The sequence below is a fragment of the Mesorhizobium sp. M8A.F.Ca.ET.218.01.1.1 genome (genome assembly GCF_004791165.1).
In the GTDB taxonomy this organism is placed as follows: Bacteria; Pseudomonadota; Alphaproteobacteria; order Rhizobiales; family Rhizobiaceae; genus Mesorhizobium.
Genome location: NZ_SRUZ01000005.1, coordinates 283,701 through 341,371 on the forward strand (window position 1 = coordinate 283,701; position 57,671 = coordinate 341,371).

46 protein-coding genes and 1 riboswitch (2 of these 47 cut by a window edge) are annotated in these 57,671 nt (G+C 64.3%); of the genes, 24 read left to right on the forward strand and 22 right to left on the reverse strand.

From position 1 onward, the window contains the following. The 12 genes from EN861_RS20065 to EN861_RS20120 form a co-directional block, all read left to right on the forward strand. Nucleotides 1-1,174, forward strand: the 3' portion of a protein-coding gene (locus EN861_RS20065; RefSeq protein WP_135865191.1) for a DUF5682 family protein. 1,076 nt of this gene lie to the left of the window's left edge; the window shows 1,174 of its 2,250 coding nt (coding positions 1,077-2,250); the start codon falls outside the window, past its left edge; its stop codon occupies nucleotides 1,172-1,174. After that, nucleotides 1,167-2,402: a VWA domain-containing protein gene (locus EN861_RS20070; protein ID WP_135865193.1), complete on the forward strand. Its 1,236-nt coding sequence runs from the start codon at nucleotides 1,167-1,169 to the stop codon at nucleotides 2,400-2,402. Before EN861_RS20065 ends, EN861_RS20070 begins: the two co-directional genes overlap by 8 nt. Nucleotides 2,403-2,659: 257 nt before the next feature. Beyond that, nucleotides 2,660-3,634, forward strand: a complete 975-nt coding sequence (locus EN861_RS20075; RefSeq protein ID WP_189343682.1) for a sugar-binding transcriptional regulator — start codon at nucleotides 2,660-2,662, stop codon at nucleotides 3,632-3,634. A 45-nt stretch (nucleotides 3,635-3,679) separates the two neighbouring features. Continuing rightward, nucleotides 3,680-5,125 (forward strand): extracellular solute-binding protein, encoded by a 1,446-nt coding sequence (locus EN861_RS20080; RefSeq protein ID WP_127276374.1) that lies wholly within the window; start codon nucleotides 3,680-3,682, stop codon nucleotides 5,123-5,125. A gap of 159 nt (nucleotides 5,126-5,284) precedes the next feature. Beyond that, nucleotides 5,285-6,208 carry a sugar ABC transporter permease gene (locus EN861_RS20085; protein WP_127870623.1) on the forward strand — a complete coding sequence of 308 codons (924 nt, stop codon included), beginning with the start codon at nucleotides 5,285-5,287 and terminating at the stop codon, nucleotides 6,206-6,208. 9 nt (nucleotides 6,209-6,217) lie between these two features. After that, complete coding sequence (locus EN861_RS20090; RefSeq protein ID WP_127276378.1) at nucleotides 6,218-7,075, forward strand: carbohydrate ABC transporter permease; 858 nt, start codon at nucleotides 6,218-6,220, stop codon at nucleotides 7,073-7,075. A 2-nt stretch (nucleotides 7,076-7,077) separates the two neighbouring features. After that, the gene (locus tag EN861_RS20095; protein ID WP_127276379.1) at nucleotides 7,078-8,196 is read left to right on the forward strand and encodes an ABC transporter ATP-binding protein; all 1,119 of its coding nucleotides are present in this window, start codon (nucleotides 7,078-7,080) and stop codon (nucleotides 8,194-8,196) included. Further along, a complete protein-coding gene (locus tag EN861_RS20100) occupies nucleotides 8,193-9,317 on the forward strand; it encodes an ABC transporter ATP-binding protein (RefSeq protein WP_135865196.1) in 1,125 nt (374 codons plus the stop codon). The genes EN861_RS20095 and EN861_RS20100 overlap by 4 nt, the downstream gene beginning before the upstream one ends. Beyond that, nucleotides 9,317-10,870 (forward strand): FGGY-family carbohydrate kinase, encoded by a 1,554-nt coding sequence (locus EN861_RS20105; RefSeq protein ID WP_135865198.1) that lies wholly within the window; start codon nucleotides 9,317-9,319, stop codon nucleotides 10,868-10,870. The genes EN861_RS20100 and EN861_RS20105 overlap by 1 nt, the downstream gene beginning before the upstream one ends. Nucleotides 10,871-10,880: 10 nt before the next feature. Next, on the forward strand, nucleotides 10,881-11,921 hold the full coding sequence (locus EN861_RS20110) for a 2-hydroxyacid dehydrogenase (RefSeq protein WP_127276385.1): 1,041 nt from the start codon (nucleotides 10,881-10,883) through the stop codon (nucleotides 11,919-11,921). Between the two features lie 40 nt (nucleotides 11,922-11,961). Then, nucleotides 11,962-13,479: a glycerol-3-phosphate dehydrogenase gene (locus tag EN861_RS20115; RefSeq protein WP_127276387.1), complete on the forward strand. Its 1,518-nt coding sequence runs from the start codon at nucleotides 11,962-11,964 to the stop codon at nucleotides 13,477-13,479. Nucleotides 13,480-13,527: 48 nt separating this feature from the next. Next, nucleotides 13,528-14,469, forward strand: coding sequence for a TIM barrel protein (locus tag EN861_RS20120; protein WP_135865200.1), 942 nt, complete (start codon nucleotides 13,528-13,530; stop codon nucleotides 14,467-14,469). Between the two features lie 53 nt (nucleotides 14,470-14,522). Here the strand turns inward: EN861_RS20120 and fba are convergent, their stop codons facing one another. Beyond that, nucleotides 14,523-15,587 carry a class II fructose-bisphosphate aldolase gene (gene fba / locus EN861_RS20125; RefSeq protein WP_095771163.1) on the reverse strand — a complete coding sequence of 355 codons (1,065 nt, stop codon included), beginning with the start codon at nucleotides 15,585-15,587 and terminating at the stop codon, nucleotides 14,523-14,525. A gap of 272 nt (nucleotides 15,588-15,859) precedes the next feature. Between fba and EN861_RS20130 the strand changes: the two genes are divergently transcribed. The 3 genes from EN861_RS20130 to EN861_RS20140 are packed head-to-tail and all read left to right on the forward strand — an operon-like array spanning nucleotide 15,860 to nucleotide 17,886. Further along, nucleotides 15,860-16,630 (forward strand): DeoR/GlpR family DNA-binding transcription regulator, encoded by a 771-nt coding sequence (locus tag EN861_RS20130; RefSeq protein WP_127870625.1) that lies wholly within the window; start codon nucleotides 15,860-15,862, stop codon nucleotides 16,628-16,630. 18 nt (nucleotides 16,631-16,648) lie between these two features. After that, nucleotides 16,649-17,407: a triose-phosphate isomerase gene (locus tag EN861_RS20135; RefSeq protein ID WP_135865203.1), complete on the forward strand. Its 759-nt coding sequence runs from the start codon at nucleotides 16,649-16,651 to the stop codon at nucleotides 17,405-17,407. Nucleotides 17,408-17,445: 38 nt separating this feature from the next. Then, nucleotides 17,446-17,886 carry an RpiB/LacA/LacB family sugar-phosphate isomerase gene (locus EN861_RS20140; protein ID WP_127276395.1) on the forward strand — a complete coding sequence of 147 codons (441 nt, stop codon included), beginning with the start codon at nucleotides 17,446-17,448 and terminating at the stop codon, nucleotides 17,884-17,886. Here the strand turns inward: EN861_RS20140 and dhaL are convergent. The 4 genes from dhaL to EN861_RS20160 all read right to left on the reverse strand — a co-directional run bounded on the left by dhaL (nucleotide 17,883) and on the right by EN861_RS20160 (nucleotide 21,637). Further along, a complete protein-coding gene (gene dhaL / locus EN861_RS20145; protein WP_127276397.1) occupies nucleotides 17,883-18,518 on the reverse strand; it encodes a dihydroxyacetone kinase subunit DhaL in 636 nt (211 codons plus the stop codon). The two genes, EN861_RS20140 and dhaL, sit on opposite strands and share 4 nt — an antisense overlap. Nucleotides 18,519-18,527: 9 nt before the next feature. Further along, on the reverse strand, nucleotides 18,528-19,535 hold the full coding sequence (locus EN861_RS20150; RefSeq protein WP_135865205.1) for a dihydroxyacetone kinase subunit DhaK: 1,008 nt from the start codon (nucleotides 19,533-19,535) through the stop codon (nucleotides 18,528-18,530). A gap of 75 nt (nucleotides 19,536-19,610) precedes the next feature. Further along, nucleotides 19,611-20,084, reverse strand: coding sequence for a 6,7-dimethyl-8-ribityllumazine synthase (locus EN861_RS20155; protein WP_135865208.1), 474 nt, complete (start codon nucleotides 20,082-20,084; stop codon nucleotides 19,611-19,613). A 77-nt stretch (nucleotides 20,085-20,161) separates the two neighbouring features. Further along, nucleotides 20,162-20,363, reverse strand: a riboswitch (FMN riboswitch). A 59-nt stretch (nucleotides 20,364-20,422) separates the two neighbouring features. Next, on the reverse strand, nucleotides 20,423-21,637 hold the full coding sequence (locus EN861_RS20160) for an MFS transporter (RefSeq protein WP_135865210.1): 1,215 nt from the start codon (nucleotides 21,635-21,637) through the stop codon (nucleotides 20,423-20,425). A 48-nt stretch (nucleotides 21,638-21,685) separates the two neighbouring features. On the opposite strand from EN861_RS20160, the gene EN861_RS20165 reads away from it, so the two are divergent. Then, nucleotides 21,686-22,225 carry an Lrp/AsnC family transcriptional regulator gene (locus tag EN861_RS20165; RefSeq protein WP_135865212.1) on the forward strand — a complete coding sequence of 180 codons (540 nt, stop codon included), beginning with the start codon at nucleotides 21,686-21,688 and terminating at the stop codon, nucleotides 22,223-22,225. Here EN861_RS20165 and EN861_RS20170 read toward each other — a convergent pair. Both EN861_RS20170 and oiaX read right to left on the reverse strand, forming a co-directional pair. Continuing rightward, complete coding sequence (locus EN861_RS20170; RefSeq protein WP_135865413.1) at nucleotides 22,222-23,544, reverse strand: four-carbon acid sugar kinase family protein; 1,323 nt, start codon at nucleotides 23,542-23,544, stop codon at nucleotides 22,222-22,224. The two genes, EN861_RS20165 and EN861_RS20170, sit on opposite strands and share 4 nt — an antisense overlap. Before the next feature lie 8 nt (nucleotides 23,545-23,552). Further along, a complete protein-coding gene (oiaX, locus tag EN861_RS20175) occupies nucleotides 23,553-24,803 on the reverse strand; it encodes a 3-oxo-isoapionate-4-phosphate decarboxylase OiaX (protein WP_135865214.1) in 1,251 nt (416 codons plus the stop codon). A gap of 258 nt (nucleotides 24,804-25,061) precedes the next feature. Here oiaX and EN861_RS20180 point away from each other — a divergent pair, with 258 nt between their 5' ends. Then, nucleotides 25,062-25,775: a transcriptional regulator NanR gene (locus tag EN861_RS20180; RefSeq protein WP_127277231.1), complete on the forward strand. Its 714-nt coding sequence runs from the start codon at nucleotides 25,062-25,064 to the stop codon at nucleotides 25,773-25,775. Nucleotides 25,776-25,779: 4 nt separating this feature from the next. Here EN861_RS20180 and EN861_RS20185 read toward each other — a convergent pair whose 3' ends face one another. The 9 genes from EN861_RS20185 to mtnK all read right to left on the reverse strand — a co-directional run bounded on the left by EN861_RS20185 (nucleotide 25,780) and on the right by mtnK (nucleotide 36,939). Continuing rightward, nucleotides 25,780-27,618, reverse strand: coding sequence for a hypothetical protein (locus EN861_RS20185; RefSeq protein WP_135865216.1), 1,839 nt, complete (start codon nucleotides 27,616-27,618; stop codon nucleotides 25,780-25,782). After that, nucleotides 27,615-28,649: a Gfo/Idh/MocA family oxidoreductase gene (locus EN861_RS20190; RefSeq protein ID WP_127870633.1), complete on the reverse strand. Its 1,035-nt coding sequence runs from the start codon at nucleotides 28,647-28,649 to the stop codon at nucleotides 27,615-27,617. The genes EN861_RS20185 and EN861_RS20190 overlap by 4 nt, the downstream gene beginning before the upstream one ends. 2 nt (nucleotides 28,650-28,651) lie before the next feature. Next, nucleotides 28,652-29,716, reverse strand: a complete 1,065-nt coding sequence (locus tag EN861_RS20195; protein WP_127277225.1) for an ABC transporter permease — start codon at nucleotides 29,714-29,716, stop codon at nucleotides 28,652-28,654. Next, nucleotides 29,716-31,272: a sugar ABC transporter ATP-binding protein gene (locus tag EN861_RS20200; protein WP_135865218.1), complete on the reverse strand. Its 1,557-nt coding sequence runs from the start codon at nucleotides 31,270-31,272 to the stop codon at nucleotides 29,716-29,718. Before EN861_RS20200 ends, EN861_RS20195 begins: the two co-directional genes overlap by 1 nt. After that, nucleotides 31,269-31,913, reverse strand: a complete 645-nt coding sequence (locus EN861_RS20205) for a DUF2291 family protein (RefSeq protein WP_127277220.1) — start codon at nucleotides 31,911-31,913, stop codon at nucleotides 31,269-31,271. The genes EN861_RS20200 and EN861_RS20205 overlap by 4 nt, the downstream gene beginning before the upstream one ends. A gap of 79 nt (nucleotides 31,914-31,992) precedes the next feature. After that, nucleotides 31,993-32,934, reverse strand: coding sequence for a D-ribose ABC transporter substrate-binding protein (locus tag EN861_RS20210; RefSeq protein ID WP_127277218.1), 942 nt, complete (start codon nucleotides 32,932-32,934; stop codon nucleotides 31,993-31,995). A gap of 264 nt (nucleotides 32,935-33,198) precedes the next feature. Beyond that, a complete protein-coding gene (locus EN861_RS20215; RefSeq protein ID WP_127277215.1) occupies nucleotides 33,199-34,026 on the reverse strand; it encodes a phosphogluconate dehydrogenase C-terminal domain-containing protein in 828 nt (275 codons plus the stop codon). A 550-nt stretch (nucleotides 34,027-34,576) separates the two neighbouring features. Continuing rightward, nucleotides 34,577-35,671: an S-methyl-5-thioribose-1-phosphate isomerase gene (gene mtnA, locus EN861_RS20220; RefSeq protein WP_127277213.1), complete on the reverse strand. Its 1,095-nt coding sequence runs from the start codon at nucleotides 35,669-35,671 to the stop codon at nucleotides 34,577-34,579. After that, nucleotides 35,668-36,939: an S-methyl-5-thioribose kinase gene (mtnK, locus tag EN861_RS20225; protein ID WP_127870636.1), complete on the reverse strand. Its 1,272-nt coding sequence runs from the start codon at nucleotides 36,937-36,939 to the stop codon at nucleotides 35,668-35,670. Before mtnK ends, mtnA begins: the two co-directional genes overlap by 4 nt. A gap of 137 nt (nucleotides 36,940-37,076) precedes the next feature. On the opposite strand from mtnK, the gene EN861_RS20230 reads away from it, so the two are divergent. The 3 genes from EN861_RS20230 to EN861_RS20240 all read left to right on the forward strand — a co-directional run bounded on the left by EN861_RS20230 (nucleotide 37,077) and on the right by EN861_RS20240 (nucleotide 40,764). After that, on the forward strand, nucleotides 37,077-38,588 hold the full coding sequence (locus EN861_RS20230) for a sugar ABC transporter ATP-binding protein (RefSeq protein ID WP_127277591.1): 1,512 nt from the start codon (nucleotides 37,077-37,079) through the stop codon (nucleotides 38,586-38,588). Between the two features lie 81 nt (nucleotides 38,589-38,669). Next, entirely contained in the window at nucleotides 38,670-39,665 is a 996-nt protein-coding gene (locus EN861_RS20235; RefSeq protein WP_127277593.1) for an ABC transporter permease, read from the forward strand. A gap of 49 nt (nucleotides 39,666-39,714) precedes the next feature. Continuing rightward, complete coding sequence (locus EN861_RS20240; RefSeq protein WP_127277596.1) at nucleotides 39,715-40,764, forward strand: substrate-binding domain-containing protein; 1,050 nt, start codon at nucleotides 39,715-39,717, stop codon at nucleotides 40,762-40,764. 68 nt (nucleotides 40,765-40,832) lie between these two features. Here EN861_RS20240 and EN861_RS20245 read toward each other — a convergent pair whose 3' ends face one another. Next, nucleotides 40,833-42,887, reverse strand: coding sequence for a bifunctional aldolase/short-chain dehydrogenase (locus EN861_RS20245; RefSeq protein ID WP_135865220.1), 2,055 nt, complete (start codon nucleotides 42,885-42,887; stop codon nucleotides 40,833-40,835). A gap of 87 nt (nucleotides 42,888-42,974) precedes the next feature. After that, nucleotides 42,975-43,940, reverse strand: a complete 966-nt coding sequence (locus EN861_RS20250; protein ID WP_127277600.1) for a sugar-binding transcriptional regulator — start codon at nucleotides 43,938-43,940, stop codon at nucleotides 42,975-42,977. A gap of 202 nt (nucleotides 43,941-44,142) precedes the next feature. Between EN861_RS20250 and EN861_RS20255 the strand changes: the two genes are divergently transcribed. From EN861_RS20255 to EN861_RS20270, 4 genes are all read left to right on the forward strand, one after another. Next, on the forward strand, nucleotides 44,143-45,783 hold the full coding sequence (locus EN861_RS20255; RefSeq protein ID WP_135865222.1) for an acyl-CoA synthetase: 1,641 nt from the start codon (nucleotides 44,143-44,145) through the stop codon (nucleotides 45,781-45,783). Between the two features lie 190 nt (nucleotides 45,784-45,973). After that, nucleotides 45,974-46,579 (forward strand): TetR family transcriptional regulator, encoded by a 606-nt coding sequence (locus EN861_RS20260; protein WP_127277604.1) that lies wholly within the window; start codon nucleotides 45,974-45,976, stop codon nucleotides 46,577-46,579. Between the two features lie 54 nt (nucleotides 46,580-46,633). Further along, entirely contained in the window at nucleotides 46,634-47,776 is a 1,143-nt protein-coding gene (locus tag EN861_RS20265; RefSeq protein ID WP_127870640.1) for an efflux RND transporter periplasmic adaptor subunit, read from the forward strand. Nucleotides 47,777-48,033: 257 nt separating this feature from the next. Then, nucleotides 48,034-51,180: an efflux RND transporter permease subunit gene (locus EN861_RS20270; RefSeq protein ID WP_127870641.1), complete on the forward strand. Its 3,147-nt coding sequence runs from the start codon at nucleotides 48,034-48,036 to the stop codon at nucleotides 51,178-51,180. 79 nt (nucleotides 51,181-51,259) lie between these two features. Here EN861_RS20270 and EN861_RS20275 read toward each other — a convergent pair whose 3' ends face one another. The 4 genes from EN861_RS20275 to EN861_RS20290 form a co-directional block, all read right to left on the reverse strand. Beyond that, entirely contained in the window at nucleotides 51,260-52,969 is a 1,710-nt protein-coding gene (locus tag EN861_RS20275; protein WP_127277896.1) for an APC family permease, read from the reverse strand. A gap of 252 nt (nucleotides 52,970-53,221) precedes the next feature. Further along, nucleotides 53,222-55,591 carry an aminomethyltransferase family protein gene (locus EN861_RS20280; protein WP_135865224.1) on the reverse strand — a complete coding sequence of 790 codons (2,370 nt, stop codon included), beginning with the start codon at nucleotides 55,589-55,591 and terminating at the stop codon, nucleotides 53,222-53,224. A 265-nt stretch (nucleotides 55,592-55,856) separates the two neighbouring features. Beyond that, on the reverse strand, nucleotides 55,857-56,480 hold the full coding sequence (locus EN861_RS20285) for a sarcosine oxidase subunit gamma family protein (RefSeq protein ID WP_135865226.1): 624 nt from the start codon (nucleotides 56,478-56,480) through the stop codon (nucleotides 55,857-55,859). After that, nucleotides 56,473-57,671: the end of a sarcosine oxidase subunit alpha gene (locus tag EN861_RS20290; RefSeq protein ID WP_135865228.1), read on the reverse strand. It continues 1,774 nt past the right edge of the window; only the last 1,199 of its 2,973 coding nucleotides appear in the window; its start codon lies off the right edge, out of view; its stop codon occupies nucleotides 56,473-56,475. Before EN861_RS20290 ends, EN861_RS20285 begins: the two co-directional genes overlap by 8 nt.

Sequence of the window (57,671 nt, forward strand, 5' to 3'; positions counted from 1 at the left end):
TGTCGGCGAAATTCCGCCCGATACCCCGTTGGCGCCGCTGATCGAGGATCTGCAGCGCAACCAGAAGGCGGCGCGGCTGAAGCCCGAGGCGCTGGAGCGCGAATTGTCGGTCGACCTGCGCAGTGAAAGCGGGCTGTTTCGGTCGACCTTGCTGCACCGGCTGAATGTGCTTGGCGTGCATTGGGGCAAGCTGACCGACGCAGGCCGCAGCCGCGGCACCTTCCGCGAGCGCTGGACCCTGTCATGGGAGCCGGAATATGCCGTTCGCCTGGTCGAGAACCTGGTCCATGGCCCGACCATCGAAAAAGCTGCCAACGGCCGGCTGATCCAGATGATTTCCGCGGCGTCATCCCTCGACGCCTTGGCGGCACTCGTTCAAGGCGCCATCACGGCGAACCTGTCGGAAGCCTCGACCGTCGGTCTCGCGACGCTGGAGGAACGCGCGGCGCACAGCAGCGAATGCCTCGAAATCCTGGCATCGGTTCCGCCGCTCGCTGACATCATCCGCTATGGCGAAGCCCGCAAGACCGAAACCGCCCGCCTGTCCGGTCTCCTGGCGCGACTGATTGTCGAAGGCGGGATCGCACTCCCTTATGCCGCCCGTGATCTCGATGCGCAGGCTTCCTCCGCATTGGTCGGCGTCATGCGCAAGGCCGACGAGGCAATCAAGCTGGTCGAACCGGAACAGGACGTTCTGGATGCCTGGCGCAATGGGCTGGCGGCCGTGCTCGATGGATCGCGCTCGACGGCGCTGGTGGCGGGATGTGCCGCGCATCTGCTCTACGAGGCCGGCCATCTATCGGCTGAAGCAGCGGCGGGCCTGATCGCGCGGCGCCTGTCGCCGGGCACGGCGGTCACCGAGGCCGCGGGGTTCTTCGAGGGCTTCTTCAGCACTGCCGGCCAGCGGCTCATTTACGACGAAGGTTTGCGCGGTGCGGTGGACGCCTGGCTCAAATCGCTCGACGAGGAGGCATTCGTCGCGCATTTGCCGCTGTTGCGCCGGGTCTTTTCGCACCTCGACTCGATGGAGCGGCGGCGGCTGATCGAAGCGGTGCTCGGCCGCGCCAGACGCCTGCCGGCCGGGCTGACACCAACACCTGATGGCGGCGAGGCGTGGCGCCGGCATCTCGATCGGCTCGCGCCGTTGCTCAGGGGCGAGAATGACCATGGATGACGGGATCGACATGAGCGAATCCGGCCAGGCGGGCGACGAGCGCGAGCGCCGCTGGCGCCTGGCGATCGGCGCCGATGATCCGTCATCGGCAGCGCTTTCCGAGACCGACAAGCGGCTTTCGGCTGCACTCGATGCGCTCTATGGCGACGGCGCCGGCGATGCTGGTGCCGATCCGCGCAAGCGGCGCGGCGGGCTGGGGCGATCGGCGCCGAAAGTCGCGCAATGGATGGGCGATATCAGGTCGTTCTTTCCGGCGCAGGTGGTGCAGATCGTCCAGAAGGATGCCTTCGAACGGCTCAATTTGAAGCAGATGCTGATGGAGCCGGAATTCCTCAAGGCGATCGAGGCGGATGTCAATCTGGTCGCCGATCTGATCTCGCTGCGTTCGGTCATGCCGGCCAAGACCAAGGACGTCGCCCGCACGATCATCGCCGACATCGTCGCCAAGCTGATGCAACGGCTGGAGCAGAAGACCGCCGAGGCGATACGGGGTGCGCTCGACCGCTCGCGCCGCACCAACCGCCCGCGCCAGCGCGACATAGATTGGCCGCGCACCATTTCGGCCAACCTTCGCCACTATCAGCCCGAGCACAAGACCATCGTGCCGGAAAGATTGATCGGCTTCATGCGCCAGCAGCGTCGGCTGGTCGATCTGGACGAGGTCGTGCTGTGCGTCGACCAGTCCGGGTCGATGGCCAGTTCGGTGATCTATGCCTCGATATTCGCCGCCGTGATGGCCTCCTTGCCGGTGGTGCGGACCAAGCTGGTCTGCTTCGACACGGCGATCGTCGACCTGACCGAGGAACTCAGCGACCCTGTCGAGGTGCTGTTCGGCGTGCAGCTTGGTGGCGGCACCGACATCAACCAGGCGGTCGCCTATTGCGCCGACCGCATCGAACGGCCGACCAAGTCGCATATGGTGCTGATCACCGACCTCTATGAAGGCGGCAATGGCCAGGAATTGCTGCAGCGGCTGGCGGCACTCGTTCGCTCGGGCGTCAATGTGGTCGTGCTTCTGGCGCTGACCGATCAGGGCAGGCCGGGTTATGACCCCAAAATGGCCGGGTCGGTTGCGGCACTCGGCATTCCCGTCTTTGCCTGCACGCCGGATCTGTTTCCCGACATGATGGCCGCGGCACTGCGTCGCGAGGATATCGGCGCCTGGGCTGCCGGGGCCGATATTAAGCTGGTCCGCGCCGAGGCCGATGATACCATGGCTGACGCCTGAGGCGCGACTATCTTCGCCGCCGGAAGCCCGCTTGGCATCGCCAGAGCGGCAACCAAAAGCAGCGTTGAAACGCCCGCAGTGCTGACAGGCACGGCGCAAGGGCCGCTTCGCATCACCACGCGCTGACATCGCCAAAGGGCCGGCCGACGCCCGCCCTGGCCATCATGTCGTGAATTGCGCGCAGCGGTCGCTTGACTCTGATCGAGCCATGTGAAAAATTTTGCAGCAACTGATAAAAATATCACCGGGACGGAAACGTGGTTGGTTTTGGAAATGGCCTCTTGCGCGACGATGACGCCAGCATGGCGGCGCGCGCCGCATGGCTTCACTACGCCGGCGGCCTGACCCAGTCAGAGGTTGCCAAGCGGCTGGGGCTGACCAGCCTCAAAGCCCACCGCCTCATCACCAAGGCCAACCAGGAAGGGCTGGTGAAGGTCTATATCGACGGTGAAGTGTCGGAATGCGTCGAGCTCGAGGACGATTTGTCCCGCCGCTACGGCCTCGATTATTGCGAGGTGGTTCCGGATTTTGATTCCGAGGACCTGCCGCTCAAGGCGCTCGGCATTGCCGGCGCGCAGTTCCTCAAGCGCGAGATCGAGCGCGGCGAGCAGGCGCTGATCGGCGTCGGCCACGGCCGCACGCTCGCGGCCTGCGTCGAATATCTGCCGCGCACCACCACCGACCGGATCCGTTTCGTTTCGCTGCTCGGCGGCCTGACGCGGAAATTCTCGGCCAATCCGCATGACGTCATCCATCGTCTCGCCGAACGCACCGGCGCCGAAGCCTATGTGATGCCGGTGCCGATGTTCGCCAACACGGCGGAGGACCGCATCGTGTTGCTTGGCCAGAAGGGCATCAGCGAGGTCTTCGATCTCGCGCGGTCCGCCGACCTGTTGTTCGCCGGCATCGGGACCGCCGAACGCGAGGCGTCGCTGGTCGCCACCGGCATGATCGAGAAGGGCGAGATGGAGGAGATCCGCCGCAATGGCGGTGTCGGCGAATTGCTTGGCCATTTCTTCGACGAAGCCGGCAAGGCAGTGGCGACGACCGTTTCCAACCGGGCACTGGCGCTGGCGCGCGAGGATATCGCCAGCCGCCGGATCGTCGCCGTCGCCGGCGGCAGGATCAAGGTTCGTGCCATCAAGTCGGTGCTGGAGGGGCGCTATCTCAAGGGCCTGATAACGGACGAGCGGACGGCGCGATCGCTCGTGGAAGAGACGCCGGTCGGGTAGCCGGCAACAGTTCAGTTGAAACTACCCTGTGGAGGAGAAGACGAAATGCATGAGAAAGAGAAAGACCTCATAGACGCCTTCCTGCGCGGACAAGTCGACCGTCGCGGACTGATCAAGGGCCTGGGTGCGATGGGCCTCGCCGCCGGCACCGCCGGCACGCTGCTCAATCTGGGCCAGACCCGCGCGCTTGCCGCGGACTTTGACTGGCAGGCGCACAAGGGCAAGACCATCAAGCTCCTGCTCAACAAGCATCCCTATGCCGACGCCATGATCGCAGACCTCGAGAACTTCAAGAAGCTGACCGGCATGAACGTCGTCTATGACGTCTTCCCCGAAGACGTCTATTTCGACAAGGTGACGGCGGCACTGTCGGCGAGCTCGCCCGAATACGACGCCTTCATGACCGGCGCCTACATGACCTGGACCTACGGCCCAGCCGGCTGGATCACCGACCTCAACGAATGGATCAAGGATCCGGCCAAGACCAACCCGAACTATGCCTGGGACGACTTCCTGCCCGGCGTCAAGAATTCCTGCGCCTGGAATGGCAAGCCGGGCGGCGCGTTGGGTTCGGATGATGCCAAGCAGTGGTGCATTCCGTGGGGGTTCGAGCAGAACAACATCACCTACAACAAGGCCATGTTCGACAAGGCGGGCGTCAAGATCCCCGGCAACATGGACGAGATGGTGGCCGCGGCCGCCAAGCTCACCAAGGATGTCGGTGGTGGCGTCTATGGTATCGGCGTGCGCGGTTCGCGCTCCTGGGCGACCATCCATCCCGGCTTCCTGTCGGCCTACGCCAATTTCGATCAGAAGGACCTGAACGTCTCGGCCGATGGCAAATTGTCGGCCGCGATGAACACCGCCCAGTCCAAGGCTTTCCACAAGCAATGGGTTCAGATGATCCAGGAGAGCGGCCCCAAGGACTGGTCGACCTATACCTGGTATCAGGTCGGCACCGATCTCGGCGCCGGCGCCTCGGCCATGATCTTCGACGCCGACATCCTCGGTTACTTCATGAATGGCGGCGACAACAAGATGGCCGGCAAGCTCGCTTTTGCTAGCTTCAAGGCCAACCCGGCAGCCAAGGCGGCGACACCGAACATCTGGATCTGGTCGCTGGCGATGTCCAACTTCTCGAAGGACAAGGACGCCACCTGGTACTTCATGCAATGGGCCTCCGGGCCGGAGCATGGGCTGTTCGGCGCTACCAAGATGGACTTCGTCAATCCGGTCCGCCAATCGGTGTGGAAGGACGAGATGTTCCGTGAGAAGCTGAACAAGAGCTATCCCGGCTATGTCGAGATGTTCGACGCCTCGGCGCCGGGCGCCTCGATCAAGTTCACCGCGCAGCCGCTGTTCTTCGACCTCACCACCGAATGGGCGGCGACGCTGCAGAAGATGGTGGCCAAGGAAGTGCCGGTCGACGAGGGCCTCGACAAGCTCGCCGAAAGCATCAACGGCCAGCTCAAGGAAGCCGGTCTCGGTTAAGTCGCAATGAGGGCCGGCCTGCTTGACGGGTCGGCCCTCGTCAAACCTTTTCATGTTTGCGATGCGGTGCCGAAAGGTGACCGCCATTTCGCCCGACCGGCCGCCTTGCTCCCTTGGGCGGCCGGCAGGGCGAAGCGACAGCAACAACGGAGCAGCTCGATGACCGCGGTGGTATCGCAAAGGCTCAAGCCATCCGGCTTCAGGATCAGCAAGCGGGTGCTGCCCTATGTGCTCAGCCTGCCGGCTCTGCTGGTCTGCATCGGCATCCTCATCCCGTTCCTGACCTCGGTGGTCTATTCGTTCCAACGCTACCGGCTGAGCCAGCCCTGGGCGCGGCAGTTCAACTGGGGCGACAACTACATCTCCTTCTTCACCGATCCGAAGTTCTGGAACACGTTGAAGATCTCGCTGCTCTATGCCGGCACCACGGTCGTGCTGGAACTGCTTTTGGGCCTCGCCATCGCGCTGCTGCTGCAGAAGCGCTCGACGCTTAACAACTTCATCTCGATCATGCTGTTGATGCCGCTGATGACGGCGCCCGCACTGGCGGCGCTGATGTGGAAGCTGATGACCAATCCCGGCTTCGGCGTGCTGAGCTATCTCGCCAGCCTCATCGGGCTGCAGGACTTCCGCTGGGCCTCGTCGCCGTCGACGGCGCTGTTCACCGTGGTGCTGGTCGACATCTGGGTCTACACGCCCTTCATCATGATCCTGCTGCTTGCCGGCCTGCGCAGCCTGCCGACCCAGCCTTTCGAGGCGGCGGCCCTCGACGGCGTGCCGAGGAGCTTCGTCTTCTTCCGCATCACGCTGCCGATGCTGACGCCTTACATCCTGACGGCGACTTTGTTCCGCCTGCTCGATTCCATCCAGCAGTTCGACATCATCTACGCGATGACCCAGGGCGGGCCGGGCGACACGCTGACCGTCTTCCAGGTCGAGGCCTATCTCAACTTCTTCCAGTCGACCAATGTCGGCCGCTCGGCGGCGCTGATGATCATCCTGTGGGCGATCACCTATTTCCTCTCCAACATCTTCATCAAGAACTGGCTCCGGCTGCGCGAACGCGCCCGTGGCCAGGCATAGGAGGCGGCCATGGAACACACCTCCTTGCTCGAACGCATCCTGCGCGGCGCGGCGCTGACGCTGGTCGTGATTTTCTTCATGTTCCCGATCGTCTGGATCTTCATGATGTCGTTCCAGACCAACGAGACCATCCTGCGCATCCCGCCGCAGCTCATCTTCGAACCGACGCTCGCCAATTACACGGCGCTGATCACCGGCAAGCTGATGACCGCAGCGGGCACGCTCGACATCGCCTTCATGCGCAACCTTTGGAATTCGGTGTTCCTGTCGGTGACCTCGGTTGCGGTGTCGCTGCTGCTCGGCGTGCCGGCCGCCTACGCCTTCGCGCGCCACAAGTTCCGTGGCTCGGAGGACATCGCCTTCACGTTGCTGTCGTTCAAGTTCGCGCCGGCGCTGCTGGTGCTGTTGCCGCTGACGCTCTATTTCCAGAAACTCGGCCTCGCCAACACCTATATCGGGCTGATCTGGGTCTACCAGCTGATCTGCCTGCCGCTGATCCTGTGGATCGTGCGCGGCTATTTCGAGGACATTCCGGCCGACATCGAATACGCCTATCGCATCGGCGGCCATTCCTGGTTCGCCACCTTCCGCAAGATCGCGCTGCCGCTCGCCGGTCCGGGCATCGCGGCGGCCGGCCTGCTCGCCTTCATTTTCGCCTGGAACAATTTCGTCTTCGCGCTGGTGCTGGCTTCGGCCGACAAGCAGCCGGTGACTGTCGGTGCGCTCGCCTTCATCACCTCGTCAGGCATCCAGTACGGCCAGATCTCGGCGGCCATCGTGCTCTCGATCACGCCGACGCTGGCGCTCGCCCTCTACGCACAGCGCTATCTGGTCGAAGGCCTGTCGCTCGGCGCGGTGAAAGGATAGACATGGCCAGCCTCGAACTCAGAAATATCGTCAAGCGCTACAAGAGTCAGACCGTCCTCGACAATCTGTCGCTGACCGTCGCCGACGGCGAGACGCTGGTGCTGTTCGGGCCTTCCGGCGCCGGCAAGACGGTGCTGCTGCGCCTCGTCGCCGGCGTCATCGACCCCGAGGAAGGCAAAATATTCATCGGCGGCGAGGACATGACCGATGTCGACGCGGAATTCCGTGGCGTCGGCATGGCGTTCCAGAATTTCGCGCTGTTTCCGCATATGAGCGCGTTCGACAACATCGCCACGCCGCTGGAGGCCAAGCGTTCCTCGCAAGGCGCGATCAAGGCCGGCGTCGAGAGCGTCGCCAAGCTGTTGAAAATCGGCCATGTGCTCTCCCACAAGCCGCGCGCGCTCTCCAACGGCCAGAAGCAACGCACGGCCCTTGCCCGTGCCCTTGTCGGTTCGCCGCCGCTTTTGCTGCTCGATGATCCCTTGCGCAATGTCGATGCCAAGCTACGTTTCGAGATGCGACTCGAACTGCCGCGGCTGCTCGCCGATCGCGGGGCCACCGTCGTCTACGTCACCCAGGACTACAAGGAAGCCATGGCGCTCGGCGACCGCATCGCGGTCATGTCGCAAGGCGTCATCCGGCAGCTCGGCACGCCCGAGCAGATCTATCGCGAGCCGGCCAACATCGAGATCGCGCGGCTGTTCGGCGACCCGACCATCAACCTGCTCGACGTCAAGCCCGCGCGGGATGCCAGGGGGGTCTATGTCGGCCTGTCCAATGTCCAGGTCCATCTCACCGATGCTCCCGAGACCGCCATCGGCCGCGACTGCATCATCGGGCTGCGGCCCGAGGCACTGCATTTCGTTGGCGACAACGAGCCCGGCGCCATTCCGGTGACAGTCGAGGCCGAGACGCCCCTCAACGAGAAGATCGTCACCTTGGTGCGCACCGTGCGCGGCCGTGAAATCCTGGTCTCGCGTCCGGCCGGAACGCCGGGCCGCAGCGAGGGCAAGGCCCATATCGCCGTCGACGGCAAGAGCGCCTTGCTGTTCGATCACGCCAGTGGCGAGCGCATCGGCGCCAAGAACATCGTCAATCTGCGCAGCGGAGAAGCGGCATGAGCGCCAGCGCACTCACCATTTCAGGCGTCGACAAATTCTATGGTCCGATCGACAGGGGCGTTCACGCCGTCAAGAGCCTGACCATGGAGATCGGCAAGGGCGAGATCGTGGCACTGCTCGGCTCGTCCGGCTGCGGCAAGACCTCGACCCTGCGCATGATCGCCGGCTTCGAGGAGGTCTCGCGCGGCGCGATCGCGGTCGCCGGCCGCCAGGTCCACACCTTGCCGCCGGTCAAACGCAATGTGGCGATGGCCTTCGAGGGCTACTCGCTCTATCCGCCGCTGACGGTGCGCGAGAACATGGCCTTCGCCCTCAAGGCCGCAAGGCTGCCCAGGAGCGAGGTCGACGCCAAGGTCGCCAGCATCGCCAAGCTGCTGGAGATCGAGGACATATTGGAGCGCTATCCCAGTTCCATCTCGGGCGGCCAGCAGCAGCGCGCCAGTCTTGGGCGGGCGTTGATCCGGGAAGCCGACCTGCATCTGCTCGACGAGCCGATGGGGCAACTCGAGCCGCAGCTTCGCGCCGTGCTGCGCGGCCGTATCAAGCACTTCATCAAGGAGCGCGGCCTGACCGCGATCCTGGTCACCCACGACCAGACCGAGGCCAATGCGCTCGCCGACCGCATCGCGGTGATGGAGGGCGGCGTGCTGCAGCAGTTCGACACGCCGGACAGGATCAAGGAGCGTCCGGCGAACCTGTTCACCGGCACCTTCGTCGGTGAGCCGCCGATGAATGTCTTCGAGGCCTTTGTCGGGACCGCCGCCGGCCGCATCAATCTGCGGCTGCCCGACGGGCTGTCGCTCGACTATGACAAGGACGCCTTCAGCGCTCCGGTTCGCGATCAGATGCTCAGCCGCGAACGGGTGGTCATCGGCATCAGGCCCTACGCGGTTCGGCGCTCGAAGGAAGGTGTACCGGCCACGGTCTCGGCCAACCAGTGGCTCGGCGACCAGACCCACATCGCAGCCGATTTCGCCGGCGGCTCGCTGGTCCTGGTCGAGCATGACCGCACTCGGCTCGACCTCGGCGCGCCCATCAATGTCAGCATCGACCCGAAAAACCTGCACGTCTTCGACCAGGCGAGCGGCAAGGCCATCTCGCACGGCATGGAGCTCGCGTGATGCGCGACATATTCATCGGCATCGACGCCGGCACCTCTGTCATCAAGTCCATCGCCTTCGACACGAAGGGCCGCCAGATCGCGGCGGCGGCGACGCCGAACCATTATGAGACGCTGCCGGGCGGCGGCGCCGAACAGGATCTGGCGCGCACCTGGGCCGATGCCGCCACGACCCTGCGCCAGCTCGCCGACAAGGTGCCCGATCTCGCCAGCCGGACCGTCGCCATTGCGGTCACCGGGCAGGGCGACGGCACCTGGCTGATCGACGGCAAGGGCGAGCCGGTGGCCAAGGGCTGGCTCTGGCTTGACGCGCGCGCCGCCGGCGTCGTCGAGGAAATCCGCGCGCGGCCCGATGACCGGCTCCGTTTCGAAAAGACCGGCAGCGGGCTCGCCGCCTGCCAGCAGGGCTCGCAGTTCGTCTTCATGAAGCGCACCATGCCTGAAATGCTCGGCAAGGCGGCCACCGCCTTCCACTGCAAGGACTGGCTCTATTTCAAGCTGACCGGCGAGCGCGCCACCGATCCGTCCGAAGGGACTTTCACCTTCGGCGACTTCCGCACCCGCGATTATAGCGACGAGGTGCTCGACGTCCTCGGCGTCGCCGATCTCAGGCACCTGCTGCCGCCGATCGTCGACGGCACCAGGCACAGCACCGGACTGTCGCCGGCCGCCGCGGCCGTCACCGGCATGCTCGCCGGGACACCTGTCGTGCTCGGTTATGTCGACGTCGTCTGCACCGCGCTCGGCGCCGGCCTTCTCGACCGCGAGCGCAAGCCTGGCTGCTCGATCATCGGTTCCACCGGCATGCATATGCGGCTGGCCGAGACGCCCGACGATGTGCAGCTCAACGAGGCGGCGACCGGCTACACCATGGCGATGCCGGCGCCCGGCGTGTTCGCACAGATGCAGTCCAACATGGCGGCGACGCTCAACATCGACTGGGTGCTCGGGCTTGCCTCGGGCATTCTCGCCTCGCAAGGCATAACCCGCAGCAATGGCGAGATGATCGCGCTGGTCGACGCCTGGATCGCGGCCTCGCGGCCGGCTTCGCTGCTCTACCAGCCTTACGTGTCGGAAGCCGGCGAGCGGGGACCGTTCGTCGATGCCAATGCCAGGGCCGGTTTCGTCGGCATTTCCTCGCGGCACGGCTACGCCGATCTGGTGCGCGCCGTTTTCGAAGGCTTGGCCTTCGCGGCGCGCGACTGCTACGCCGCCATGGGGCCGCTGCCACGCGAAATCCGCCTGACCGGCGGCGCCGCCAGAAGCCCGGCGCTCCGCAAGATACTGGGCGCGGCCATCGGCGCCGACACGCGCACCAGCGCGCGTGAGGAGGCCGGTGCGGCCGGTGCGGCAATGATCGCCGCGGTCTGCGTCGGCCAATACGCCTCCATGGACGAATGCGTCGGCGAATGGGTGACGCCGTTGCTCGGCGAGGCCGAGCCGAGCGACCCGGCCCTCGCAGCGATCTACGACAGGATGACTCCGTCCTACATGCTGGCGCACCAGGCCCTGCGGCCGGTCTGGCGTGCCATGGCCACATCGCAGGAAAATTGAGAAGTCGAGTATGCGTAAAAAGATAGCGATCATTGGCGACAACTTCATGCTGCCGGAGGTGTTTCGCGCCAAAATCGAGAAGGTCGCCAGCGGCGACCTCGATATCAGGACATTGCAGACGGCTTGGCCCGACGAGCCCATGGAGTTCGGCAATCCGGCACTCGGCCTCGACAAGGTCAAGGAGTACTTCGGCCATCCCGACGAGGTCGTCGATTTCATCGGCGATGCCGAAGTCCTCGTCACCCAGCTCGCGCCCTTGTCGGAAAGCATGATGCGGCGCCTGCCTGATCTCAAGTTGGTGGCGGTGTCGCGCGGCGGGCCGATCAACATCGACATGGAAGCGGCCAGGGCGCAGGACATCACCGTGGTCAACGTGCCTGGCCGCAATGCCACCGCCGTGGCTGAGTTCACCATCGGCGCCATCCTGGCCGAAACGCGGCTGATCCGTGTCGGCCACGAAGCCCTGCGCAAGGGGGAATGGCGCGGCGATCTCTACCGTGCCGACCGCACCGGTCGCGAACTCGGCGAAATGACGGTCGGCGTCGTCGGCTACGGCAATATCGGCACGAAAGTGGTGCGCCTGCTGCGCGCCTTCGGCTGCCATGTTCTGGTCAGCGATCCCTATGTGCAGTTGAGCGCCGAGGACCGCAACGCCGGCGTCGAACTGGTTGCGCTCGACGATCTCCTGTCGCGCTCCGACGTGGTGACGCTGCATTCGCGGGTGACGCAGGAGACACGCGGCCTGATCGGCAAGGACACAATCGGGCGGATGAAGCCTGGCGTGATCTTCGTCAACACCGCGCGCGGTCCGCTGGTCGACTATGACGCGCTCTACGAGGCGCTTGTTTCGGGGCAGATCGCCAGCGCCATGCTGGAAACCTTCGCGGTCGAGCCGGTGCCATCGGACTGGCCATTGCTGCAGCTGCCCAACGTGACGCTGACGCCGCATATCGCCGGCGCTTCGGTGCGCACGGTGACCTATGCCGCCGAGCAGGCCGCCGAGGAGGTGCGCCGCTACCTGGCCGGCCTGCCTCCGGTCAATCCGTGCTGAGAGCGACGGCGATGGAGCGCAAACCCGGCATGGACACGAGATGAGCGGCGGCCCTGACATCGTCGACCTTTTCGTCATCGGCGGCGGCGTCAACGGCGCCGGCATCGCGCGCGATGCCGCCGGCCGCGGGCTTTCGGTCATCCTGTGCGAAAAGGACGATCTCGCCCAAGGCACCAGTTCGAGATCAGGCAAGCTCGTCCATGGTGGCCTGCGCTATCTCGAATATTACGAATTCCGCCTGGTGCGCGAGGCGCTGATCGAGCGCGAGGTCCTGCTGGAATCGGCGCCGCACATCATCTGGCCGATGCGCTTCGTGCTGCCGCACAGCCCGGACGACCGGCCGGCATGGCTGGTGCGGCTCGGCCTGTTCCTCTACGACCATCTCGGCGGCCGCAAGCGGCTGCCCGCCACCCGCACGCTTGACCTGCGCACCGCGCCCGAGGGCGCGCCGATCAGGGACAGTTTCAAGCGCGGCTTCGAATATTCCGACTGCTGGGTCGACGATGCCCGCCTCGTCGTCATCAACGCGCTCGACGCGGCCGAACGGGGAGCGAAGGTCTTCACCCGCACCGCCTGCACCGCCGCCCGCCGCGAGGGCGGCCTCTGGGTCGTCGAAATGCGCGACGTCAGGACCGGTATCAAGACCAGTGTGCGGGCGCGCGCGCTGATCAATGCCGCCGGTCCCTGGGTCAACGACATCGTCAACCGCGTTGCCGGCCAGAACTCGAGGCGCAATGTCCGCCTGGTCAAGGGCAGCCATATCGTCGTGCCCAAGTTCTGGGAGGGCCGGCAGGCCTATCTCGTCCAGAACAGCGACAAGCGCGTCATCTTCATCAATCCCTACCAGAACGATCTCGCGCTGATCGGAACCACCGACATTCCCTACGAAGGCCGGCCCGAGGACGTGACCGCGGATGAGAGCGAGATCGATTACCTCATCAGAGTGGTCAACCGCTATTTCAAGCGCGGCCTTGCGCGCAACGACGTGGTCTATTCCTTCTCCGGCGTCAGGCCGCTCTATGACGACAACGCCGACAATCCGAGTGCGGTGACCCGCGACTATATTTTCGAGCTCGACGCGCCGGAGGCGCAGGCGCCGCTGCTCTCCGTCTTCGGCGGCAAGATCACCACCTTCCGCAAACTGGCCGAGCATGCGCTGGACAGGATCGCACCGTTCTTTCCGAAGATGGGCAAGCCCTGGACAGCGAAGGCGCATTTGCCCGGCGGCGACATCGCCAATGCCGACTTCGAGCAGTTTCTCGGCGACCTCGCAAATGAGTATCCATGGATGCCGGCATCGCTGCTCAAGCATTACGGCCGGCTCTACGGCACCAGAACGCCGTCCGTAGTTGGCGGCGCCCGTTCGCTCGCCGCCCTGGGCCGGTGCTTCGGCAAGGATTTCTTTGAGCGCGAGGCGAACTACCTCTTCGAACAGGAATGGGCGCAAGACGCGGCCGATATTCTCGAACGGCGCACCAAGCACGGCCTGCATCTGTCCGCCGAGGAGAAGTCGGCCTTCGAGCATTGGTGCGCGAGCCGGCAGGCGAGGGCAGGCTGATGGCGCTCATGGCCCCTGTTCGGCGACGGCGTTGAAGGGATAGCGACCTTGGCCTTCACGCTCTCCCTCAACACCAATCCGCTGGTCAACCGCTTCGCGGAGCCGGACGATCTGATCGAGACTATTGCCTACGGCATCGGTATCAGGGACATTCAGCTCACGCATGAATTCGTCAATCCAGGCTGGCCGGCGGCGACGATCGTCAAATTCGTCCGCCTGTTCCGCAACGCCTTGAACCGCACCGGCGTGCGCGTCACCTCAGGCATGACGGGCCCCTATGGCCGACTCAACCATTTCGGCCATCCCGATGCTGACGTGCGCCGCTACTATGTCGAGTGGTTCAAGACCTTCGCCGATGTCTCGGCCGAGCTTGGCGCCGGCGGCATGGGCACGCAGTTCGCCATCTTCACGCATCGCGACTTCGACGATCCCGACCGTCGCGCGCGCCTGTTCGACATCGCGCTGGACTGCTGGCGCGAGGTCGCCGACCACGCCCGGGCGGCGGGCCTGACCTACCTGTTCTGGGAGCCGATGTCGGTCGGCCGCGAGTTCGGCCACACCATCGAAAACTGCCGCATGCTGCAGGATGCCATCGATGCGGCCGGAATGGCCATTCCGCTTGAGATGATGGTCGACATCGACCATGGCGACGTCACCTCCTCCAACCCGGCCGACATCGATCCCTATGCCTGGGCCGAAGCCTTCCCCCTGAAGTCGCCGATCATTCACATCAAGCAATCGTCGATGAACAAAGGCGGCCACTGGCCGTTCACGGCAGCCCACAACCAGGACGGCCGCATCACGCCTGAAAAGCTGCTGGAAACGGTGCGGCGCGGCGGCGGCATCGACAACGAAATCTGCCTCGAACTGTCGTTCCGCGAGCGCGAGCCGGTCGACCATCAGGTGGTCGCCATGATCCGCGAGTCGGTCGACTATTGGGCGCCCTTCATCGAGACCGGCAGGGCTGACCTGCTGCCGAACGCTGGATAGAAATGGACAGGAGCCGGTAGAGCTCCTGCCCGTAAAATGCAGATGGATCGAACTTAGCCAAATTTCGGGTCGAGGCTGCCCGACTTGTAGCGCTTGGCCATTTCCGAGACCGGCAGCGGCTTGATCTTAGGCGCATTGCCGGCGGTGCCGAACTGTTCGAAGCGCTCCTTGCAGAGCTTCCTCATCGCCGCCATCGCCGGTGTCAGGTATTTGCGCGGGTCGAACTCGCTCGGGTTCTCGGTCAGCACCTTGCGGATCGCGCCGGTCAGCGCCATGCGGTTATCGGTGTCGATGTTGATCTTGCGCACGCCATGCTTGATGCCGCGCTGGATCTCTTCCACCGGCACGCCCCAGGTCGGCTTCATCTGGCCGCCATATTTGTTGATGATCTCCTGCAGGTCCTCCGGCACGGAGGACGATCCGTGCATGACCAGATGCATGTTCGGCAGGCGGCGGTGGATCTCCTCGATGACGTTCATCGCCAGCACCGCGCCGTCGGGCTTGCGCGAGAATTTATAGGCGCCGTGGCTGGTGCCCATGGCCACCGCCAGCGCATCGACATGGGTGTCGCGCACGAACTGTTCGGCCTGCACCGGATCGGTCAAGAGCTGGTCGTGGCTGATCGCGCCTTCGACGCCGTGGCCGTCTTCCTGCTCGCCGCCGCCGCTCTCCAGCGAACCCAGAACGCCGATCTCGCCTTCCACGGAGACGCCGCCCCAATGCGCCATGTCGACGACGCGCTTGGTGATGCCGGAATTATAGGCATAGTCGGCCGGCGACTTGCCGTCTTCCTTGAGCGAACCGTCCATCATCACCGAGGTGAAGCCGTATTGGATGGCTGTGACGCAGGTGGCTTCGTTGTTGCCATGGTCGAGATGCATGCAGACCGGGATGTCCGGGTGGATTTCCACCAGCGCGTCGATCAGCTTGGCCAGCACCACGTCATTGGCATAGGCGCGCGCGCCGCGGCTTGCCTGCAGGATGACCGGCGACTTGGTCTCCTCCGCGGCCTCCATGATGGCGAGGCCTTGTTCCATGTTGTTCATGTTGAAGGCCGGCACGCCATAGCCGTATTCGGCGGCGTGATCGAGCAATTGTCTCAGTGTGATGCGAGCCAACGATTAGTCTCCCGTATCTGGTTTCAAACCTGTGGTTGCGGGCTGTCCGCGCATCGTTCAGCCCACCGATGCTTCTGGCCGGAATTCCGCGCAACCGCAACCGTGACAGACCGTCCCGGCCGCAATTCTTGTTACAGCGGCGCGATAAAAGCCGGCGAAATATCCCATGGAAATATCTCATTATAACAAAAATTGTGATACATGCGCGACGATGTCTGTTATATCTGGGCTCGATCAAGCAGCCGGAGTTCTGCGTTGGCGAGTCGGCGAGAATGAAGAGCGACAACAGACGGCAAGGCATCATGGATTTCCTGGTGGACGCCGGCGCGGCGAGCGTCGACGACCTCGCTTCGCGTTTTGGCGTCTCCAGGATGACCGTGCATCGCGACCTGGACGAGCTCGAGGAGAGCGGCTTCCTGCGCAAGGTGCGCGGCGGCGCCTCGATCCAGCCGAGCAGCCTGTTTGAAAGCGATTTTCGCTACCGGCAGAAGCAGGCGATCGGGGAAAAGCAGCGCCTTGCGGCGGCCGCCGTGGCCGTGATCGAACCCGGCCAGACGGTCATCATCGACGACGGCTCGACGGCGGGCGGCATCGCGCGGCATCTCGCCGATCTCAGGCCGCTGACGGTGATCACCAACAACTTCGCCGTCATCCAGGATCTGGCCGGTGCCGGAGGCATCAACCTGATCGCGCTCGGCGGCCAGTACTCGAAGAAATTCCATGGCTTCTTCGGCCTGCTCGCAGAGGCGTCGCTGCGGTCGCTGCGCGCCGACGTCGCCTTCCTGTCCTCATCCGCCATCCATGGCGCCTCCGCCTTCCATCAAGATCAGGAAGTGGTGCAGGCCAAGCGGCTGATGATGGCCGCGGCGACCCGCAAATACCTGCTGGTCGATCACGGCAAGTTTGGCCGCAGCGCACTGCATTTCCTGACCGATCTCAGCGCATTCGACGCCGTCTTCACCGGGCGCGAGCCAGAGCCCGGGATGCGCGCGACGCTGGATGCGGCGGGGGTTTCGCTGACGGTCGTCGCCGACAAGGATTGAGGGTCAAGGAGAGTACGCGTGGTTTACTGGGTCGGTACAAGCTGGAAGATGAACAAGACGCTGGCCGAGGCGCTTGATTTTGCCGGGGCACTGGCCGGCTTCGTGCCGGGTTTCGACGATCGCATCCAGCCTTTCGTCATCCCGCCCTTCACGGCGGTGCGCGAGGTCAAGCGGGCGCTGTCGGCAACGCGCATCAAGGTCGGCGCGCAGAACATGCATTGGGTCGATGCCGGCGCCTGGACCGGCGAGATCTCGCCGGTAATGCTGAACGATTGCGGCCTCGACCTGGTCGAACTCGGCCACAGCGAGCGGCGCGAACATTTCGGCGAGACCGACCGCACGGTCGGGCTGAAGACGGCGGCGGCGGTCAGGCATGGACTGATACCGCTGATCTGTGTCGGCGAAACGCTGGCCGAGCGCGAAAGCGGCAAGGCCGATGCGGTGCTGACCGCTCAGGTCGAGGGTGCATTGCAATTCCTCGACGACGAGGCGAGGGGAGCAGAAATCCTGTTCGCCTACGAGCCGGTCTGGGCGATCGGCGACAAGGGCATCCCGGCCAGTTCCGACTATGCCGACAAGCAGCAGGCGCTGATCAAGCAGGTCGCCGCCGGCGTGCTGCCGTCCGTGCCGCCGGTGCTCTATGGCGGCAGCGTCAATCCCGGCAATGCCGCCGAGCTGATCGGCCAGCCCAACATTGACGGCCTGTTCATCGGCCGCTCCGCCTGGCAGGCGGAAGGCTATATCGACATCCTGCGCAGCGCCTCGGCCGCGATCTGAACCAATCGAAAACGCATTCAGTCAGAAAGGACATCACCATGAAAATAGCCATCGGAGCCGACAGCGCCGGCAAGCCGCTGCTCGACGTCATCGCCGCGCATCTGGCGACCAAGCCCGGCCTCACCGTCAGCGATCTCAGCCAGGCCGGCTTCTATGCCGACCTGTCGCAGAAACTCGCCCAGACGATCGTCGAAGGCGAGAACGACCGTGGCATCCTGTTCTGCGGCACCGGCATCGGCGTCTCGATCTCGGCCAACAAGGTGCCGGGCATCCGCGCCGCGCTTACCCACGACACCTACTCGGCCGAGCGCGCGGCGAAATCCAACAATGCCCAGATCATCACCATGGGCGCGCGCGTCATCGGGCCGGAACTGGCCAAGGCCATTGTCGATACGTGGCTGGCCTCGGAGTTCGACGAGAAGGGGCCGTCGGCCGGCAACGTCCAGGCGATCAACAAGCTCGACGCGGCGAAGGCCTAAGCCAGGCTCCGCGTCATCGCGCCGATGACGGTGACGGCTGAGGCCGCGCCCGGGTCCATGTGCCCGAGCGACCGTTCGCCGAGCCGCGACGAGCGGCCCTTGGCGGCGATCATGTCCTTGGTCGATTCAGCACCGCGCTCGGCAGCGGCAAGGGCTGCCTGCAGACTGTCGGCAAGGCTCTTTCCCCCTGCATTGCTGGCGCCAGCCGCTTCCGCCGCCGGTTGCCAGGCATCGACCATGGTCTTTTCGCCGATCTCGGCCTTGCCGCGATCCTTGATGCCTTGCGCCATGGCCTGCAGCAGGGCGATGAATTCGGCATCCGCCAGCGTCGCCTTGCCCTTGACTGCGACGGCTGCACGCATGAAGGCCGTGGCATAGAGCGGGCCGCAGGACGCGCCGACGGCATTGAGGAACGATTTCGCCGCCGTGTTGAGGAGCGCGGTCGGCTCGGTCGCCGCAAGGTCGAGCGATGCCAGCGCATCGCGCACGGCGTTGAACCCGAGCGCCATGGCAATACCGTGGTCGGCGTCGCCGATGACGCCGTCGAGCTGGCAAAGCCGGTCCCTGTCGGCCTCGATCGCCACCGCGATCGCGTCGAACATTCTTTTCAGGTCGGAGGCACCGATGGTCATGGGCGCTCCTCAGCCGGCACGGAACATGGCGCAGTCGCAGGGGTGGTCGAGCACCGCCTGCAATTCTTCGTCGAGATGGAAAAGCGTCACCGAAGCACCGGCCATTTCCAGGGACGTGCAGTAATTGCCGACCCAGGTCGCATGGATGGAAACGCCGATTGCGTCCAATCTCTGCTTGACCCGTCGGTTCATGATGTAGAGTTCCATCAGCGGCGTCGAGCCCAGTGAATTGACCAGCACCGCGACCTTGTCGCCGCGCTTCGGCGCCATCTCGGCGAAAATCTTGTCGAGCATCTCGTCGGTAATTTCGTCGGCGGTCCCGAGCTTGCCGCGCGCGATGCCGGGTTCGCCATGGATGCCCATGCCGATCTCCATCTCGTCCGCGCCGATCTCGAAATTCGGCCGCCGTGTCTGCGGCAGCGAGCAGGGCGACAGCGCCACGCCCATGGTGAAGGTGTGGTCGTTGGCCTTGCGCGCGATGCGCTCGACCTCGTCCAGGGACAGCATCCGGTCGCAGGCGGCTCCGGCAGCCTTGAAGATAAAGAAATTGCCGGCGACACCACGGCGCTTGTGCCGCTGGTCGCGCGGCGCCGAGGCGACGTCGTCGGTGGTGAGCACCGTGCGCACATCGATGTCGTCCATCCCGGCCATCTCGGCCGCCATGTCGAAATTCATCACGTCACCGGCATAGTTGCCGTACATGAACAAGACGCCAGTGCCGCCGCTGACCGCCTTGGCGCATTCCAGGATCGGATCCGGTGGAGGCGAGGCAAAGACGTTGCCGATTGCCGCCGCGTCCGCCAGCCCCTTGCCGACAAAGCCGAGAAAGGTCGGCTCGTGGCCGGAACCGCCGCCGATCACCAGCCCGACCTTGCCGGGCCGTGGCCCGTCGCGGGCGATGATCGAGCGCGGGCTGCCGTCCACGCTTGCGAGATGGCGAGGATGCGCGGCCAGGATCCCTTCGAGCATTTCGTCGACGGCGCGGTTGCCGTCATTGATGATCTTCTTGGTCTGCACCGGCATCCTCCCGAACTCGGTATTTTCGCAAATACTACCGGGTGTTATCGCGATTTCCACCCGGCCGGGAAGATTTCATGCCGCGATCTTTTCCCGCGCCGCGAGAATCTGCACGCAGGCGTTGGCCGCTTCCTTGCCCTTGACCGAGAAGTGCTCGAAGAAGAAGCGGTGATGCTCGGCGCTGTCGTGAAAATTGTGCGGCGTGAGCACCGCCGAAAGCACCGGCACCCCGGTCGAAAGTTGCACGTTCATCATGCCGTCTATGACGGCGCTGGCGACGAAGTCGTGCCGGTAGATGCCGCCATTGACGACGAACGCAGTGCCGAGGATCGCGGCGTAGCGGCCGGTGCCGGCGAGCGTCTTGGCATGCAGCGGGATTTCATAGGCGCCGGGCACGTCGAAGATGTCGACGGCAAAGCGCCCGCTGCCGATCTCGGCCAGTTCGGCCTCGAACGCCTTCACGCACTGGTCGACAATGTCGGCGTGCCAGCGCGCCCTGATGACGGCGATGCGGATTGTTTCATAGTCTTTGTGGGAATGCTGATTCATGGGTCCATCCTTCCGTTTCGAACCAGAATCAGGACGCACGATACGAAATCCGACCCGCCGGGGCGGTTCGTTTTCCGTTTCGTTCTCTTCCATCCGGACTTTAACCGTCGGCTCCGGAATCACACCGGATCTGCTGACCCTTCCAACTGCTGGAAGGCGCTCGCGGGCTTGGGTCCCGCGCATGACCCCGAAAACCGGAAACGGTTTTCGGAAAGGCCTCATGCGCGACTGGGAGTCCTTACCGCCGGTGGGGACTTTCACCCCGCCCTGAGAACATTAACGGCTTTGTATGGAAGGGCAGGGGTGCCGCTGTCAACGCGCCAAGGGCTGGTGGCCGATCACGTTCTGTCGACTGGAGCAATGCGATGAGACGCTGGCTCTACCGGCTGCCACGCTGCGGCCGAGGCGGCAATCAGCATGAGCACCGCCGCGACCATCGCGCAGGCGGCAAAGCCGAAGTCGGAATAGAGCGGCCCGAAGCCGGTGGTGCCGACAAACACCGCGAGGTAGGTCACCGCGCTGTTCAGGCCCATGATCGTGCCCCGCCGTGACGGATCGAGCGCCGACAGGCGCATCACCAGCACGTTCAGCCCGAAATGATTGGCGAGCCCCCAGGCCGCGACCATGGCGAGCGTCAGGCCATAGCTGCCGCTGGTTGCGGCGATCGCCACGTAGACCATGGCGACGAGCAGATAGGCGAAAGGCATGACACGCCTTGCGCCAAGGCGATCGATGATGCCGTCGAAGAGCGCCGCCGTGCCGAAGCCCGCCCCGTATGCGAGGGCGGCCAGGCCGTTGGCGCTGACCGGCTGCCCAAGTCCGCTGTGAAGGTGATCGCCAAGATAGCCATAGACACCGTAGAAGGCGGTCATGAAGGCGCCGCAGGCAATCAGAAGCGGCACAATGCCGGGAATGTTCAGCGCTGCGAGCGGGGCGGGCGCCGGTCCGGCCTTCCTGACATCCGGCAGCGACGATGCGGTGAGGCCGCCGAGCGCCAGCGCGGCCAGCACGGCGACAGCGGCGAAGACGGCACGCCAGTGAACGAGATCGGCAAGCACCGCCGACAGGGAAACGCCGGCCACCATGCTGAGCGTCCATCCGGTCAGCACCACGCCGATCGTGCCGCTTTCGCGGCCGGGCGGAGCGATGGCCGCGGCACTGGCGTAGATTGCCGGCATGGCGACGCCGGCGGCAATGCCGGCGACAAGCTGTGCCGCAACCAGCGCTGTCACGGTAGGCGCGGCGGCGCTGGCGACCAAGGCCAATGCCAGCAGCAGCAGGGCCGCCTGCAGCATCCGGCGCGCGCCGACCCGGTCGATATGGCGTGCCAGGAACACGGCGCTCGCCGACGTGCCGAGGCCGAAGGCAGCCGCTGCCATCATCACCATGGGAACGCTGGTCGAGAACGATACGGACACCGCCGGAGCGATCGGGCCCAGCACCAGCGAATTCGAGCCGATCACGGCGATGCATCCGGTCAGCAGATAGGCGAGGGCCGGGATGGGCGGTCTGGTGTCCGCGCCCAAGGCTGCGGCTTGATCGTTGTTCGACATATCATCATAATGGCCGCATCAGATTCCGTGGCAGTCGGGAATATCGATATGGATGAAGAAACAGATGGCATTCCGCGGAACAGGCCGGCGGCCCGGGATGTCGACGCGACCGACCGAAAAATATTAGGCGTTCTGGCCGACGACGCGACGGTCACCTATGCCGAGCTTGGCGATCGCGTCGGCCTGTCGCCGCCGGCAGCGCATGAGCGGGTCAAGCGGCTCCGGCGCAGCGGCGCCATCCGCAACACGGCCGCCATCATCGATCCCAACGCGGTGCGGAAGCCGCTGCTCACCTTTGTCCACATCGACACCAGTGGCTGGGGCAAGACCCCGGAACTGATGGCGATCTCGGAATATCCCGAGGTCGAGGAGATCCATACCGTCGCCGGCGATACCTGCGTATTGCTCAAGGTGCGTACCGAGGACACCAAGGCACTCGAAGGCCTGCTGTTGCGTCTCTACGAGACACCCGGAGTCACTTCGACGCGCAGCTACGTGGTTCTGGCGACTTACCTCGAACGGCCGGTGCAGCCCGGCATCACGGCGCAGTGGCCGACGCCGAAACACCTGGGCAAGCCGCTGTATTAGCTCCCCAGCCGGATGGTCTCGAAATAGGCGTCGGTGCCGACCTGGCCGCCCTTCAGCGCGATCTCAAGGCCGTCTATCGCGCCGCCGCCATGGGCGACGCAGAGCGGCGACCCCGGTGACTGCGGCAACGGCATGCGCACGGTCAGCGCGTCGATGGCCAATTGTCCGAGCGCGTGGCTGGAGGTGTCGCCGCCGGCAATCACGGCGCGCTTGAGTTTCTGCTCGGCAATCAGCCTGCGCAGGATGGTTCCCAGCGCCCGTCCGAGTGTGTTCCGGGCGCCCTCGATCCGGTCGATCTCAGCACCGCGATCGGCCTGTGGACCAAGCGCGGAGTAGAGGATGACGCTGCGGCCCTTGGCCAGGCTCGCCAACCCGGCCGCGACCGCCTGCTCGGTCGCTTCGCCGGCGCCTTCGCAGACCAGTCGCATCGCATCCATCTCGACGCCGTCGAACCCGTGAGCAAGCGCGTGGCGGATCTGTTTTTCCGTGGTAGGGGAGACGCTACCCGACACCACGGCGAGCCGATCCACGGGGCCGGGCGGTGCGAATGCGGCATGCCCCGATACGATGCCCTTGGCCGCCCATTCGGCCAGCAAGGCATATTCGGCGCCCGAGGATCCGACGACGAAACCATGGCCCTTCCCGTGGATACGCCAGAGTTGTTCGCCGACGCGTTTCTGCGTCTGGTGGCTGTCGACGTCGAACAGGACGATATCCTTGTCTTGCAGGACTTGGTCGACCGTCTGCGCGAGATCGTCCGCCTGCAACGTTGCCAGGTCGACTAGGCCGGAACTAAGGCTGGTCTGGCGCGAAAGGTGGACGAGCAAGTCGGCCTCGTCCATCGGCGTCACCGGATGCCTGCTCATCACCGGATGCCGGTCGATGCGGAAATATGCGCCGCGGAACGCCGCGAAGAGGTTGCCGAAGGCAGTGTAGCGCTTGAGCTGTGGCGCGCCGACCACCATCGGCACGCTTGCCGCCTCGAAAATGCGCCTGCCGATCTCGGTGGCGCGGCCGATGCTGCCGACCGCCGGGCTGGAATCGAAGGTCGAACAGATCTTGTAATGGCAGACCGCCGCCCCGAGGCCTTTCAGCCATTCGAAGGCCGGCGTCAGGTTTTCCTCCATCCATTGCGGCGTTTCGCTTCGGCTGATGCCCGCCAGGCCAACCGCGCGGCAATGCGAAAATCGCGCCAGCAGGGACTGGTCGGGCTGGCGCATGAACAGCACGGTCGGCACGCCGCCGAGTTCGAGCGCCTCCATGACGTCGGTCGACCCGGTGAGGTCGTCGCCGTAATAACTGAGGAGCAGGTTTTGCACGGCCATGCTCATGCCGCCCTGCCGTCGCCGAATTTCTCGATCGATCGGGCCAGTTCGACGTGATCGCGGGCATAGTCCGTCAGCGCGATGCCCTCGACCGCCGCCTGCCAGGCCTGCAGCACGGCCCGTACGCCGGCGCCGGGCCCGTCCGGATGGCTGACGATGCCGCCGCCGCAGAGGTAGAGGAGATCGAGCGTGCGGCCAGTGCGCCGATAGGTTTCGGGCGCCTGGCCGCCCCACTGGCCGGAGCAGGCCACGGGCAGCGCGCAATCGTCTGATGAGAACAGCGGCGTCGTCACCGCCTTGAAGGAGCGGATGAAAGAATCGTCCGGCTCCCAATATTTCGAGCCGATGCCGTTGATCTGGAACTGGTCGACGCCGAGCAGCCGCCAGAATTGCTGCCAGACGCTGAAATCCATGCCGAGGCCGGGATGGCGTGTGAGGATATCCCAGCCATTGCGGTGGGCATGCAGCACCAGCCCGGAACGCTTTCTCAGATATGCCATGCCGCCGAAGCCGATGGAATTGATGTTGACGACGGCGCAATTGCCGCCGGCTTCGAGCACGAGATCGTGGTTGCGCATCATCTCGTCGGGATCGGCATGCGAGATGCCGAAGGCGTACATCACCTTCTTGCCGGTCTTCTGCTCTTGGTCGAGGATCAGCGGCATAATCGCCTTCACCCGCTCGCCCAGCGGCGAATAGGCCGGGCTCATCAACTTCTCGTCGTCCTTGATGAAATCGACGCCGGCCTCGATCAGTTCGCCCACCATTTCGGCCGTCTCATGCGGCCTGAGCCCCAGCGCCGGCTTGACGATGGTGCCGATGATCGGTCGGCCCTCGACCCCGGTCAGCCTGCGGCTGCCGGTCAAGCCGAACTGCGGGCCCGGATGGGCGCCCCGGTATTGTTCCGGCAGCTTCATGTCGATGACGCGGATGCCGGACAGGCCCCTGATCGAATAGGTGCCGCCGATGGCGATGGTCATCAGCGCCGACAGGTCGGTGCCGATCGCGTCGAATGGGAAGCCGATGTCAACATCGGCGCGCCGGAATGGCCCGCTGCCGGACCCGGGCAGCGATGGTTGCTCAGCATCGGGCAGATGCCGGATCGCCAGCACGCGCGCCGCCACGCGCGCCTTCAACTCCTCGGTCTCGCCCGGCAGCGCGACGAAGGTGCCGGTCGACTGGTCGCTGGCGATCTTGGCCGCCAGCGCCTCGATGCTGCCAGGGGTTTCGATGCGATAGGTAAGTGTGATCATGTTCGACCGGCCGCTCGAAAAGGGTTCGAAAAAAGTTTTGTCGCGCAGGAAATCTGGTATAATGAGTACATAAGTATTGCAAGAAATATCCGAGTCTCGGCAAGAGCGGGCGGGCTAGGGCAATTCCAGGAAAACCGTGCAACGGTTTTCTGTCCGGAATTGCGTAAAAGCTGGAGCGTCCCCGCTCCAGGTGCGGGCATTCCGGTAATCCTGCCGGGAATGCTAAACAAGAACCGAGCCAGGGAGTGATTCGTCACGATGAACCGTTCGGAGCCGATCGTCCGGCGCAAACTTTCCGACGAAGTCTTTGCAAGGCTGAAGCGGCTGATCACCAGCGGCGAACTGCAGCCCGGCGACGACATGCCGTCCGAGCGCGAGTTGATGGAGCGCTTCGAGGTCGGCCGGCCGGCGATCCGTGAAGCCATGCAGGCGCTGAGCAATATGGGGCTGGTCGCCATCTCGCATGGCGAGCGCGCCAAGGTGCTGCAACTGACCGCCAAGTCGATCATCAAGCAGGTCGACGGCGCGGCCAAGATCATCCTGTCCTCGTCCAGGGACACGCTGGAGCACTTGAAGACCGCGCGCATCTTCTTCGAGCGCGGCATGGTCAGGGAAGCCGCGGAAAAAGCCACATCGCAGGATGTGCAACTGCTGAAGGCAACCGTGGCCGAGCAGCGCGCCGCGCGCGGCGATTCCGAAGCTTTCATCTCCGCCGATATGAAGTTCCACACCCAGATCGCGTCCATTTCAGGCAATCCGATCTATGTCGCCGTCAGCGAAGCCACGCTGGGCTGGCTGAAGGAATACCACACCGAAATGCTGATCTGGACCGGCAAGGAAAAATACACGCTGACGGAGCATGAAGAGATCATCGACCGCATAGAGCACAGGGATGCCGACGGTGCCGAGAAGGCGATGATCAAACACCTCGAACGCTCGCGAGCTCTCTATGTGATGAATTCCGAGAAGTGACGCTCTAGCCGACACGCATAATGGCGTAGGGCGACATCACGAGATGGTCCTGGCCAAGCGTCGAAACATCGATCGGGACATTATTCGCCGTCAGGTTCGCCAGCCAGACGATGGTTTCCCTGGAGGCAGCGCGGCCGGCCAGCGCCAGAACTCGCGTCTCGTCACTGGTCGTGGCGGAAACATGCGTCAGTCCAGCCAACTCACAAAGCCCTTCGATGGCCCGGAGGATCGGCCGCGGCGTTCCTTGCGCGACGGGTTCGCCTGATCCGGCAACCACGCCGAACGGTCCGGCGAAGCTGGACAGTGTCAGCATCTCCAGTCCCGCAGGCGCGACGCGCGCGGCATAGCCGATCGTCCATGCGGCGGCGAATTGCGCGGCATGGCGGGGGTCGCGGTTCGCCATGGCGATGCGCTGTCCCCGCGAATTGTCCTTGGTCGCCCCACCATAGGGGTTCTGGCGCATGGCAATCGTCGATGGCCCGATGCGATACGGCTTTGTCCCGAAGATCGCCCGGGTGGACCGGGTGATGAAGGGAAGCGTCTCCAGCGACTGCATGACGCTGAGATCGTCGGCGGCATGCACGATCGGACAGGTGCAGTGGGTGATGAAATCGAGCTGGTCGGCGGGAACGCGCTTGCGGTTGAGCTCGGTGAAATAGCTGAACATGCCGCCGCCGAGACGGAGGCCGGGAAAGGCGCGGCGGGCGGCCGCGTAGACGTCCTCGAGCTGCGGACATGCCGGCCAGGGGCTGCCCGGCGGCGTCGACTGGCGGTCGACCGCGGGCGATACCGCGATGGCGTCCACCCGCAGGCCTACCTGGCGCAGCATATTGGCGACGTCGGAAAGTTCGGCGTCGAGGTCGCCGGTGCAGGCGGCCACGCATTCGAGCGTCGTCGAAGCGGGATAGGCGGCGGCGAGTCGGGCATGGGCGCGCAGCGCGTCGAGACCGTGGCCGCGCGTCGGATCGAAATGGAAAATCAGCTGCCGGGGACCGAGCCTTCCCAGCAGCGGTAAATCGGCAAGTGCCGCCTCCACATCCTCGGGATAGATGACGACGCCGATGTCAGGCAGCTTCGCGCCGGCTTGCCCAAGCTCGACGCGGACCGGCTCGGCCGGCACGGCCGAGGCGGGCAGATTGGCGTCGCCTGCGATGCTCAGGCTGATGGTCTGACGAAGGGATTGCCTGGCCGGCAGCACATAGGGCCATGGCAGCGCCAGCGGCCGCACATAGGTCTTGTAGGAGGCATCAGACCAGTTGCGCTGGTCTTCCATCTCGAATGTGTCGCCTTCCATCCGGCATTGCGCGACAACGCCGGGCCGCACCTGATGCGTGATGGCGCGCAAATCCTTGAACGGCTGCCACGGGTCGATCAGATCGGGCAGTTCCGTCTCTTCCACGCTGCCGTCGGTGTGCTCCACCGTCACCGCGCTGCCGGCGAGGCCGGCGATCGGATGCAGGATGCAGAAGCCGCATCGGTTGGTCTCGAAATCGCTCTCCGGCAATGCGGTCACATCGAAGCTGAGATTGCCGTCGGCGGACCCCTCGATCGTCGTGCGGAAGCCGAGCCGGCTGCCGCCCGGACCCGCACAGCTTGCCGCATAGCTGACGCGGAAGCCGCCATCGCGCTGGTCGATTGTGAGATCCGTCAGGACAGGCTCATAGGTGCCCCAGTCACGGTCGCGCACCACATAGGCGATGGCGCGCAGCACTTCGGAGCCGCCATGGCGGATGGTGCGCAGGTTGCCGTTGACCAGCTCCGCGCTGAGCGCGCCGGCCTGCAGCAGGATAGGCGCCGCTTCGGCCGTCCCGGTGCCGTAGAGATGGAAAGCGTCGGCCGTCATTTCAGCAGGTCGTCGATCTGCACCGGCGCGCGGCTTTCGGCGCCGGCATAGGCTGCTTCGACGAGGGCGAACGTCCTCAGATTGTCGGCTCCCGAGGTTGCCGGCTCCTTGCCGGATACGAGGCTGTCGACCCAGTGCTTCTGGATCGCCAGCACGCTTTCCTGGATGTTGTGCCATGGCCGCGAGGCCCAGGGCAGCAGCGGCGGCGAGACGTCCTTGACCGTGGTGCCGTTCTTGCCGGTGACGGTAAGCTGGTAGCCCTGCGCCAGCCGGATCGTGCCGTCGCTGCCGTCGAGTTCGACCAGTGTTTCCGGGAACGGCTCGGTGGCAAGCCTGGTGGCATAGCTGCAATCGACCACGGACGTCGCGCCGCCGGCGTGGTCCATGAGCATCGTCGCGACATCCTCGCCGGCGATCTTGGGATTGATGCGTGTGGTCCGCGCGGTCAGGCTCGTCACGTCGCCGAGCAGGAAACGGGCGATGTCGAGGATGTGGATGCCGAGATCCTCAATGATGAAGCGTTTGCCCGTCGCCAGATAAGGCTGGCCGGAAAACACGTCATAGCCGGAGCGGAAGGAGATGCGTCCGAAGAACGGCGTGCCGATCTCGCCGCTGTCGAGCACGGCGCGCACCGCCTGGATCGGCGACTGCCAGCGAAAATTCTCATGCACCATCAGCGGCACGCCGGCGTCCGTGCAGGCCTTCACCATCGCCTTGGCATCAGCGAGCGTCGGCGCGAAGGGTTTCTGGCAGATGACAGGGACGCGGTTCTCGGCCGCCATCTCGACCAGCGGCCGATGGCTGCCCACGGTGGTGGCGATGTCTACGAAGTCGAGCTTTTCGGCCGCGAACATCGCCGCCGCGTCCGCATAGCGCCGCGCTACGCCGAACTGATCGCCGACGATGCGCAGCCGTTCCGGATCGCGGTCGCAGATGGCGACGATCGAGGCGCCCTCGATGTCGCGCCAGGCATGCATCTGGTTGACGGCGAAGAAGCCGCAGCCGATCAGCGCTCCTCGCAACTCCGCCATGATCAGCCCGCCTTTGCCATCTGCATCAGGGTAACACGCTGCTGAAGCCGGCGCTGCGCCTGGTCGACGACGACGGCGACGATGATGACGAGGCCCTTGATCACCATTTGCCAAAACGAGCTCACCCCCATCATCACCAGCCCGTCCGACAGGATGCCGATGACGAAGGCGCCGACGATGGTGCCGCCGATCGTGCCGCGGCCGCCAGACATGGAGGTGCCGCCGAGCACCGCCGCCGCGATCGCGTTCAGTTCGAAGCTCTCGCCCGTCGCCGGGTGCGAAGCCATCAGCTCCGACGAGATGATCAGGCCGACGATCGCGGCGCAGAAGCCGGAAAACATGTAGACGAACATCTTGACCATGTTGACGCGCACGCCCGAGATCCGGGCTGCGCGCTCATTGCCGCCGACGGCGAAGATGTGGCGACCGAGCGGGGTGTAGCGGGCGAGGTAGGCGGCCCCCAGCGCCGCCACGACCAGGATCCAGATCGATACCGGCAGGCCGAGGAGCCGGCCAGCGCCGAGGAAGCCGAAGCCGGTGGTGCCCAATTCCGGCTTGCCGACCAGGTTGGGAAAGGTGCGGCCGTCGGAGGACAGCAGCGCGAAACCGCGCGCCACATAGAGCACGCCCAGCGTGGCGATGAAGGGCGCGACGTTGAGCCTGGTGATCAGCAGGCCGTTGACGGCGCCGATCGTTATGCCGACCAGAAGCGTGATCAGGATGATCTCGAAGACGTTGAAATAGACGGTGTAGCCGATCTGCAGGTCGATGCCGTTCAGCACGAGATAGCCGGCCACCATGCCGCACAGGCCGACGATCGAGCCGACCGAAAGGTCGATGCCGCCGGTGATGATGACGAAGGTCATGCCCATGGCGAGGAAGGCGTTGAGCGCGACGTGCTTGGCCATTAGGATCAGGTTCGCCGCCGACAGGAAGTTCGGCGCGGCGATCGAGAAGAACACCAGCACCGCGATCAGCGCGATGAAGGTCCGAAGCTTCATCAGCGTCAGCAACGCGGAGCCGCTGGAGGCGGAAGGAGCGGCCGCCTTGGCCGGAATGTCAGTCATCAGCGTTGCTCTCCATGTGCGGGGGCAAGTTGTGCGGTGGGTCCGTGGCCCAGCGCCGATGCCGCGACGATCGCTGCTTCCGTCGCCTCGGCGCGGTCGAACATGCCGGTCAGTCTGCCATTGCTCATCACCGCGATGCGGTCGGACAGCGCCATCACCTCGTCGAGATCGGAGGTGGCGAACAGGATGCCGAGACCATCGCGCGACAGCTTGCGCATGGTGCGGAAGACGTCGGCCTTGGCGCCGACATCGATGCCGCGGCTGGGTTCGTCCATCAAAAGCACCTTCGGTCCGGTGAGCAGCGCCTTGCCAATCACCACCTTCTGCTGGTTGCCGCCCGACAGCGACGAGACTTCCTGCGCCGGATCGGCGACCTTGATCGCCAGTTCCCGCACCATCTGCACAACGGCCTGCCGCTCGGCGCCGCCCCGGATATGGAACAGGCGTACGAAGCGCGACAGGCTCGCCAGCGTCAGATTGCTGGCGACCGAGAGGATCGACACCAGCCCCTCGCGCTGACGGTCCTCCGGTATCAATGCCAGCCCGCGCTGGATGCGGCGCGTCGTGTCGCGCTCCTTCACTTGCTTGCCGGCGATGAAGATCTTGCCGCTGGCATGGCCGTGACGGCCCATGATGCAGTCGAACAACTCGCTGCGCCCGGCGCCCATCAACCCATATATGCCAAGGATCTCGCCGGCGCGCAGCGCCAGCGAGACATGGTCGACCGCCAGCCCGCCAGTCACGCGCGGCAGGCAGATCTCCTCGGCGCGGAAGATTTCCGCGCCGGGCTGATGGCCGTCGGCTTTGGCGAAATCCTTGGCGTCCGAGCCGATCATCTGCCGCACGATCCACTGCGTATCGACGTTCCTCATCTCCTCTTGGCCGGTGATACGGCCGTCGCGCAGCACGGTAACGGTGTCGCCGATGCGGATCAGTTCTTCCAGGCGGTGCGAGATGTAGACGATGGCGACGCCGCGCGCCTTGAGGTCGGCGATCACCTTGAACAGGATTTCGACTTCAGCCGCGCTCAGCGCCGAGGTCGGCTCGTCCATGATCAGGATCTTGGCGTCGAGCGAAACCGCCTTGGCGATCTCGACCAGCTGCTGCTGGCCGATGCGCAAATCCTCGACCAGCATGTCGGGCCGGATGCCGGCCTCGAGCCGGTCGAGGAATTCGCCCGCCCGCTTTTCCTGCGCCTTGCGGTCGATCTTGCCCAGCCGGTTGGTGATCTCGCGGGTGGCGAAGATATTCTCGGCGACGGTCATGTTGCCGAACAGGTTCAGCTCCTGGAACACCATGCCGATGCCGCGCGCCACCGCATCTCCCGACGAGGAGAAGGAAACCTCTTCGCCTTCGAGCAGGATGCGGCCGGCGGTCGGCTGCTCGACGCCGGCGATGATCTTCATCAGCGTCGACTTGCCGGCGCCGTTTTCACCGACCAGCACGTTGACGGCACCCTTGCGCACCTCGAAGTTCGCCTGCTTGACCGCGACAGTGCCGGCATAGACCTTCGAGACGTCCTCCAGCTTCAGGATGACGTCGTGAGCGGGGCTCATGGCCTCGGCCCGATCTCGGCCTCCGCCGGCGTCACAAGGGGCAGGTCCTGGCCGCCTTCGATCGTATAGGCGCCGAGCACCTTGGCGGTCCGGCCCTCAAGTGCCTCGCGCGGCAGTTTGGACAGCACGGTCTTGTCGGCATAGGCGTTGAAGGCCTTCCCGAACTGGGCGAAGTCGATCTGGTTGGTGAAGTCGTTGAACTGGACGAAATCGAGGCTGTCCCGCAACGCCGTGCCGCGCATGGCCGGCCCGATCTGGACGCGCGCATCGGCCTTGCCGTCGCCGTCCACGTCGATATCCATCGTGCCCGCCCGCGACTGCGTGTTGGCAGTGATGATCTTGCCCTCGACTCGGACCGCGAAGGTCCATGGCGAATTCGTCTGCTTCCTGGGATTGCCGTATTTGGCGCCGGCCGCCGCCGGATCGGTTTTCGCCAGCGCCTGGACTTCGGCCAACGGTCCGGCCTTCTGGACGAGATAGGGGATGACCTTCGAGGCCCAGATGTCCTCGACCATCTTGTCTGGGTTGAAGGCAGGCGCACTATTTTCGCTCCGCGCCATTGGCGTCGGCAGGATCTTGCAGCCGCTCAGGCCAAGGCCAGCGAGCGCGGCGAGAGTTAGCCAGGTCAATGTCTTCGGCATGGCGATCAAAAGCACCCGGAACGTGAATGGAGGCGAGGGGCGAACCTGGGTCCGCCCCTCGCAATTATAGCGCGCCGGCTCAGTTCTTCAGCGCGAAGGTTTCGAGCTTGGCGGCATTGTCGCCGTTGATGAGCACGCAGTCCATCAACTGCTTTTCCTTCTCGGGCGACTTCTTGTTCTTGATGAAGTCGCTGGCCTGTTCGACCGCCATCTGCGCCTGGGCGTAGGCCGGCTGCAGCACGGTCGCCTTGATGCCGCCGGAGGTGATGGAATCGCGCACGTCGTTCGAACCGTCGAAGCCGACGACGATGACATCCTTGCGGTTCGCGGCCGCGAGCGCCGCATAGGCGCCCATCGCCATCGTGTCGTTGCCGGAGATGACGCCCTTGATGTCGGGATTGGCCTGGAGGATCGATTCCATCTTGGAATAGGCCTCGGTCTGGCTCCAGTTGGCCGACTGCTGCGCGACCATCTTCAGGTCCGGATAGTCGTCGATGACATCATGATAGCCCTTGGAGCGGATGCCGGCATTGGTGTCGGATTCCTTGCCGACCAGCTCGACGAAATTGCCCTTCTCGCCCATTAGCTTGACGAACTCCTGCGCGCCGAGCTGCGCGCCCTGGTAATTGTTAGAGACGATCTGCGCCACGGCGACGCCGGTGGCGTTGATCTCGCGGTCGATCAGGAAGGAGGGAATGCCGGCGTCCTTGGCCTTCTGCACAGCGGCGACGGTCGCGTCGGCACCGGCATTGTCGAGGATGATCGCCTTGGCGCCGCGGCCGATCGCGGTGTCGATCAGTTGGGACTGCTTGTTGGCGTCGTCGTCATGCACCAGCACCAGCGCCTCGTAGCCGAGTTCCTTGGCCTTGGCTTCGGCGCCGACGGCTTCCGCCTTGAAGAACGGATTGTCGTGCGATGGGGTGATGATGGCGATGAGGTCGGCCGCGTAGGCGGGCATCGCCGTGCCGATTGCCAGCACACCTGCGAAGGCGGCAAGCGTCATTCTGCGTGTCAGTTTCATGAAGTCCTCCCTTTGAAAAATCTGTGCCTCGGTCGTCGAGGCGACTGCATCTGAATTCGTCAGGCCGCGGAGAATGCGGACCACTTCGGCTCAAGCCGTCGATCGGCTTCTTCAGAGCCGATCCGCGCTCCCGTTCCCCGCCATCCTCCACTCGTCCCGGCTCGAACTCCCAGCGAAGCGTGCCCGATCCGAGCCAGCAACAATTTAGCCAACTGGTATGATGAGTCAACCACAAATTCAGGTGATATGTACCTGATGACTCGTTCAGGTAATCCGCTGGATGCTGGCCGCGATCTCTTCCGGCTCGAAGACGCGCTTCCAGTCGTCGCGCATCAGCACCGGCTTGCCGAACTCGATCGCCTTGTTGCATGCATCGGAGAACACGCCCTGGGTCTCACCGAAGATGACGGCGCCGAGCACGTTCATGTGGCCAAGCAGGAAATCGAGCGCCGCCTGCTGGTCGACGCCGCGCGCCACGACCTCGTCGACCGCTTCCTTCATGACGACCAGCAGCGAGGCGCACACGGTTTCCGAAAGGCCTGGCTCGAGCAGCGCCATCTGTTCGACGGAAACGCGGTGCGAGCGCATCACCGGCGCCCAGATGATCTTGGCGATGGCCTCGCCCTTGGCATAGTCGGCTTCCGGTCCCTGCATCAGCGCGCTGACCATGTGCTGCTTTGCCTTGACGCCGCCGAAATAGTCCTTCTTGGCCGCCATGTCGGTCTCGTCGTTGAAGATCGGCGGATGGCAGGGATGGGTGACGAAGTAGGTCAGGTCGGGACGATCGGGCAAATGGCCGGCGAAGGGTGCTGCGGCATCGAGCACGATCACCATCGTGCCCGGCGCAAGCTTGCTCTCGATGCCGGCCGCGACCTTGCCGATATGAGTGTCCGGCACGGCCAGGATCACCACGTCGGCGCCTTTCAGCGCCTCGTCGGCGCTGACCGTATCGAAGCCCAGTCCGGTCTTCAGCCGCTCACGCCCAGCCTCGCTGACCTCGACATGGCGGATCGTGTAGGGCGAGCCGCGGAAATTGGTCGAAAGGCGGTATCCCATTTTGCCGCCGGCACCGAACAGCGCGATCGTCGTCATCTAGCCCTTGCTCCCTGGTCTTGAACGATGGCTTAGCCGATCGTTGCCTTATATACTGGTATGATCACTCTACCACGTTTTGGCAAGAGGAAATCATCATCCGTCTGTCATTCCGGGCGGACCGCCTCGGGCGTCCGGATCGGATTTCACCGCGTCGCCGTCGCGTGCTGTAGAAGGCGGCCCGTCGCGACGGCACTTTCCAGCCCGGCATCGCCAGATCGAGGAGAGCAACGATATCCTGGACGATGTCCCGCGCGCCCCACGGCAGACCGCCGGTCTGTATGTGTGGTGATGATGGGGACGTGCAGGCTGGCGAACAGGTGGCGACGGCGCTTGTCGATCCGCTGAAGATCAACGTGCCTTATTAGCCTGCCCGCGATTGGAGTGCCTGAAGCGTCATGGTCCCCGGCCGCCAAAACACGCCCATGGATGCCATTATTCGCGGCGGCCCGCGGTGCTCACCGCACTTTGTCAGCGTGCTGGAGATCGCCAGGCGGCACGGCCCGGACCGTGAACGTTTGGTTCTGAACGCGCGCCTTCGCGCAACCGATTATCCCCGCTCGGGGAACATCGCCCTCAGCCCTTCGCGCGAGGCCTTGGCGATGCCGCGCTCGGTGATCAGTCCGGTCACCAGCCGTGCCGGCGTCACGTCGAAGGCGGGGTTCCTTGCCGGCGTCGCTTCGGGCGACACACGCACCTGGGCGATCTCGCCCTTGGCGGTTTTGCCCCAGACCAGCGACACCTCGTCGCCCGAGCGCTCCTCGATCGGGATTTCAGCGAGGCCGTCGCCCACTGTCCAGTCGATGGTGGGAGAGGGCAGCGCGACGTAGAACGGCACGTCATTGTCGGCGGCGGCGAGCGCCTTCAGATAGGTGCCGATCTTGTTGCAGACATCGCCATCGGCAGTCGTGCGGTCGGTGCCGACGATGACCATGTCGATCGCGCCGCGCTGCATCAGATGGCCGCCGGCATTGTCGACGATCAGCGTGTGCGGCACGCCGTGGCCGGCCATCTCCCAGGCGGTCAGTTGGGCACCCTGGTTGCGTGGGCGTGTTTCATCGACATAGACATGGACTGGAATGCCGGCCTCGACGGCGAGATAGATGGGTGAAGTGGCTGTGCCGTAGTCGACGGTCGCCAGCCAGCCGGCATTGCAGTGGGTGAGGATATTGACCGTCTCGCCCGGCTGTTTGCGCGCCGCGATCGCCTTGATGATTTCAAGGCCGTTCTTGCCAATGGCGCGGTTCAGCCCAACGTCCTCGTCGGCGATTTCACTGGCGCGCCGGTAGGCGGCCGTGGCGCGTTTTTCTGGCGGCAACGGCCGCAGGAAACGCCGCATCTCGTCCAGCGCCCAGCGCAGGTTGATCGCCGTCGGTCGTGTCTCGTGCAGCGTTTCCCAGACGGCATCGAGCGCTTCGTCGGATGCGTCATCCGTCATCTGCATGGCGACGCCATAGGCCGCGGTGACTCCGATCAGCGGTGCGCCGCGCACCCACATGTCGCGGATCGCGGTGGCGACGCCGGCGACCGTGCCGAGCTTCTCGATGCGGAATTCATGCGGCAGCCAGCGCTGGTCGATGATCTCCACCGAGCGGCCGTCGCCGCTGAGCCAGATGGTCCGATAGTGGCGGTCGCCGACGTTCAAATGCTGTTCTCCTGTTCGATCAGCGCGGCCAGGTTGTTGACCTCGTCAATGCTGTGAATCTGGTGCCGGTTGACGGCGATGTGGCGGCCGAATTTCAGCGCCTTCGCCTCACAACTGGCGCGTAGGTCTTCATCGGCAATGGTCTCGAAGTCGGCATTGTGGGCGAGGCCGAGGATGCGTCTGTGCACCTCGATGCCGGCAAAACCGAGCAAATCGGTCCAGATCTGGTGCAGCACATGGTCGAGCGCCTGCTCGGCGGCGAGTATGTCGCCCTGATCCTCGAACAGGGTCTTCTGGTAGAGCATGCCGGTGCGCTCGGTGCGCCACAGATGCGAGAACTCGGCGCGAAACACCGCCCAGGTCTCGACGACGACATCGAGCAGATAGGCGCGCATGGCATCGCGCTTGCCTTTCTGCTCATGTCCGCGTTGCGAGAAGAAGGACATCCAGAAATTGGCGAGCAGCATGCCGACATCGAAGGCCATCGGACCGTAGAAGGCGAACTCCGGATCGATCATCCGCGTTTCCTGGTCGGTGACCATGATCGAGCCGGAATGCAGGTCGCCATGTAGAAGCGTCTCGGCATTGGCGGCAAAGATATGCTTCAGCCGCTGTGCCTCGACCTTGAGGTCGCGGTCGGCCCGCAACTCGGCAACCAACGCGTCGAGCTGCGGGCTGGTGTGGCGGTTCATCTTGGCGTCGAAATAGGGGTCTGAGAATACGAGATTCTCGGTGATGTCGCAGAGTTCGACATTGTCCGCGAACAGCGCCAGGTCGGCCTTGCGCTCTTTGGTCGCCATCGACAGGTCGGAACCGCGGAACAGGGTGCGGGCCATGAACAGGCCGATATCCCGGGCAATGTTCGGCAACTGCCGGCCCTCGATCAGCGCCCGCCGCAGGATGATGTGCGGCGACAGATATTCCATGATGATCAGCGCCTGGGTCTCGTCGAAGTAATAGATCGCCGGCACCGAGCCCGGCGCACGCGCCTCTTGCCGGGTCAACGCGTGATACTCGAAGAAGGAGCGCTTCAGGGGCAGCGGCCAGCTGTCACCGACGAGGCGGACATAGGGCAGGGCCTGCTTGACGATGGCGCCGCCACTGGCGCCTTCGACGATGAACACCAGGTTCAGATTGCCGTCCCCGACTTCGCGGACTTTCCAGGCGCTGGCGTCCCCGCCGATCTTCGCGCACAGCGCTTCGTTCGTGCCGAGACGTGTTGCGAGCGTCTCCACCGACAATGCTTCGAATGGCAATTTCCCAGTCATCCTCGTCCCTCCCGCCTGTGTGCTCCGATCATAAGGGAGCCTTGGCGGCGGGGCCAAGCTAGGAAGCTGTCTGGCAATTGTCAATCGTGTTGACAATTGCCGATATTGACCATAGCGTCGTCGTCAGGGAGGAACGCATGATCGGCAATGCCGTGTTCCGCGTAGAGGGACTGAGGAAATCCTTTGGCCGCAACGAGGTGCTTGGCGGCATCGCGCTGGACCTCCATGCCGGCGAAGTGACGGTGCTGATGGGCGCCAACGGCGCCGGCAAATCCACCCTCGTCAAGATCGTCAGCGGCGTCTACGAGCGTGGCGGCGGCACCATGACGCTCGCCGGTCAGGACTTCGCACCGAACACGCCGGCGGAAGCGATCCGCGCCGGCGTCGTTACCGTGCACCAGAACATCAATGACGGTGTTGTCGCCGACCTCGATGTCGCCACCAATCTCACGCTCGACAGGCTGAGCGGCAAAGGCGTGCCGACCCTGTTCAACCCCGTCCGCGTGCGCCGCGAAGCCAAGGCGGTCGCCGATCGCATGGGGTTGGCCATCGATCTCAAGGCACGCGTCAGCGATCTGTCGCTGGCCGACCGCCAGATGGTGGCGATTGCCCGAGCGCTGGCGCACCAGCCGAAAGTGCTGATCCTCGATGAGCCGACCTCATCGCTCTCCAGTGCCGAAGCCGACAGGCTGTTCGCGCTAGTCGACCGGCTGCGCGAGCAAGGCGTGGCGATCCTCTATATCTCGCACCGCATGTCGGATATCAGGCGGCTCGCCGACCGCATCGTCTCGATGCGCGATGGTGTCGTCTCGGGCGCCTTCGACACCAAGCCGCTCGACTATGAAGGCGCGGTCAACGCCATGCTCGGCCGCAAGATCCATCTCGACCAGATCGTCGCCAGGAGTTCGGCCAGGGCGGTCCTGACCATCGAGGGGCTGCGCATCGCGCAGGGTGCCCGGCCGATCTCGCTGACGCTTGGCGATGGCGAGGTCGTCGCCATCACCGGCCTCGTTGGCGTCGGCAAGACCGCTCTTGCCGAAACGTTGTTCGGTGTGCGCCGGCCGCTCGCCGGCACCATGACGATGAACGGCAAGCCTTACGCGCCGCGCTCGGCGGGCGACGCGATCGCCGCCGGCGTGTTTCTCGTCGCCAAGGATCGCGCCAGCAGCGGCATCATCGGTGGCTTCAACATCGAGCGCAATGTCAGCCTGCCTTTCCTGAAGCGTATGTCGAATTTCAGCGTGCTCAAACGCCGCCTCGAACGCGCCACCGCGCGCCGGCAGATCGAGCAACTCGGCATCGTCTGCCGCTCGGAGAAGGACCAGATGTCGGCGCTGTCCGGCGGCAACCAGCAAAAGGTGATGGTCGCCCGCTGGATGGCGCAGAATGCCGCGCTGTTCATCCTCGATGAGCCGTTCCAAGGCGTCGACATTTCGGCAAGGCGCGACATCGCCGCCAAGCTGAGGGCAAGCGCCAATGGCCGTGCCACGCTCTTGTTCGTCACCGAACTCGACGAAGCGCTGGAGACGGCCGATCGCATCCTGGTGATGTCGGAGCATACGATCGTCGGCGAACACCGCAATGCCGATGTCGACCTCGACCGCCTTTTGGCCGAGGTCGCCGGCGGACCGCTGCACAGCGCTGCCTGAGGGTGGCGGTGAATGGAATTGGAATGGAGAGACCATGGGTTGGAGTTGGGTAAAAACGGCAGCGGCGCTGGGGTGCGCCGAATGACGCTGCGCGACTATGCCATCCGCTATGGGTTCATCGTGCTGCTGTTCGGATTGGTCGCCTATTTCGCGATCGCCGCCGACGGGTTCGTCTCGCCGCAAAGTGCCGTCTTCATCTTCCAGTCGGTCGCCATCACCGGCGTGCTGGCGCTCGGCGTTACCGCCACGCTGGTTGTCGGCGGCTTCGACCTGTCGATAGGCTCGGTCGCGACCTCGGCCATGATGGCGGCGGCCTATGTCATGGTGGTGCTGGAACAGAACGCCGTCGTGGCGGTCATCGTCTGCCTGTTGATCGGCGCCCTTGTCGGCCTGATCAATGGCTGGCTGATCGTCTACATGCGCGTGCCGGACCTCTTGGCGACGCTCGGCATGATGTTCCTGCTGGTCGGCCTGCAGCGCATCCCGACCGAGGGCCGCTCGATCGCCACGGGCATGACCATGCCCGACGGCTCGGTCGCCAACGGCAAATTCTCCGATGCCTTCCTGGCGCTCGGCCGCCACCGCTTCGATTTCTTCATCCCGAACCTCATTCCGGTGTCGGTCGTCGTGCTTCTGGTGCTGGCGGTGTTGATCTGGTTCTTCCTCGAATACACCCGCTTCGGTCGTATGATGTATGCGGTCGGCTCCAATGAGCGCGCCGCCGAACTCGCCGGCGCGCCTGTCAAGGCATACAAGATCTGGGCCTACGTTATTTCAGGAGTTTTTGCCTCGATCGGGGGCATTTTGCTCGCCGCCCGGCTTGGACGCGGCGACATCGCCTCGGGTAATAATCTGCTGCTCGATGCGGTTGCCGCGGCGCTGATCGGCTACGCGGTGCTCGGCGCCGCCAAGCCGAACGCCTTCGGCACCGCCATCGGCGCGCTGTTCGTCGGCATCTTGCTGCAAGGCCTGACGATGATGAACGCGCCCTACTACACGCAGGATTTCGTCAAGGGCGTGGTTCTGGTCGTCGCCCTTGTCTTCACCTTTGCCCTTTCGGGCAGGGGCAGGGGCTAGCATTCGGCCGGACAGGATTTTGGGTTCAACAAAAGTGGAGGAAAACAAGGTGAACATCACAAGAAGAGTTCTGGGGAAAGTGGCGCTCGGGCTGGCCGGCGCAACCATGCTGATGCAGGGGGCATTTGCCGCGGACAAGCCGGCGCCGTTCGACAAGCCCGGCGTCAAGATCGCGCTGGTGCGTTATCTCTCGACCGGCGACTTCTTCCAGGCCTATCTCTCGGGCGTCGAGGCGCAGTCGAAGGCGCTTGGCATCGACCTTCGCGTGCTCGACAGCCGCCAGGACGCCGCGCTTCAGTCCGACATGGTTGATCAGGCCATCGCGCTCGGCGTGCAGGGCATCATCATCCAGCACGGCCTGACGGAATCGATGAAGGACGCCGCCCAGCGTGCCGTCGACGCCGGCATCAAGGTGGTGGCTTTCGACGTTAATGTCGAAAACCCCAAGATCCCGCAAGTCGAACAGTCGGACAAGGACCTGGCGCGGCTGGCGCTCGAGCAGGCGGTCAAGGACAATGGCGAAAGCTGGAACGCCGGCTACGTCTATGTCGCCGGCATTGCGCCGCTCGACCGCCGTAACGAAACCTGGGTCGACGTGAAGAAGAAATATGCCGGCATCAAGGAAGCCGCCATGTTCGGCACGCTCGACAACCCGATCGCCAACTCCGTCGCCAACCAGGCGCGCTCGGTGCTGTCGGCGCACCCCGACATCAACGTGATGTTCGCCCCCTATGACGAATTCGCCAAGGGCGTGAAGATCGCCGTCGACGAAGCGGGCCTGAACAAGAAGATCAAGATCTATTCGGCCGACATTTCGACGTCCGACATCGCTGCGATGCGTGAGCCCGATAGTGCCTGGGCCGCGACCGCGGCGACCAACCCGGCCGTCGTCGGCCAGGTCTCGGTGCGCGCGCTGGCGCAACTGCTCGCCGGCGAAGATCCCGGCCACAACGTCATCGTGCCGCCGACGCTGATCACGCAGAAGGAGCTGATCGACAAGGACATCAAGAACATGGAAGACCTGTCGGCCAAGCTGCCACAGTTCGCCCATGCCGACGTCGCCATGCCCGCCTGGATGCCGAACCCGAACGCGAAGTAAGGCTCGCCAGTACAGGACGGAAAAGGGCGGCCCGTGAGCCGCCCTTTTTGTTGCCTGTCGGGAGATGCCTAGCGCAGCGCCGCGGCGATATTGCCGCCGTCGACCGTCGTCACATCGGCGGTGGTGCGATCGGCCAGTGCGTGATGCAGGAAGGCCTGCGCCACGTCCTGCGCCGTCACCTCCTGGCCGAGCAGATTGCCGGACATGTATTCCTGCTCGGACACGCCGCGCGCGCCCGAGCGGCTGGCGATCATGGCGTCGGTCAAAAGGCCGGAGCGGATGCGGTCGGCATTGACGGCATTAGAACGGATGCCATGGGCGCCGTAGTCGAGCGCGTATTGCCTGGACAGGAACAGCGTCGCCGCTTTCGGCACGCCATAAGCGCCGAATTTCGGGCCCGGATTGACCGCCTGCTTGGAGGTGTTGAACAACAGCGCGCCGCCGGTGCCCTGTTCCAGCATGATGCGCACGGCGTTCTGCGCCGCCGACTGGTGGGCGAAGAAATTGAGCTCGAAGCTCTTGCGCAGCAGCGCATCGTCAAGCTCGCCGATGCGGCCTTCCCAGGCGGCGCCCGCATTGGACACCAATATGTCGACGCCGCCGAAGACGGCGACCGCCTTGTCGAAGGCGGCACGCATCTGGGCCGGGTCGGTGATGTCGGCGCCAACACCGATCGAATTGTTGCCAGCTTGTTTGGCGGCATTGGCGGCCTTTTCGGCGTCGAGATCGACAACGACGGCATGAGCGCCATTGTCGGCGAACAGTTTTGCGGTCGCCGCACCGATCGCGCCGGCGCCGCCGGTGATCAGCACCACCTGTCCGGTCAGCGGCTTCGGCTTGTTGGAGGCGAGCTTGGCCTGTTCCAGCGACCAGTATTCGAGTGGGAACAGGTCCGCCTTGGACAACGGGTGGAAACGCCCGACCGCCTCGGCGCCGCGCGCGGCCTCGATCCACATTTCGCCGACGTCCGATGCGATCCTGGCATCCTTCAGCGTGCGGCCATGACCGAACATGCCGAGCCCCGGCACCAGCGTCAGTCGCGGCATGGGATCGAGCATGGTGCGCTTGACGTCGTCGAGCGCGTCATTGGTCTCGAAATAGGCGCGGTAATCGCTGACGAAGGCATCGACATGGCTCTTGATGACGGCCTTGTAGTCGCCGGCCTTGTCGGCATCGGGCGCCGGCACGGCCATCGGTCCGGTCTTGATGCGGATCGACAGATCCGGCGTCGACACGCCACGCCCGGCATAGTCGGCGATCTCAGCCGAATTGATGAAGTCGACGATCGCGTCGGAGGTGCGGAAATCGCTGATCATGCGGTCGAAGCGGCCTTCGCCGCGTCGCGCCGCGACAGCGCCGCGCAGCATGGGCGCGATGGAAGCCGGCATCGCCAGCCTTGCCGGCAATGCTGCCTTTGCCGCCTTGGGCTTGGCATGCTTGGCCACATAGTCTTCGGCGACGTTCACATAGTGGATCATCCGGTCGTAGGCCTGCCTGGCATCGTCGCCGAAGGTGAAGATGCCGTGCTTGTCGAGGATCAGGCCTTCTACCGTTGGGTCGGCGTCGAAGACATCGGCCGCCGCCTTGGCGAGATCGAAGCCCGGCATGATGTAGGGCACGTAGCCCATTTTTGCTCCGAACACCTTTGCCACCAGCGGCTTGCTGTCTTCCTGGTCGACAATGGCCAGGATGGCGGTCGAGTGGGTGTGATCGACGAACTTGTGCGGCAGGAAGGCATGCAGCAGCGTCTCGACCGAGGGGTTGGGCGAGGCGGGGTCGATCAGGTTTGCCCGCTGCAGCGCGACCATGTCCTCGTCGGAAAGCCTGTCCAGCTTGCGCGCCTTGAGCAGCGCGCCCATCTTGACGGCGGGCAGGCCCTGCGGCTCGATGACGGCCATGTCCCAGCCGCTGCCCTTGACGCACAGCACGTCCCACTCGTCGCCGACGAGGTCGGTCGCCTTGATCTTGCAGGAGGTGTTGCCGCCGCCATGCAGGACCAGCTGTGGCACGCCGCCTAGAAGCCGCGTCGTGTAGACACGCAAGGCGAGGTCGCGGCCGACGCCCTTCTTCGCATAGTCGGCAACGAGTTTTTCGGCCGCGTCGTCGTTCCACAGGTTCTTCATGTTCGCTTCGTCCAGTTGCTGTCTTTAGGTGGTGAAACAGGAATGCCGCGACGCCTTGATGACAATGCGTCGGCAAAGGGTTTATTTTCAGGATGCCTTTTCTGCTGACGCTCCGGCATGATCGAGCAGCCGTTGCGCCATATGCGCGCCGACCACCAGATGCGTGCAAAGGCCGCCGGCGATGGCTGCGAGCAGCGGCTCGAACTTGCTGTCCTCCTGCACGACCATCAGCCGCTTCCCGATGACGCGCAGCGAAGCAAGCCCCGCCGAGATGACCCGCCGGTTGTAGCTGCAGTCGAGCAACTCGCCACCGGCATCGATGATCTGCCCGGCGATGACACCGGCCGCACCTTCCTTGCGCAGTGCCGCCATCTCGGCTGCCGTCAGCGCGCCACACTTCACCAGATGGCTGTCGGCATCGACCGCGCCGATGGAGTAGAGCGCAAGATCGCAGTCGCTGATCCCAGCAAGCTGGTCGCGGATCACCGGCTCGGCGCGCAGGCCTTGCGCCAGTGCCTCGGTCGATAGCACCAGGGGTGCGTAGAAGTTGAGGCCCTTGGCGTTGAGCCGACGCGCGATTTCCATCGTGCACTGGTCGGGCCGGTAGGAGTAGGGCGCGCCGAGATTGCCGCAGAGCTGCACCACGGTGACGTCCTGCAGGTCGGCATAGGACATGATGTCGGCGATGGTGTAGACGGTGCGGCCCCAGGCAACGCCGATGCGGTCGCCTTTCCTGACGAGTTCCAGGAACACGCTTGCCGCCAGCACCGCGATATCGGTCGACGGGTCGGCGAGATAGGCGTTTTCAGGCGCGATCCAGACGGCGTCGAGCTTCAGGGCGTCTTCCAGCCTGCGCGCCATGACGTCGTCGGTGAAGAGCTGCGTCGAGGTCGAGATGTTGACGATGCCAGTCTCGCGCGCCTTGCGCAGATACATGGCGACGGAGGCGCGCGAAATGTTGAGCTGATTGGCCACTTCGTCCTGCCGAAGCCCATGGGCATAGTAAAGCCAGGCCGCCTTGTGAATGAGCTGTTCTGCCGGTCGGATCGCCATGCCACCTCCTTGGCTGACAATAGTCACGGCTCTCGACAAAAGTCAAATTTGGATCGACAGGAAGCGATCTTCTGCCGCCGCGGCTCGATGGAGATCACCATTCCAGCAAGTCGCCGCAGCATAGCATTTTCAGCCATCCAGGGGGATAGCGTGACGACGAACCTGGGGTTAGAAAGCTCGAAAAGACTTTGGGGAGGATGGGATGGCCAATCCCTACGAACAGGATCTAGACAGGAACGCCGCCAACCACCAGCCGTTGACGCCGCTCACCTATCTGGAGCGCGCGGCTAAAACCTATCCCGACCATATTGCCATCATTCACGGCAGGCAGCGCATCAGCTACCGCGCCTTCTGGCGCCGCTCCCTGAAGCTCGCCTCGGCGCTGCACAGGCACGGCATCGGCAAGGGCGATACGGTGACGGTCATGCTGTCGAACACGCCGCCGATGCTGGAGGCGCATTTCGGCGTGCCGATGACCAAGGCCGTGCTGCATTCGCTCAACACGCGCCTCGATGCCGCGGTCATCGCCTTCCAGCTCGACCACGCCGAGACCAAGGTGCTGATCGTCGACCGCGAGTTTTCCGGGGTCGTGCGAGAAGCGCTCGGTCTGGCCAAGGTCAAGCCGCTGGTCATCGACTACGACGATCCCGATTACGCCGCTGATGCGCCCTACCCGAAAGGCGAGCGGGTCGGCACGGTGGACTACGAGGCCTTTGTCGCCAATGGCGACGAGGAGTTCGCCTGGTCGATGCCCGACGACGAATGGGATGCCATCTCGCTCAACTACACGTCGGGCACGACAGGCAATCCCAAGGGCGTCGTCTATCACCACCGTGGTGCTGCCCTGATGGCCTACACCAACACCATCCATGCCGGCATGGCCAAGCACGCCGTCTATCTCTGGACCTTGCCGATGTTCCACTGCAATGGCTGGTGTTTTCCCTGGACGCTGGCCGTCCAGGCCGGCACGCATGTCTGCCTGCGCTGGGTGCGGCCGAAGCCGATCTACGACGCCATTGCCGACCATGGCGTCACGCATCTGTGCGGGGCGCCGGTCGTCATGTCGGTGCTGATCAACGCCAGGGATGAGGACAAGCGCGCGTTTGCGCAGACGGTCACCTTCAACACGGCTGCCGCGCCGCCGCCCGAAGCCGTGCTGTCGGGCATGGCCGATGCCGGCTTCGCCGTCACCCATCTCTACGGGTTGACCGAGACCTACGGTCCGGCTGTCGTCAACGAATGGCATAATGGCTGGGACGCACTCGACAAAGGGGCGAGGGCGGGCAAGAAGGCACGGCAGGGCGTGCGCTATGCCGCGCTCGAAGGCCTGACGGTGATGGATCCCGAAACCATGGCTGAAACGCCCGCCGACGGCGAAACCATCGGCGAGGTCATGTTCCGCGGCAACATCGTCATGAAGGGTTACCTGAAGAACCGCAAGGCAACGGACGAGGCTTTCGCCGGCGGCTGGTTCCACTCGGGCGATCTCGGCGTCATGCATCCCGACGGCTACATCCAGCTCAAGGACCGCTCGAAGGACATCATCATCTCCGGTGGCGAGAACATTTCCTCGATCGAGGTCGAGGACGCGCTCTACAAGCATCCCGCCGTGACCTCCTGCGGCGTCGTCGCACGCCATGACGACAAGTGGGGCGAGGTGCCTGTCGCCTATGTCGAGCTGAAGCCGGGCAAGGAGGCGAGCGAGGCCGAGATGATCGAGCACTGCCGGATGTTGCTCGCCCGCTTCAAGGTGCCAAAGGCGGTGATCTTCGCCGAAATACCGAAGACCTCGACCGGCAAGATCCAGAAATTCCGGCTGCGGGAAATGGCCAAGCTCGCCTGAGCCCTCCGTGGGCCTTTTCGAGAGAATTATTTTCAGAGGCCCGCATCCTGGGGGCGTCTTGTGACGTCTATGGGATGTCACCATTTGTCACCTATCGTACGCGTACGTCGAATCCGTGTTGACAGAGTGCCCCTTTCGATTTACGAGTGATGAAAATCGAAATTCGTCACTCGTTATTTGACAGAGAGCTATGTCCGAAGCCGCCAACATCGTCGCCGACGTCGCCCGCCAGGAAAATGTGACGCGCATTCTCGATTGCGCCGAGCGCCTGTTCCGGCACTATGGCTACGGCAAGACCAATGTCGCCGACATTGCCCGCGAACTCGGCATGTCGCCGGCCAACATCTATCGTTTCTTTGCCTCCAAGGTCGAAATCCACCAGGCCGTCTGTGGCCGGATGCTCGGCGCCAGCTACAAGATGGCCTACGAGATCATGCACCTGCCGATCAGCGCCGAGGAGCGGCTGCGGCGTTACGTGCATGCGCAGTACAAGATGACGATGGAGGTCATGCTCGACGACCAGAAGGTCCACGAGATGGTCATCGTCGCCCTCGAGCGCGACTGGGGCGTCATCGACAAGCATGTCGACAGCATCCACGATCTCTTCGCCGAGGTAATCCGCGAGGGCATCGAGGCCGGCGAGTTCAGGAAACAGGACCCGGTGACCGCATCGCGCTGTTTCGGTGCCGCCACCGTCATCCTGTGCCATCCGCAGATGGTGGCGCAGTGCCTCGCCAAGACCAATCGGGCGATGCCCGACGAGCTCATCGATTACGCCATCAGAGCCTTGAAATAGCCGCCGCCAGCCGGTGCCGGTGTCGACAGTCCGCCTCCAGTCGGGAGTATCAAGATGTTTTTGCCCAGTTCCATCCTTCGCAAGCTTCCAGCCGCCGGCCTGATCATCGCATCGCTTGGGCTTGCCGGCTGCTCGCAGGAAAAGGCGGAGGTGAAGGACATCATCCGCCCGGTCAAGGTCGTCGAGATCGCGAAGGCGCATGACACCCGCACGCTGTCCTATTCCGGATCGGTGCGCGCCCGCACCGAGAGCACACTGGGGTTCCGGGTCAACGGCAAGATCACCGAGCGTCTCGTCGACATCGGCCAGCACGTGGCGCCTGGCGATGTGCTCGCCCGCATCGATCCCTCAGACTATGACCTGTCGGTCAAGAGCGCGCAGGCCGCGCTGGATGCCTCAGAACGTCAGGTCGAGACCGTCGAACTCGCCCGCAAGCGCGCCGAGCAGCTTTTCGCCAAGAACTTCGCGCCGAAATCGCAGCTCGAACAGGCGACGCTGACCTTTGACCAGGCCGTCGCCACGCGCGACTCCGCCCGCTCGACGCTTGCCCAGGCCAGAAACCAGGTCGGCTATACCGACCTCAAGGCCGACAGGGACGGCATCGTCACGGCGGTCAACGCCGATGTCGGCCAGGTGGTTGGCTCGGGCACGCCGGTGATCACCGTCGCGGTCGATGGCGAAAAGGAAGTGCTGATCGCGGTTCCGGAAATGGAGATCGCGCAGTTCAAACCGGGCAAGGACGTCAAGGCGGGCTTCTGGTCCGATGCCGCTCTGGCGCTCGACGGCAAGGTCCGCGAGGTCGCCGGCAGCGCCGATCCGCAGTCGCGCACTTTTGCCGTCCGCGTCAGCCTGCCCAACGACCCGCGCGTGCTGCTCGGCATGACCGCCAATATCGAGGCGTCGGCAGCCAACGAAAAGCAGCTCGTCTCTATCCCGCTGAGCGCGCTCGCCGAGAAAGACAGCCAGTCGATCGTCTGGACGGTCGATCGCGGCGCCGACACGGTTCATGCCCGTCCAGTCAAGGTCGCCGAGTTCGCCGCCGACGGCGTGCGCGTGGCGGAGGGATTGAAACCGGGCGATATCGTGGTCGCCGCCGGTACGCAGTTCATGACCGAGGACCTGAAGGTGAAACTCGCCGGCGGCGTCACACAGCAGTCCGCCTCGGCCGAAGGCGAGGACGCCAGCAAGCTGCGCTGACGACAGACAGATCGGCCGCGCGTTCCCGCGGCCGCAGGTTTCCGGGCGGCGTGCCCGAAGGTCGAGACGTCAAGGCCGATGTACCCCCGCATCGATCCTCGCGTCCCACCGCGATGAGTGTCTCTCCGCTCGAAGAGCGACGCCGCCCGGAAACCAGTATCGAACGCAGATGATTTCGTTTCGCGCGCCGCGCTTCTTCGAAGCACCTTCCTCGAAGCACAAGGGCGCCGGCAACCAAGCAAAGTGGACCAGCACCGATGACGACCTCCACTGAAGAAAAGCGGCCCTTCAATCTCTCTCGTTGGGCAATTGGCCATCCCTCCATTGCGCGCTTCCTGTTCGGGCTGATCATCATCGCCGGCGCGCTCGGCCTGATGCGCATGGGCCAGAAGGAGGATCCCGATTTCACCTTCCGCGTCATGGTCGTGCAGGCGATCTGGCCGGGCTCCTCGATCCAGGAGATGGAAGACCAGGTCGTCAACAAGATCGAGCGCAAATTGCAGGAGACGCCGCATCTCGACTTCGTGCGCTCCTTCACCCGCGCCGGCAGCGCCATCATCACCGTCCAGATCAAGGGCGACACCAACGCCGCTGAAGTGACGGATGCCTTCTATCAGGTGCGCAAGAAGGTCGGCGACATCCAGGGCGACCTGCCACAGGGCCTGCTCGGCCCCTATTTCAACGACGAGTTCGGCGACACCTTCATCACGCTGCATTCGATCAGCGGCGACGGCTTCTCCTATCCGGAGCTGAAGAAGTTCGCCATCCAGGCGCGCGACATGCTGTTGACGACATCAGGCGTCGAAAAGGCCGTCATCATCGGCGACCAGCCGGAAAAACTCTATATCGACGTCTCGTCCAAGGCGCTGGCCGAACGCGGCCTGACGCTGACCGACCTGCAGAACGCGATCAAGGGCCAGAACAACGTCGATCCAGCCGGCTCCGTCGATACCGGCGTCAATTCGGTGCGCATCTCCGTCGAAGGCGACGTCGCCAAGGCCGCCGACATCAGGGAATTGCGCCTGCGCGCCGGCGGCCAGGTGACCCGGCTGGGCGACATCGCCACCGTCACTTCGGGGCTGGAAGATCCCTTCCAGCGCAAATACCGCTTCAATGGCCACGACAGCGTGCAGCTTGGCGTCGTCATGGCCAAGGGTTTTAAAGTCACCGATGTCGGCAAGGATGTCGAGGCGACCTACAAGCACTTCGAGGAAGCGCTGCCCTATGGCGTTTCGGTCGACCAGATTTCCGACCAGCCGGGCGTCGTCACGGACGCGGTCGCCGAATTCATGCATGCGCTCGGCGAGGCGCTGCTGATCGTGCTCGTCGTCTCGTTCCTGTCGATCGGCTGGCGCTCGGGCCTGGTGATCGCCATCGCCATACCGCTGGTGCTCGCCGCCACATTCGCCATCATGTATGAAATCGGCATCGACCTGCAGCGCATTTCGCTGGGCGCGCTGATCATCGCGCTCGGCTTGCTCGTCGACGACGCCATGATCGTCGTCGAGATGATGGAGCGGAAGCTCGAGGAGGGGTTGGTCAAGATCGAGGCGGCGAGCTTCGCCTATTCCTCGACCGCCTTCCCGATGCTGACCGGCACGCTGATCACCACCGCCGGCTTCATCCCGGTCGGCTTCGCCGCCTCGACGGCTGGCGAATATGTGCGCACCCTGTTCTATGTCGTCGGCATCGCGCTGATCGTGTCGTGGTTCGTGGCGGTCTATTTCACGCCGTGGCTGGGGCATATGATCCTCAAGCAGCGCAAGCATGCCGGCACCCACCACGACGCCTTCGACACGCGTTTCTATCGCCGGCTTCGCTCGACCGTCGGCTGGGCGGTGCGTCACCGCATCATCGTGCTGGTGATGACGCTGGTGACTTTCGGCACCAGCCTGTGGGCCTTCCAGTTCATTCCGCAGAACTTCTTCCCGCAATCGTCGCGGCCCGAAATCCTCGTCGACCTCTGGCTGCCGGAAGGCACCTCGATCAAGGAAGTCGAGACGCAGGCCAAGGCCCTGGAAGCCAAGATGATGGACGACAAGGACAAGCGTTTCATCGCCACCTATATCGGCGAGGGCGCCCCGCGCTTCTTCCTGCCGCTCGACCAGCAACTGCGCAACCCGAATTTCGCCCAGATGCTTGTCATGGCCAATGACGAGCCGGCCCGCGAGCGGCTGATCGTCAAGCTGCGCACGGTTCTGGCGCAGGATTTCCCGTCGATCCGTGCCAAGGTCGACCGCCTGTTCCTCGGACCGCCGACCGGCTGGCCCGTGCAGATGCGCGTCATGGGTCCGGATCGTCAGGAGGTGCGCCGCATCGCCGACCAGGTGAAGGCGAAGTTCCGCGAGGATCCGCTGCTTGGCGCCGTCCATGACGACTGGCTGGAGCCGGTGCCTGCGATGAAGCTGGTCATCGATCAGGATCGCGCCCGTGCGCTCGGCGTCACCTCGCAGCGCATCCGCCAGATGCTGCAGGCCGCGATGTCCGGCGCGCCGCTCGACGATTTCCGTGACGGCGAGGAGACGGTGTCCATCGTCGCCCGCGAGCCGGATGCCAGCCGCAGCCTGCTGTCCTCGGTCGACTCGGTCTATATCCCGACCGATTTCGGCGGCTTCGTTCCGCTGTCGCAGGTCGCCAAGGTCATGCCTGTGCTGGAGCAAGGCATAGAGTGGCGCCGCGACCGCCTGCCGACCATCTCGGTGCGCGCCACATTGCCCGACGGCGTGCAGTCCAACGACGTCGTCACCAAGATGTACAAGGACATGCAGGGTCTGCGCGACGGCCTGGCGCCCGGTTACAAGATCGAGATTCAGGGCGGGGCCGAGGATTCGGCTGAAAGCCAGGCTTCGATTGCCGCCAAGGCGCCGATCATGCTGGCCGTCATCGTCGTGCTGCTGATGATCCAGCTGCAGAACTTCGGCAAGGCGATGCTGGTGCTGGCGACGGGCCCGCTCGGCATCATCGGTGCTGCCGCCGCTCTGCTGATCAGCGGCGCGCCATTCGGCTTCGTCGCCATCCTCGGCGTTATCGCGCTGCTCGGCATCATCATGCGCAACTCGATCATCCTGGTCGACCAGATCGACCAGGACATCGCCAGGGGCATGGACCGTTCCGAAGCGATCATCGGCTCGGCGGTGCGCCGCTTCAGGCCGATCGTACTGACGGCGATGACCGCGGTGCTGGCACTGATCCCGATCTCGCGTGCCGTGTTCTGGGGGCCGCTCGCCTATGCCATGATGGGCGGCATTCTGGTCGCGACCGTGCTCACCATCCTGGTGCTGCCGGCGGGCTATGCGCTCTTCTTCGGCCGCGAGCCGAAGAAGGTGAAGACCGACGAGCAGGCCCCTGAGCCAGGAGAGATCGAAGGCATCGAACGGCCGCAATTGGCTTTGGCGGCGGAATAAGAAAAAAACCGGCCGGTCGATTTGCGACCGGCCGGTTTTCCTTGATGCAGCAGCTTGGGCCGCCTTGGCGGTCAGATCATCAGATGACGAATACCCAATTGGCGATGAGCATGACCGCCACGCCGGCGACCAGCGTCAGATAGGGCAGCATGCCCGCCTTCTTGACCGAGAGGTCGGCTCCCGCCATGCCGAGGTCGGCCAGCATGTGGTCCGGGAATTTGCCCTTGTCCTGGATGTAGTGGCGGAAGCAGAACACCGGGATGATCAGCGCCGCGGTGATCAGGCCGGCCCACAGGGCCATCGGGTTCCACACCTTGGCGCCTGCGCCCATGAAGATGGCGTTGACATAGGCGAAGATCGCCCCGATCCCCAAGAGCCAGCTAGGCGCCTTCCACGGCCGTACGATATGGCCGTTGTCGATGCGGTGGATCCAGCCGGCATTGAGGTTGAGGAAGTTGAAGATGATGTAGCCGCAGTTCGACACGGCGAGGATGAAGAAGAAGCTCGTCGCGTCGGCCGAGGCGATCGCCAGAACCGCCAGGTTGAAGCAGAGGTCAGTCCACATGGCCCGCGTCGGCGCGCCGTGTTCGTTGACGTGGCTGAGATAGCGCGGCAGCCAGCCGTCGACCGAGCCCTGGTAGAGCGTGCGCGAGGAGCCGGCCATCGCCGTCATGATGCACAGCACCAGCGCCAGGATCATCAGCATGACAAGCAGGCTGTGGATAATCTTGCCGCCGCCGACCATGCCGGCCAGCGCGTCGGCCACGCCTGAGCCGTCGACGATCGGCGTTGCCAGCATGCCGTTCAGGCCCAGCACGCCCTGGAAGGTGAAGGGCACCAGGATGAACAAAAGCATGCAGAGCAGGCCGGAATAGAAGATGGCCTTGAACGTATCGGTGCCGGGGTTCTTGAACTCCGACGTGTAGCAGACGGCCGTCTCAAACCCATAGGTCGACCAGGCGGCGATGAACATGCCGCCGAGCGCCAATGTCCAGCCGGCGATGTTCCAGGAGCCGGGCTCGGGTGCGTAGGCAGCCGCCAGCGGCACCAGCGGCGAGAAGTTCGCCCAGTCGATCTGACCGGTGAAGATCGGCACAACGCCGACAATCAGCATCGGGATAATGACCAGCAGGCCGATATATTTCTGCACGCTGGCGGTGCCCAGGATGCCGCGATGCTGGATCGAGAAAATGATCAGCATCAGCACCGCGCCGATGAAAAAAGTGGCGTTGAGCGTGAACGAGACCGGGCCCAGCGTGTGGCTCCACAGCGTCCAGTTACGGATGGCCGGCGTCGCGGCGGCGGTCACCGCGGTGATGGCGTCTGCGGGAACCGTTCCGGCATGCGCGGCGATGTAGGCCACCACCTCGGGCGAGGTGTCGGTGAAGATCGGCACCGGCGCCAGCGCGTTGAGGATATAGGCGGCGGCGATCGAGCAGCCGAGCGACAGCACCGGCGACCAGGCGAACCAGTTGCACCACACCGACAGCGGCGCGATGAACTTAGAGTAGCGCAGCCACGCCGTGGCGCCGTAGATCGAGGCGCCGCCGGACTTGTTCGGAAACAGGCCGGCGATTTCGGCATAGGTAAAGGACTGCAGGAAGCCCATGATCATGGACACCGTCCAGATCAGGAAGGCCAGCTTTCCCGTCGTGCCGGCAATGCCGCCGATCGAGAACAGGACCAGCGCCGGAACGCCGCTCGCCACCCAGAAGGCGCCGCGCCAGTCGATATGCCTGAGCAGCTTGCTTTCGGCAGGCTGGTCCAGGACCGTACTTATCGTGCTCATGTCGATGAGTTCCCCTTTTTCGATGTTCCCCGCCAGCGATGCCTCGGCTACGCGAAGCTTGCTCCCCGGCTAATGACCGTTCCGGCCGCAGTGTTTCCACTCAGTCGTATTTTTTTCTTAAGAGTGAAGATTGATCCGGCGCGCCGTCACGTCAAGCGATTTGTGAAACCGTGCACATCACGCTTGCGCGCGCGGATGACAAAGCGTCCGATTGGGTGACCGGCGGGCGCTTTGCGAACCCAAAAGGGCAGGTCAGGAGCGTGGTTTGGTCTTTTGCGGATCGTAGTGGGCAAAGGTGACGACCCGCGCCGGCAGCCGCTTGGCATGGCCGTCGAGCTTGCCGATCTCGACCTCCGTGCCGATGGCGGCATGGGTGACGTCGAGCCGCGCCAGCGCGATGTTCTTGTTCAGCACCGGCGAACGCATGCCCGAGGTGACGACGCCGATCTGGGCCCGGCCGACATGGACGCAGTCGCCATGGCCGACGGCGACATTGGCGTCGATGTCGAGGCCGACCAGCTTGGTCTGCGCATGGTCCTTGCGCCGGATCAGCGCCTCGCGGCCGATGAAATCGTCGGTCTTGCTCTTCAGCGGCACGGTAAAGCCGATGCCGGCCTCGAACGGATCGGTCTGGTCGGAAAATTCATAGCCGGCGAAGATCAGCCCGGCCTCGATGCGCACCATGTCTAGCGCCTGCAGACCCATCGGCTTCAGCCCATGCGGCTGGCCGGCTTCCCAGATGGCGTCGAACACCTTTTCGGCGTCGCGCGGATGGCACCAGACCTCGTAGCCGAGTTCGCCGGTATAGCCGGTGCGCGAGACGACGATGGGAATGCCATTGCCGCCACCGATCCTGGCGACGGCGAAGCGGAACCATTCGAGTTCCTCGATCGAGGGCTGCAGCGGCGAGGTCCAGATCACCTGTTTCAGGATGTCGCGGCTCTTTGGCCCTTGCACGGCGATGTTGTGCATCTGGTCCGTGGACGAGCGCACCAGCACGTTGAGGCCGAGCTTTGTCGCCGTCTCGCGCAGCCATTCGCCGGACAGGTCGTCGCCGCCGACCCAGCGGAAATTGTCCTTGCCGAGCCTGAGCAGCGTGCCGTCGTCGATCATGCCGCCATGCTCGTAGCACATGGCGGAGTAGACGACCTGGCCGACGCCGAGTTTCTTGACGTCGCGCGTCAGCGTGTATTGCAGCAGCGCCTCGGCATCCGGGCCGGTGACCTCGAATTTGCGCAGCGGCGACAGGTCCATGATCACCGCGTCCTGCCGGCAGGCCCAGTATTCGGCGATGGCCCCTTCCTTGGCGAAGGAATTGGCCAGCCAATAGCCCCTGTACTCGACGAAGTCGCGTGTGTGCTTGGCAAAGCTCTGGTGAAAGGCTGTCTCGCGGGTCATTTTCGGTTCCGAATCGGGCGTCATGCGTCTGGCGATCGCTCGCGAGAATTTGTGCTGGCCGGAATAGGTCCGCACGTGGATGTCGGTCAGGTCCCAGCCATTGGCCGGTGTCGTGTCGTCGGGACAGGCGGAGGAAACGCAGACGATGTCGGTCAGCGCCCTGAGCAGGACATAGTCGCCGGCGCGCGACCATGGCTCGTCCGACACCATGACGCCATGGGCGTCAATCGCCGTGTTGAAGAAGAAGTTGATCGCCATCCAGCCGGCGCGGGGATTGACGCCCTTGCCGGTGAGCGCGCGGTTGAAATTCTCCGAGCAGTTGGTGTGGCCGGGATAGCCGATGTCGTCGTAATACTTCGCCGCACAGGCGAGCGCGAAGGCGTCGTGCCGGCCGCACGTGTCCTGCACCACCTCGACCAGCGGCTCCATGTCCTGGTCGTAATATTTCGAATGCAGGCCGGGCATCGGATAGCTCGCGCCCATCAGCGTGCGCGTCGTCGTGACGTCGAGCGGATGGTCGAGCCCCTTGTCGAGCTTGCGCGCCGAAAAACACTGGAAGTCGGTGCACTGGCGCCCGTCGACATCGATGATCTGCAGATAGTCGCCCGCCTTGACGAAATAGGATTCGGCCGTCGCCGAATGGACGCGCAGATCAAGCACCGGATCGGCCAGCGGATCGGCAAGCCGGGATTTTGTTTTCAGGCGGATCGTGTTGCGCCGCACGATGACGCTGAGCGGCGTCGCCGTGTCGTGGCCGTCGACCAGCATTGGCCCGCCGGGCGCGGCAATGACCATCGAGCCATCGCGCGCGATCGCGAATGCCTGTTCCGTACCAGCCGGCGCGGCGGCGCCGAACACACGCACCGCCTTGGGCTGATCGAGTTGTACCTGCCGGCGCTCAAGGCCGCGGCGCAGCGATGCGATGCTGTCATCGCCCTCGGCGAGCAACGCCTTGATGCCGGCGGCATTGCTGTTGGATTTCTCGCCGAGAATGCCGGGGTCGGTGACGCCCGACGTGTCCCAGGCCAGCAACTCGCAGGCCTGGCCACCCTCGGCATTGCGCACCGTGACCGTATCGCCGGCCTCGACCTCGATCAGCACCGCCCCATTGCCCTGTACGGTATAGCGCTCCATGCCGGCCGGCAGCGCGATCTGGCCGGGCCTCAGGATGAGGCTGGGCCTGGGCGGTCCGGCAGTGACAGCGGGGTAGGGCGACTGGCTCATCTCAGCTTGCGGTTCGAGAAACTAGTTTGCCTGTGTGTAAAATTATTTTCGCTGAGAGAATAGCAGGGTGGTCGCTTTTGGCAAGGCGCCGCCTGATCTTCCCTTCTCCCCTTGTGGGAGAAGGTGGCCTCGCGAAGCGAGGTCGGATGAGGGGTGTTCCAGGGAACGCAAACGTCTCACTCCGCTGGAACACCCCTCATCCGTCTCGGCGCTATCGCGCCGATCCACCTTCCCCCACAAGGGGGGAAGGAAGGGGGCGTCGCCGCTACGCCAATTCCTCGGGATGCCCGATCTCGACGCCATACTCCGCGGCCGAGTCCAGAATGGTGTGCCACAGGCTCTCGGCAAAGGTCGCGAACACCAGCAGATTGAACACCGCCTGTCCGTCGCGATCCGCGCCGCGCCACAGTGTGACGCTGGTGTGGTCCATCGACGTGGCTGCCGCCGCGCCTACGCCAAAAACATCGGGGTGCAGGTCGATCGACGACAGCTTGGCCAGCATGGTCCGCGCCTTGGCGCCGGAGATGCTGATCAACACCCGCGCATGCGACTGGTCGGAAAGCGAGGCCGAGCCGGTAAAGCCGGGCGCAAGGGCCTCGATCGAATGCTTGCCGCCTGTCGACAGGGCAAGGAACTGATCCGGCCCCGACCAGATCAACGTGGCATCCGCCGCGCCGACCGCGTTCGGCGTTTCCGGAGCAGCAACGCCAAAGCGAGCCTTGGCCGCCTCGGCCATCTCAGCCGCCTTGCCACGCCGCGCCATTACCTGGACTAGGTCGAAATTGCGGATCTCGGTCAGCGACACGCCGGCATCGCCGCTCGCCCCATTAGGCCCGGCAACGAGTGCGCGATCAAGCGGGCTGCGGGTCTCCCAGGAAAACTCAGCCACGCTGGCGCCCTCCATCCGGATCGTAGAAGACGGGATTGCAAATCTCGACGTCATAGTCTTCGCCGCGCAACGGATCGTGCGCATGCACGATCTCGCCGATACGCTCACGGCCGCGCTCGACAAGGGCAAGCCCGATCCAGTGGTCTGATGTCGGCGAGAAGCAGACCGAGGTGACATAGCCCTGGTCGTTATCAGGCCCGGGCGTCTGCCCCTTCGGAATGATGTGCGCGCCGGAGCGTAGCCGTCGCGCCTTGTCGGTCGGCTTGATGCCAACGACCACCTGCCGGTCCGCTGCAATCAGCGCCTCGCGTCCGGCCATGACGCGGCCAATGAAATCCTTTTTGGTCGACATCATCTTGCCGAGGCCAAGATCGGCCGCGGTTGTCGTGCCGGAGAGCTCCGGTCCGGCGACATGGCCCTTTTCGATGCGCATGACGCCGAGCGCCTCGGTGCCGTAAGGCGTCACACCGAACGGATGGCCCGCAATCATCAGATTGCGGGCCATCGCCTCGCCGTAGCGTGCCGGCACCGAAATCTCGAACGCCATTTCGCCGGAGAAGGAGATGCGGAACAGCCGCGCCTTGACGCCGCCGCGCAACGCGACTTCGCGCGCGCCCATGAAAGGGAAACCTTCGTTGGAGAGGTCTTCCGAAGGATCGACGATCTCTTTCAACAGGTCGCGGGTCTTGGGTCCGGCAATGGAGAATTGCGCCCACTGGTCGGAGACCGAGGTCAGCTGGACATCGAGTTCCGGAAACAGCACCTGCCGGCAGAACTCGAGATGCTGCATCACCAGCCCGGCCTTGGCGGTCGTGGTGGTCAGGAAATAATGGTCCTCGGCCAGCCGCGACGTGGTGCCGTCATCATAGACGATGCCGTCCTCGCGCAGCATCAGCCCATAGCGCGCCTTGCCGACGGCAAGATTGGAGAAGGTGTTGATGTAGACGCGGTCGAGGAAGGCGCCGGCGTCCGCGCCATGCACGTCGATCTTGCCCAGCGTCGAGACATCGCAGAAGCCGACGCCGCCGCGCACCGCCTTGACCTCGCGGGTCACCGATTCCAGCCAGTCCTTCTCGCCGGCGCGCGGATACCACTGTGCCCGTTTCCATAAACCGGTGTCGACGAAGATCGCACCCTGCTCGGCGGCCCAGTGATGCGACGGCGTCAGCCGTGTCGCGTGAAAAGTCTCGT

What these genes read in the sequence shown, in the direction of transcription:
- EN861_RS20070 (WP_135865193.1), top strand. Translation starts at nt 1,167, where the DNA reads ATGGATGACGGGATCGACATGAGCGAATCCGGCCAGGCGGGCGACGAG.
- EN861_RS20080 (WP_127276374.1), top strand. Translation starts at nt 3,680, where the DNA reads ATGCATGAGAAAGAGAAAGACCTCATAGACGCCTTCCTGCGCGGACAA.
- EN861_RS20085 (WP_127870623.1), top strand. Translation starts at nt 5,285, where the DNA reads ATGACCGCGGTGGTATCGCAAAGGCTCAAGCCATCCGGCTTCAGGATC.
- EN861_RS20090 (WP_127276378.1), top strand. Translation starts at nt 6,218, where the DNA reads ATGGAACACACCTCCTTGCTCGAACGCATCCTGCGCGGCGCGGCGCTG.
- EN861_RS20095 (WP_127276379.1), top strand. Translation starts at nt 7,078, where the DNA reads ATGGCCAGCCTCGAACTCAGAAATATCGTCAAGCGCTACAAGAGTCAG.
- EN861_RS20100 (WP_135865196.1), top strand. Translation starts at nt 8,193, where the DNA reads ATGAGCGCCAGCGCACTCACCATTTCAGGCGTCGACAAATTCTATGGT.
- EN861_RS20105 (WP_135865198.1), top strand. Translation starts at nt 9,317, where the DNA reads ATGCGCGACATATTCATCGGCATCGACGCCGGCACCTCTGTCATCAAG.
- EN861_RS20110 (WP_127276385.1), top strand. Translation starts at nt 10,881, where the DNA reads ATGCGTAAAAAGATAGCGATCATTGGCGACAACTTCATGCTGCCGGAG.
- EN861_RS20115 (WP_127276387.1), top strand. Translation starts at nt 11,962, where the DNA reads ATGAGCGGCGGCCCTGACATCGTCGACCTTTTCGTCATCGGCGGCGGC.
- EN861_RS20130 (WP_127870625.1), top strand. Translation starts at nt 15,860, where the DNA reads ATGAAGAGCGACAACAGACGGCAAGGCATCATGGATTTCCTGGTGGAC.
- EN861_RS20140 (WP_127276395.1), top strand. Translation starts at nt 17,446, where the DNA reads ATGAAAATAGCCATCGGAGCCGACAGCGCCGGCAAGCCGCTGCTCGAC.
- dhaL (WP_127276397.1), bottom strand. Translation starts at nt 18,518, where the DNA reads ATGACCATCGGTGCCTCCGACCTGAAAAGAATGTTCGACGCGATCGCG.
- EN861_RS20155 (WP_135865208.1), bottom strand. Translation starts at nt 20,084, where the DNA reads ATGAATCAGCATTCCCACAAAGACTATGAAACAATCCGCATCGCCGTC.
- EN861_RS20160 (WP_135865210.1), bottom strand. Translation starts at nt 21,637, where the DNA reads ATGTCGAACAACGATCAAGCCGCAGCCTTGGGCGCGGACACCAGACCG.
- EN861_RS20165 (WP_135865212.1), top strand. Translation starts at nt 21,686, where the DNA reads ATGGATGAAGAAACAGATGGCATTCCGCGGAACAGGCCGGCGGCCCGG.
- oiaX (WP_135865214.1), bottom strand. Translation starts at nt 24,803, where the DNA reads ATGATCACACTTACCTATCGCATCGAAACCCCTGGCAGCATCGAGGCG.
- EN861_RS20180 (WP_127277231.1), top strand. Translation starts at nt 25,062, where the DNA reads ATGAACCGTTCGGAGCCGATCGTCCGGCGCAAACTTTCCGACGAAGTC.
- EN861_RS20185 (WP_135865216.1), bottom strand. Translation starts at nt 27,618, where the DNA reads ATGACGGCCGACGCTTTCCATCTCTACGGCACCGGGACGGCCGAAGCG.
- EN861_RS20190 (WP_127870633.1), bottom strand. Translation starts at nt 28,649, where the DNA reads ATGGCGGAGTTGCGAGGAGCGCTGATCGGCTGCGGCTTCTTCGCCGTC.
- EN861_RS20195 (WP_127277225.1), bottom strand. Translation starts at nt 29,716, where the DNA reads ATGACTGACATTCCGGCCAAGGCGGCCGCTCCTTCCGCCTCCAGCGGC.
- EN861_RS20200 (WP_135865218.1), bottom strand. Translation starts at nt 31,272, where the DNA reads ATGAGCCCCGCTCACGACGTCATCCTGAAGCTGGAGGACGTCTCGAAG.
- EN861_RS20205 (WP_127277220.1), bottom strand. Translation starts at nt 31,913, where the DNA reads ATGCCGAAGACATTGACCTGGCTAACTCTCGCCGCGCTCGCTGGCCTT.
- EN861_RS20210 (WP_127277218.1), bottom strand. Translation starts at nt 32,934, where the DNA reads ATGAAACTGACACGCAGAATGACGCTTGCCGCCTTCGCAGGTGTGCTG.
- EN861_RS20215 (WP_127277215.1), bottom strand. Translation starts at nt 34,026, where the DNA reads ATGACGACGATCGCGCTGTTCGGTGCCGGCGGCAAAATGGGATACCGC.
- mtnK (WP_127870636.1), bottom strand. Translation starts at nt 36,939, where the DNA reads ATGACTGGGAAATTGCCATTCGAAGCATTGTCGGTGGAGACGCTCGCA.
- EN861_RS20230 (WP_127277591.1), top strand. Translation starts at nt 37,077, where the DNA reads ATGATCGGCAATGCCGTGTTCCGCGTAGAGGGACTGAGGAAATCCTTT.
- EN861_RS20235 (WP_127277593.1), top strand. Translation starts at nt 38,670, where the DNA reads ATGACGCTGCGCGACTATGCCATCCGCTATGGGTTCATCGTGCTGCTG.
- EN861_RS20245 (WP_135865220.1), bottom strand. Translation starts at nt 42,887, where the DNA reads ATGAAGAACCTGTGGAACGACGACGCGGCCGAAAAACTCGTTGCCGAC.
- EN861_RS20250 (WP_127277600.1), bottom strand. Translation starts at nt 43,940, where the DNA reads ATGGCGATCCGACCGGCAGAACAGCTCATTCACAAGGCGGCCTGGCTT.
- EN861_RS20255 (WP_135865222.1), top strand. Translation starts at nt 44,143, where the DNA reads ATGGCCAATCCCTACGAACAGGATCTAGACAGGAACGCCGCCAACCAC.
- EN861_RS20260 (WP_127277604.1), top strand. Translation starts at nt 45,974, where the DNA reads ATGTCCGAAGCCGCCAACATCGTCGCCGACGTCGCCCGCCAGGAAAAT.
- EN861_RS20265 (WP_127870640.1), top strand. Translation starts at nt 46,634, where the DNA reads ATGTTTTTGCCCAGTTCCATCCTTCGCAAGCTTCCAGCCGCCGGCCTG.
- EN861_RS20270 (WP_127870641.1), top strand. Translation starts at nt 48,034, where the DNA reads ATGACGACCTCCACTGAAGAAAAGCGGCCCTTCAATCTCTCTCGTTGG.
- EN861_RS20275 (WP_127277896.1), bottom strand. Translation starts at nt 52,969, where the DNA reads ATGAGCACGATAAGTACGGTCCTGGACCAGCCTGCCGAAAGCAAGCTG.
- EN861_RS20280 (WP_135865224.1), bottom strand. Translation starts at nt 55,591, where the DNA reads ATGAGCCAGTCGCCCTACCCCGCTGTCACTGCCGGACCGCCCAGGCCC.